The sequence below is a fragment of the Sutterella wadsworthensis genome (assembly GCF_003315195.1).
GTDB lineage: Bacteria > Pseudomonadota > Gammaproteobacteria > Burkholderiales > Burkholderiaceae_F > Sutterella > Sutterella wadsworthensis.
The window spans coordinates 1-57,671 of sequence record NZ_QNRV01000011.1 but is presented as its reverse complement, the minus strand read 5'-3'; the positions used below and the strand labels follow the sequence as shown (position 1 = coordinate 57,671).

Annotated in this window: 47 protein-coding genes, 1 tRNA gene and 1 pseudogene (1 of these 49 running past the window's edge); 27 read left to right on the top strand and 22 right to left on the bottom strand. The window is 56.0% G+C overall.

The annotated features are described in order from the left end of the window. The 3 genes from DES29_RS06310 to DES29_RS06300 form a co-directional block, all read right to left on the bottom strand. Positions 1-3,611 carry the 5' portion of a glutamate synthase-related protein gene (locus tag DES29_RS06310; protein WP_113854618.1) on the bottom strand. 985 nt of this gene lie to the left of the window's left edge, so the window shows 3,611 of its 4,596 coding nt (coding positions 1-3,611); it begins with the start codon at positions 3,609-3,611; its stop codon lies off the left edge, out of view. A 590-nt stretch (positions 3,612-4,201) separates the two neighbouring features. Then, positions 4,202-5,371, bottom strand: coding sequence for a branched-chain amino acid aminotransferase (locus DES29_RS06305; protein WP_227059507.1), 1,170 nt, complete (start codon positions 5,369-5,371; stop codon positions 4,202-4,204). A gap of 323 nt (positions 5,372-5,694) precedes the next feature. Continuing rightward, positions 5,695-7,824 (bottom strand): cation:proton antiporter, encoded by a 2,130-nt coding sequence (locus DES29_RS06300; RefSeq protein WP_016474629.1) that lies wholly within the window; start codon positions 7,822-7,824, stop codon positions 5,695-5,697. A gap of 270 nt (positions 7,825-8,094) precedes the next feature. Here DES29_RS06300 and DES29_RS06290 point away from each other — a divergent pair, with 270 nt between their 5' ends. From DES29_RS06290 to DES29_RS06280, 3 genes are read left to right on the top strand one after another with little or no spacing between them, the layout of a single operon-like run. Further along, positions 8,095-9,300 (top strand): glycosyltransferase family 2 protein, encoded by a 1,206-nt coding sequence (locus DES29_RS06290; protein WP_021995126.1) that lies wholly within the window; start codon positions 8,095-8,097, stop codon positions 9,298-9,300. A 7-nt stretch (positions 9,301-9,307) separates the two neighbouring features. After that, positions 9,308-10,333 (top strand): lysophospholipid acyltransferase family protein, encoded by a 1,026-nt coding sequence (locus DES29_RS06285; RefSeq protein ID WP_113854617.1) that lies wholly within the window; start codon positions 9,308-9,310, stop codon positions 10,331-10,333. Then, a complete protein-coding gene (locus DES29_RS06280) occupies positions 10,330-10,977 on the top strand; it encodes a LolA family protein (RefSeq protein ID WP_113854616.1) in 648 nt (215 codons plus the stop codon). Before DES29_RS06285 ends, DES29_RS06280 begins: the two co-directional genes overlap by 4 nt. 26 nt (positions 10,978-11,003) lie before the next feature. On the opposite strand, the gene DES29_RS06275 is transcribed toward DES29_RS06280, so the two are convergent. Continuing rightward, entirely contained in the window at positions 11,004-12,911 is a 1,908-nt protein-coding gene (locus tag DES29_RS06275) for an NAD(+) synthase (RefSeq protein ID WP_021995123.1), read from the bottom strand. 256 nt (positions 12,912-13,167) lie between these two features. Here DES29_RS06275 and DES29_RS06270 point away from each other — a divergent pair, with 256 nt between their 5' ends. Further along, entirely contained in the window at positions 13,168-14,598 is a 1,431-nt protein-coding gene (locus DES29_RS06270; protein ID WP_113854614.1) for a C69 family dipeptidase, read from the top strand. Between the two features lie 85 nt (positions 14,599-14,683). Here DES29_RS06270 and DES29_RS06265 read toward each other — a convergent pair whose 3' ends face one another. Continuing rightward, positions 14,684-14,917, bottom strand: a complete 234-nt coding sequence (locus tag DES29_RS06265; RefSeq protein WP_236578916.1) for an AEC family transporter — start codon at positions 14,915-14,917, stop codon at positions 14,684-14,686. 250 nt (positions 14,918-15,167) lie between these two features. Between DES29_RS06265 and DES29_RS06255 the strand changes: the two genes are divergently transcribed. Beyond that, positions 15,168-15,437, top strand: a complete 270-nt coding sequence (locus DES29_RS06255; RefSeq protein ID WP_021994904.1) for a ribbon-helix-helix domain-containing protein — start codon at positions 15,168-15,170, stop codon at positions 15,435-15,437. Continuing rightward, on the top strand, positions 15,434-15,889 hold the full coding sequence (locus DES29_RS06250) for a putative toxin-antitoxin system toxin component, PIN family (protein WP_021994905.1): 456 nt from the start codon (positions 15,434-15,436) through the stop codon (positions 15,887-15,889). The genes DES29_RS06255 and DES29_RS06250 overlap by 4 nt, the downstream gene beginning before the upstream one ends. Positions 15,890-16,073: 184 nt before the next feature. Here the strand turns inward: DES29_RS06250 and DES29_RS06240 are convergent, their stop codons facing one another. Then, entirely contained in the window at positions 16,074-17,024 is a 951-nt protein-coding gene (locus DES29_RS06240) for an AEC family transporter (RefSeq protein WP_113854612.1), read from the bottom strand. Between the two features lie 185 nt (positions 17,025-17,209). On the opposite strand from DES29_RS06240, the gene DES29_RS06235 reads away from it, so the two are divergent. Further along, the gene (locus DES29_RS06235; RefSeq protein WP_005429908.1) at positions 17,210-18,118 is read left to right on the top strand and encodes a radical SAM protein; all 909 of its coding nucleotides are present in this window, start codon (positions 17,210-17,212) and stop codon (positions 18,116-18,118) included. Positions 18,119-18,191: 73 nt separating this feature from the next. Here the strand turns inward: DES29_RS06235 and DES29_RS06230 are convergent, their stop codons facing one another. From DES29_RS06230 to DES29_RS06215, 4 genes are all read right to left on the bottom strand, one after another. Next, positions 18,192-18,563: a hypothetical protein gene (locus tag DES29_RS06230; RefSeq protein ID WP_021995117.1), complete on the bottom strand. Its 372-nt coding sequence runs from the start codon at positions 18,561-18,563 to the stop codon at positions 18,192-18,194. A gap of 310 nt (positions 18,564-18,873) precedes the next feature. Further along, positions 18,874-19,500 carry a Fic/DOC family protein gene (locus DES29_RS06225; RefSeq protein ID WP_016474638.1) on the bottom strand — a complete coding sequence of 209 codons (627 nt, stop codon included), beginning with the start codon at positions 19,498-19,500 and terminating at the stop codon, positions 18,874-18,876. Continuing rightward, on the bottom strand, positions 19,493-19,882 hold the full coding sequence (locus DES29_RS06220) for a helix-turn-helix domain-containing protein (protein WP_277343154.1): 390 nt from the start codon (positions 19,880-19,882) through the stop codon (positions 19,493-19,495). The genes DES29_RS06225 and DES29_RS06220 overlap by 8 nt, the downstream gene beginning before the upstream one ends. A gap of 243 nt (positions 19,883-20,125) precedes the next feature. Further along, positions 20,126-20,545, bottom strand: a complete 420-nt coding sequence (locus tag DES29_RS06215) for a hypothetical protein (RefSeq protein WP_021995935.1) — start codon at positions 20,543-20,545, stop codon at positions 20,126-20,128. A gap of 243 nt (positions 20,546-20,788) precedes the next feature. Between DES29_RS06215 and DES29_RS06210 the strand changes: the two genes are divergently transcribed. The 6 genes and pseudogenes from DES29_RS06210 to DES29_RS12735 all read left to right on the top strand — a co-directional run. After that, positions 20,789-21,352 (top strand): recombinase family protein, encoded by a 564-nt coding sequence (locus DES29_RS06210; RefSeq protein ID WP_021995934.1) that lies wholly within the window; start codon positions 20,789-20,791, stop codon positions 21,350-21,352. Further along, positions 21,309-24,110, top strand: a complete 2,802-nt coding sequence (locus DES29_RS06205; protein WP_113854611.1) for a type I restriction endonuclease subunit R — start codon at positions 21,309-21,311, stop codon at positions 24,108-24,110. The genes DES29_RS06210 and DES29_RS06205 overlap by 44 nt, the downstream gene beginning before the upstream one ends. Next, positions 24,011-25,438 carry a class I SAM-dependent DNA methyltransferase gene (locus DES29_RS06200; RefSeq protein ID WP_113854610.1) on the top strand — a complete coding sequence of 476 codons (1,428 nt, stop codon included), beginning with the start codon at positions 24,011-24,013 and terminating at the stop codon, positions 25,436-25,438. The genes DES29_RS06205 and DES29_RS06200 overlap by 100 nt, the downstream gene beginning before the upstream one ends. After that, complete coding sequence (locus DES29_RS06195; protein ID WP_021995931.1) at positions 25,428-26,702, top strand: restriction endonuclease subunit S; 1,275 nt, start codon at positions 25,428-25,430, stop codon at positions 26,700-26,702. The genes DES29_RS06200 and DES29_RS06195 overlap by 11 nt, the downstream gene beginning before the upstream one ends. A gap of 25 nt (positions 26,703-26,727) precedes the next feature. After that, a complete protein-coding gene (locus DES29_RS06190) occupies positions 26,728-27,630 on the top strand; it encodes a GIY-YIG nuclease family protein (protein WP_021995930.1) in 903 nt (300 codons plus the stop codon). Positions 27,631-27,741: 111 nt separating this feature from the next. Further along, positions 27,742-27,917, top strand: a pseudogene (locus DES29_RS12735) (IS1634 family transposase); the annotation flags it as partial. Between the two features lie 533 nt (positions 27,918-28,450). Here the strand turns inward: DES29_RS12735 and DES29_RS06180 are convergent. From DES29_RS06180 to cysS, 3 genes are all read right to left on the bottom strand, one after another. Beyond that, positions 28,451-28,539, bottom strand: a tRNA-Ser gene (locus DES29_RS06180). A gap of 71 nt (positions 28,540-28,610) precedes the next feature. After that, complete coding sequence (locus DES29_RS06175; RefSeq protein WP_113854607.1) at positions 28,611-29,648, bottom strand: acetyl-CoA carboxylase carboxyltransferase subunit alpha; 1,038 nt, start codon at positions 29,646-29,648, stop codon at positions 28,611-28,613. A 51-nt stretch (positions 29,649-29,699) separates the two neighbouring features. Further along, the gene (cysS, locus tag DES29_RS06170) at positions 29,700-31,106 is read right to left on the bottom strand and encodes a cysteine--tRNA ligase (RefSeq protein WP_021995928.1); all 1,407 of its coding nucleotides are present in this window, start codon (positions 31,104-31,106) and stop codon (positions 29,700-29,702) included. Between the two features lie 286 nt (positions 31,107-31,392). On the opposite strand from cysS, the gene DES29_RS06165 reads away from it, so the two are divergent. The 5 genes from DES29_RS06165 to DES29_RS06145 all read left to right on the top strand — a co-directional run bounded on the left by DES29_RS06165 (position 31,393) and on the right by DES29_RS06145 (position 35,118). Further along, positions 31,393-31,980, top strand: coding sequence for a tetratricopeptide repeat protein (locus DES29_RS06165; protein ID WP_016474643.1), 588 nt, complete (start codon positions 31,393-31,395; stop codon positions 31,978-31,980). 88 nt (positions 31,981-32,068) lie between these two features. Next, complete coding sequence (locus DES29_RS06160; RefSeq protein ID WP_021995927.1) at positions 32,069-32,650, top strand: peptidylprolyl isomerase; 582 nt, start codon at positions 32,069-32,071, stop codon at positions 32,648-32,650. 136 nt (positions 32,651-32,786) lie between these two features. Beyond that, positions 32,787-33,278 (top strand): peptidylprolyl isomerase, encoded by a 492-nt coding sequence (locus tag DES29_RS06155; RefSeq protein ID WP_005429894.1) that lies wholly within the window; start codon positions 32,787-32,789, stop codon positions 33,276-33,278. Positions 33,279-33,353: 75 nt separating this feature from the next. Further along, the gene (locus DES29_RS06150; RefSeq protein WP_113854606.1) at positions 33,354-34,142 is read left to right on the top strand and encodes a UDP-2,3-diacylglucosamine diphosphatase; all 789 of its coding nucleotides are present in this window, start codon (positions 33,354-33,356) and stop codon (positions 34,140-34,142) included. A gap of 202 nt (positions 34,143-34,344) precedes the next feature. Next, positions 34,345-35,118, top strand: coding sequence for a 2-keto-4-pentenoate hydratase (locus DES29_RS06145; protein ID WP_005429892.1), 774 nt, complete (start codon positions 34,345-34,347; stop codon positions 35,116-35,118). A 99-nt stretch (positions 35,119-35,217) separates the two neighbouring features. On the opposite strand, the gene rarD is transcribed toward DES29_RS06145, so the two are convergent. Both rarD and DES29_RS06135 read right to left on the bottom strand, forming a co-directional pair. Continuing rightward, positions 35,218-36,120, bottom strand: coding sequence for an EamA family transporter RarD (gene rarD, locus DES29_RS06140; RefSeq protein WP_016474646.1), 903 nt, complete (start codon positions 36,118-36,120; stop codon positions 35,218-35,220). Positions 36,121-36,190: 70 nt separating this feature from the next. Further along, positions 36,191-37,390, bottom strand: coding sequence for a M20 metallopeptidase family protein (locus DES29_RS06135; protein ID WP_113854605.1), 1,200 nt, complete (start codon positions 37,388-37,390; stop codon positions 36,191-36,193). A gap of 675 nt (positions 37,391-38,065) precedes the next feature. Here DES29_RS06135 and DES29_RS06130 point away from each other — a divergent pair. From DES29_RS06130 to DES29_RS06095, 9 genes are all read left to right on the top strand, one after another. Then, positions 38,066-39,949, top strand: a complete 1,884-nt coding sequence (locus tag DES29_RS06130; RefSeq protein WP_113854604.1) for an ABC transporter ATP-binding protein — start codon at positions 38,066-38,068, stop codon at positions 39,947-39,949. A 17-nt stretch (positions 39,950-39,966) separates the two neighbouring features. Beyond that, positions 39,967-41,538 (top strand): glutathione ABC transporter substrate-binding protein GsiB, encoded by a 1,572-nt coding sequence (gsiB, locus tag DES29_RS06125; protein WP_021995922.1) that lies wholly within the window; start codon positions 39,967-39,969, stop codon positions 41,536-41,538. Positions 41,539-41,587: 49 nt separating this feature from the next. Next, complete coding sequence (gsiC, locus tag DES29_RS06120; protein WP_005429884.1) at positions 41,588-42,508, top strand: glutathione ABC transporter permease GsiC; 921 nt, start codon at positions 41,588-41,590, stop codon at positions 42,506-42,508. Positions 42,509-42,529: 21 nt separating this feature from the next. Beyond that, positions 42,530-43,432 (top strand): glutathione ABC transporter permease GsiD, encoded by a 903-nt coding sequence (gene gsiD, locus DES29_RS06115; RefSeq protein ID WP_005429883.1) that lies wholly within the window; start codon positions 42,530-42,532, stop codon positions 43,430-43,432. 157 nt (positions 43,433-43,589) lie between these two features. Next, complete coding sequence (locus DES29_RS06110) at positions 43,590-44,159, top strand: nitroreductase family protein (RefSeq protein WP_021995921.1); 570 nt, start codon at positions 43,590-43,592, stop codon at positions 44,157-44,159. A gap of 146 nt (positions 44,160-44,305) precedes the next feature. Then, positions 44,306-46,735 (top strand): MMPL family transporter, encoded by a 2,430-nt coding sequence (locus DES29_RS06105; RefSeq protein ID WP_113854603.1) that lies wholly within the window; start codon positions 44,306-44,308, stop codon positions 46,733-46,735. A gap of 148 nt (positions 46,736-46,883) precedes the next feature. Next, on the top strand, positions 46,884-47,060 hold the full coding sequence (locus DES29_RS12470) for a hypothetical protein (RefSeq protein WP_156022095.1): 177 nt from the start codon (positions 46,884-46,886) through the stop codon (positions 47,058-47,060). Positions 47,061-47,140: 80 nt separating this feature from the next. Then, the gene (locus tag DES29_RS06100) at positions 47,141-47,848 is read left to right on the top strand and encodes a DUF3261 domain-containing protein (RefSeq protein ID WP_021995918.1); all 708 of its coding nucleotides are present in this window, start codon (positions 47,141-47,143) and stop codon (positions 47,846-47,848) included. Between the two features lie 391 nt (positions 47,849-48,239). After that, the gene (locus DES29_RS06095) at positions 48,240-49,253 is read left to right on the top strand and encodes a bile acid:sodium symporter family protein (RefSeq protein ID WP_408056439.1); all 1,014 of its coding nucleotides are present in this window, start codon (positions 48,240-48,242) and stop codon (positions 49,251-49,253) included. A gap of 195 nt (positions 49,254-49,448) precedes the next feature. Here DES29_RS06095 and DES29_RS06090 read toward each other — a convergent pair whose 3' ends face one another. The 7 genes from DES29_RS06090 to DES29_RS06060 all read right to left on the bottom strand — a co-directional run bounded on the left by DES29_RS06090 (position 49,449) and on the right by DES29_RS06060 (position 56,972). Next, on the bottom strand, positions 49,449-50,225 hold the full coding sequence (locus DES29_RS06090) for a cyclic nucleotide-binding domain-containing protein (RefSeq protein ID WP_236578913.1): 777 nt from the start codon (positions 50,223-50,225) through the stop codon (positions 49,449-49,451). A 279-nt stretch (positions 50,226-50,504) separates the two neighbouring features. Further along, complete coding sequence (locus DES29_RS06085) at positions 50,505-51,443, bottom strand: nucleoside hydrolase (protein ID WP_005429873.1); 939 nt, start codon at positions 51,441-51,443, stop codon at positions 50,505-50,507. After that, the gene (locus DES29_RS06080) at positions 51,443-52,429 is read right to left on the bottom strand and encodes a ribokinase (protein WP_113854601.1); all 987 of its coding nucleotides are present in this window, start codon (positions 52,427-52,429) and stop codon (positions 51,443-51,445) included. The genes DES29_RS06085 and DES29_RS06080 overlap by 1 nt, the downstream gene beginning before the upstream one ends. 291 nt (positions 52,430-52,720) lie before the next feature. After that, on the bottom strand, positions 52,721-53,749 hold the full coding sequence (locus DES29_RS06075) for an ABC transporter substrate-binding protein (protein WP_113854600.1): 1,029 nt from the start codon (positions 53,747-53,749) through the stop codon (positions 52,721-52,723). Positions 53,750-54,320: 571 nt separating this feature from the next. Further along, on the bottom strand, positions 54,321-55,343 hold the full coding sequence (locus DES29_RS06070) for a bile acid:sodium symporter family protein (protein ID WP_038025162.1): 1,023 nt from the start codon (positions 55,341-55,343) through the stop codon (positions 54,321-54,323). Between the two features lie 73 nt (positions 55,344-55,416). After that, complete coding sequence (locus tag DES29_RS12465; RefSeq protein WP_156022096.1) at positions 55,417-55,584, bottom strand: hypothetical protein; 168 nt, start codon at positions 55,582-55,584, stop codon at positions 55,417-55,419. A 377-nt stretch (positions 55,585-55,961) separates the two neighbouring features. Beyond that, entirely contained in the window at positions 55,962-56,972 is a 1,011-nt protein-coding gene (locus DES29_RS06060) for a bile acid:sodium symporter family protein (protein ID WP_016474661.1), read from the bottom strand. Positions 56,973-57,671 lie beyond the last annotated feature (699 nt).

Sequence of the window (57,671 nt, the reverse complement as noted above, 5' to 3'; positions counted from 1 at the left end):
AGATCATCAAATTTCGCCACGCCGAGCTGCGCCATGATTTCGCGCACTTCCCGAGCAACAAAATGGAAGTAATTCTCCACATGTTCCGGGCGTCCCACGAACTGCCGGCGAAGCGCCGGATCCTGAGTCGCAATGCCGGCCGGGCAGGTGTTCTTCTGACACTTGCGCATCATCAGGCACCCCATCGCCACGAGCGGCGTCGTTCCGAAGCCGAATTCATCAGCGCCGAGCATGGCGCCGATCACAACGTCTCGGCCGGTCTTGATCTGCCCGTCCACCTGCAGCCGTACACGGCCGCGGAGATTATTCATGACGAGCGTCTGCTCCACTTCTGCGAGCCCGATTTCCCACGCGCTGCCGGCGTGCTTAATGGAGGTCGCCGGAGCCGCGCCGGTGCCGCCGTCATGTCCGGAAACCACAATGTGGTCTGCCTTGCACTTGGCCACGCCGGCGGCCACCGTGCCGATGCCGGCCTGAGAAACCAGCTTGACGCCGATGCCGGCATGCGGATTGGCGTACTTGAGGTCGAGAATGAGCTGAGCCAAATCCTCGATCGAATAGATGTCGTGGTGCGGCGGAGGCGAAACCAGCCCGACGCCCGGCAGCGAATGGCGGAGCATGCCGATATATTTCGACACTTTCTTGCCCGGGAGCTGCCCGCCTTCACCGGGCTTCGCACCCTGAGCCATTTTGATCTGAATAAGGTCGCCGTGAGCCAGGTAGTCCGTCGTGACGCCGAAACGCCCTGAAGCAACCTGCCGAACGCGGGAGCGCAGGCTGTCGCCCGGGTGCAGGGGATAATCCACTTCGACATCGTCGCCGAGAATCGCTCTGAGCGACGTTTCTGTCGTCACCGGGGCATTGCGTCGAACGTCTTCACCGCCTTCGCCGGAGTTGCTGGCACCCTTCATACGGTTCATCGCCACCGCCATCGTCACGTGAGCTTCGGTGGAAATGGCGCCGACAGACATCGCAGCCGTGGAGAAACGGCGAATGATTGACGCTTCGCTTTCAACGGACTCGAGCGGTATGGCCTTGCCCGGCACGAACTCAAAGAGTCCGCGAATGGTGAGAAGATCCCGGGCCTGATTGTTGATGAGCCCGGCATAGGTCTGGTACTCCGCCCAGCTGCCTTCACGCACGGCGCGCTGCAGATGCACGACCGCGTCGGGCGTCCAGAGATGGTGCTCACCCCCTTGACGATACATGTACTGACCGCCCGCAGCGAGCGGAATCACCTTGCGCTCGATGGCTTCAAAAGCGCACTTATGAACGGTTACGGCTTCTCCGGCGACATCAAAGAGATCGAGCCCCTCCACTGGACTCGGCGTATTGGTGAAATACTGATCGATGAAGCTCTTTTTGAGGCCCACGGCCTCGAAGATCTGTGCGCCGATGTAAGACATGTAGGTCGAAATGCCCATGCGCGCCATGATCTTATTGAGACCCTTCATGATGGCGTGCAGATAGTTGTCGACATACTTTGCGCGCTCTTCCTCGTTCTTGGCGAGCGACTCCACCACCGCGAGCGCGAGATAGGGATGCACCGCTTCAGCGCCATAGCCGCCGAGTACGGCAAAGTCATGAACGGATCGCGCTGACCCGGTTTCGACCACGAGACCAGTACTCGTACGGAGCCCTTCTTCCACGAGACACTGGTGCACGGCCGAAGTGGCGAGAAGCGCCGGAATGGCCACGCGTTCACGCGAAACTTTCCTGTCCGTGAGAATCAGAATGTTGATGCCGCTGCGGACCGCATCGACCGCTGCGGCGCGAATGCTTGCCAGACGCGCTTCAATTGCTTCGCGTCCCCACGCAAGCGGATAGGTAATGTCGATCTCTTTGGAATGGAACTTCCCGTCGGTAAAGTCCGCGATGGCACGAATACGTTCCATCTGTGCGCCGGTGAGCACGGGCTGCTCCACTTCGAGACGAACGGGCGGGTTCACGGCCATGATGTTCAGGAGGTCCGGACGGGGACCAATGAACGACACGAGTGACGTCACCATCGCTTCACGGATCGGATCGATCGGCGGATTGGTCACCTGAGCAAAAAGCTGCCGGAAATAGTCGTAGAGCATCTGCGGACGCTCGGACAGGCAGGCAAGCGGCGCATCGTTGCCCATGGACATCACCGGATCCTGACCTTGATAGGCCATGGACTTGAGAATGCGTTCCACGTCCTCACGGCTGAAGCCAAAGACGCGCATGAGTTCATTGCGTCCGAGCAAAAGCGGAGCAGAGGCAGGCGTCTGCGGAATATCGTCGAGACGGATGCGGATCTTGTCGATCCATTCGCGATAGGGATGCTGCGCAGCGAGCGAACCCTTCACCTCGTCATTGCCGATAATGCGGCCCTGCTCAAGGTCGAGCAAGAGAATCTTGCCCGGCTCCAGACGCCAGCGGCGGCGGATGCGGCTTTCGTCGATCACCGCGGCGCCCGACTCTGACGCGAGGATCACCAAATCGTCTTTCGTCTCCAGATATCGCGCCGGACGCAGACCGTTGCGGTCGAGAATCGCGCCGATTTGACGGCCGTTGGTGAAAGCGACCGCCGCCGGTCCGTCCCAGGGTTCCATCATGGCAGCGTTGTATTCGTAAAGCGCCCGCAGCCGAGGATTCATGGTCTTGTTCTTTTCCCAGGCTTCCGGAATCAGCATCAAGGCGGCCTGGGCAAGCGAGTAGCCCGCCATGGTCAAAAGCTCGAACGCATTGTCAAAGGATGCCGAGTCGCTTTGACCTTGGAAAATGAGCGGCCAGAGCTTTTTGAGATCGTCGCCGAGGACCGGCGACGAAATGTGCTTTTCGCGCGCGAGAATCCAGTTGAAGTTGCCGCGCAGCGTATTGATTTCACCGTTGTGAGCGATGTAGCGGAAGGGATGAGCGAGCTGCCACTGCGGGAAAGTGTTGGTTGAAAAGCGCTGGTGAATCATCGCCAGAGCGGAAATGCAGCGAGCGTCCTGCAGGTCACGGTAGTAGATGCCGACCTGTGTGGCCAAGAGCTGTCCCTTATAGACCACGGTGCGCGCCGAGCACGAACAGATATAGAACTCTTTGCAGTGCTTTAGATGCAGATTCGCAATAGCAATGGAGGAGCGCTTGCGGATGATGTAGAGCTTGCGCTCGAGCGCGTCGGTCACCAGCACATCCGGGCTGTGGCCGATGAACACCTGACGAATGACCGGCTCTTTTTCGCGAACGACGGGCGACATGGGCATGGAACGGTCAATCGGCACGTCACGCCAGCCGAGAATCATTTGGCCTTCGGCCGCAACAGCACGTTCAATTTCCTCTTCGCAGGCATGACGAGAAGCCGCCTCCTGCGGAAGGAAGACCATGCCGACGCCGTATTCGCCGGCGGGCGGGAGCTTCACGCCCTGATTCATCATATCGTCGCGATAGAGCTGATCGGGTATCTGAATCAAGATGCCCGCACCGTCGCCCTGCAGGGGATCAGCGCCTACAGCGCCGCGGTGCCGCAGATTCTTCAGTACGTCGAGCGCCTGACTCACGATGCTGTGGCTCTTTTGGCCCTTGATGTGCGCAATGAAGCCGACGCCGCAGGCGTCGTGCTCAAATTCGCTTCGGTACAAGCCGCAGGAATTCGTCATGTTTCATCTTCCTCGGGATGCGGCCGTCTAAATCGACCGCCCCGCGTCGTGCTGCGCCTTCAAAGAGAGCGGCGTTTTCCGAGGACGCCTTTGAGAGCCGAAAGCTTTTAAGAGCCAAGGTTCCTCAAGTGCTTTCCGAAGGGCAGACGGTTTGTCGTAGAGATCGCGGTCGCGCTCAGCGGGGAGGTCGGCGGCCGTGTCTCGGGGTTCTTACTGAAGAATGCTCGAGTTGACGAAGCGTAAGCGTCTTGCAGGCGCGTGGATTGGAGAGTTCGATTTGATCCATCACAAATAATACGAAATCGGGAGTTGTGCTTTTGAGTGGTTTACCTTACCTCCTCAGGCATTTTCCTCATCCCAAAAGTCGGTATCCGCAGGGCGGATGAACGACTGCTTTAAAGGTCTTTTTCACTTCGCGCCGGCGGATCATTCGAGGACGGCGAGAGAAAGGAATCCAAGCGAAAAAAACTCCCCAACGACCGTGTCGCCAGGGAGCCTTTTGAGAATCCTTTCAGCCCTGAGCTGCCGCCGCAGCGGTTTGCTTGGGGCAGAGAAAGGTTCTCGAGAAGCCGGATGAAGCGCAGCTTCTATTAGCAGACTTCGCGGATCCAGCCTTCAGGCGCTTCAATTTCGCCGTCCTGAATGCCGGTCAGCGTCTTACGCAGACGACCGCTGATTTCGCCCATCTTATCCATGCCGGAAGGCAGAACGATGTCGCCTTCATGCGTATGAATGAGGCCGACAGGGGCGATGACGGCAGCCGTGCCGCAGAGGCAGCATTCCTTCATGTCCTTGACTTCGTCGAAACGCACCTTGCGCTCAATCACGTTCAGACCGAGGTAGTGTTCGGCAACATAAACGAGCGAGCGGCGGGTGATGGACGGCAGAATCGACGTGCTCTTCGGAACGATCAGGTTGTCGTCCTTATCGACGAAGAGAACATTGGCGCCGCCGGCCTCTTCAACGTAAGTACGCGTCTGCGGATCCAGATAGAGGTTTTCAGCATAGCCGGCGCGGTGCGCATCCATCGTCGGGTGCAAGCTCATGGCGTAGTTAAGGCCGGCCTTGATGTCGCCGGTGCCGTGCGGGGCCGCACGGTCCCAATCCGACACCACGAGCTTCTGGGGCTTCACTGCGCCCTTATAGTAGGCGCCCACAGGCATTACAAAAATGCGGAAAAGGAAGGACGGGGCCGGTGCCACACCAATCTGCGGGCCGGAGCCGATCATGAACGGACGGATGTAGAGCGAGCAGCCCGTGCCGTAAGGCGGCACCCAAGCGGCATTCGCGCGGACGGTTTCGAGCACGGCCTCAACGAACTTTTCCTTCGGATAGCTCGGCATTTCCAGACGGGCGGCCGTGTTGTACATGCGTTCGGCGTTCATATCCGGACGGAAGGTGACGATCTTGCCCTGCTTTGTCGTATAAGCCTTCAGACCTTCGAAACAGCTCTGGGAATAATGGAAGACGCAGGCGGACTCCAGCAGCGAGATGTGCTTGTCAGTGATGAGCTTGCCGCCTTCCCAAGCGCCGTTTTCCCACTCATCCTGATAACGGTAGTCCGTCGGGGTATAGGCAAAGCCGAGCTTCGCCCAGTCGATGTTCTTTTTTTCCATTTTGGCTTCATCCGAAGAGTAAATACGCTCCGCCGTCCGTCTGTGGGTCGGCCGCCGACGCTCGGGCGGAGAAAAAAATCGTTCTGCTTGACGAGCCTCCTGCAGGTGAGGAGGCCGTTTGAAGCATGTCAAAAATCCTATCACCCGAGTTCGGGCCGTCTAACGAGGCTTTTAGGGCTTTTCCACTAGCAGATTGAGCTTAAAGCGAATCGAAGCCATTTTTTGCGCATTCCGCCCTTTTCCTCAATAATGTTTCCTTGTTTTTCAATGCAATTTGATTGTTCTATATCGTTTTTTGCATCAACTGAATCGAATCGGCCAAGCGGTTTCCAAAGAGACGCAGCTCAGGCATACCGACCTTTGCCCGCTGCCGCGAGCCTCATCGGACTGGCCAAAATGCGAAAGACCGCAGCAGAGTCATCCTCCGTGCGGTCTTTTTTCATTGCTTGCCTTCAAAGAGAGGCTGCTTAGGATTTGTCAGCAGGTTTGGGCGTTTCAGCTTCTGCCTTCACTTGAGCCGCCGCCGGCTCCGGCGAATCGACCTCAGGGACGGTGTCTGAAGCAGCATTCGCTGATGCGGCATCGGCGGGCTGAGCAGCTTCCGCAGGTTTCGCCGGTTCCGTCGGCTGATCCCCTGCTGCAGGCTTTGAGCGCTTAAAAACACCCTTGAGCTTATTCAATCCGGAGAAACGCGAAACACTCCACTTAGCTGATTTTTGAGCGGCTTCTTCCTGCGCATCTGCCTCGGCAGCATCTTCAGCAGCCGCGCCTTCCATCTCATCCGTCGTATCTGCACCCGGGCCGGCTTCAGCTCGTGCCTGTGCTTCACTCTGTCGGGCCGCCTCTGCAGCTGCAGCCTCAACATCTCCCTTGCAAACCGGATTGCCGAGCGTGATATCTGCGCGCATAGCGGCGGCCGTCTGAGCGGAAATCAAGCGCGCAGAAGCCTCAACGGTCGAAAGAAAAGTCACCTTCTCCATCTTCACTTCCGGCCAAATGCCGCGAGACGTAGCGGCCACCACAATGGGCAGATTGGGCGAAACACGTCGAGCGGCCTCGGCAATGCGCAGTGACTCCGCACCCGATTCGAGCAGCACCAGCAGCTTGGCGTTATGCAAATGCGCGTGAATCCATGTCTCCTCAGTACTCGGATCCCCCAAAACGACAGAGATCTTGCGATCGTCGAGCGCTTTGGCGTTGGCTTCATCAGAACTCACTGCAACAACCGGAATACCGCTTTCTTCGAGGGACACCGCAAGGCGATCCAGAAGAGGTCCGGAACCAGCCACGACAGCCTGTCCCTGAAGCTTTTCGGCCTCCGTATCGGCAGGAAGGGATTCATAAGGCGCGTGGCGCATTGCTGCGCGTCTGGCCCAAGCAAATCGAGAGGTCAGCCAGCGGCTGATGTGCGGCTCTGCCCAGAAAAGTCCTGGATTCAGCGCGATTGAAAGAATGGCGCCGGCCACAACGAGATTAACCGTCGACATATCCGCCAAGCCAAGCTCTACCGCCTGACCGATCAAAATGAAGGAGAATTCACCGATCTGCGCCAGCGCGACCGCCGCAATCATGGCGGTATGGAGCGGATAACGCATGAAATAAACGAGACCGAATGCACCAATCGATTTGCCGAAGAGAATAATCAGCAGAACGGTTAAAACCTCAAGCGGGGACTCGAGCAGGATATGCCAGTCAAAGAGCATGCCGACGCCGACAAAGAAGAGTACGGAGAAGGCGTCCTGCAGCGGCAGCGATTCCGTCGCCGCACGATGCGCAAAGCGGCTTTCACGCATCACCATGCCGGCAAAGAAGGCCCCCAGCGCAAAACTCACATGGAAGATTTCCGATGCGCCGTAGGCGACGCCGACCGCTGCGGCCAGTACAAAGAGCGTGAAGAGTTCGCGCGACCCCGTACGGGCAACCTGCCCCATGGCCCAAGGCAGCACTCGGCGGCCGACGACGAGCATGACGGCCACAAAAAGCGCGGCGTTGAAAAGCGTCTGACCGATCATCCAGAGAATGTCGGCATTGGCCAGACGCGTCGAAGCCCCAGGCGTCCCCGGCATCATCAGATTGGCAAAGGGCGGCAGCAGCACGAGGATGAGCACGGTGGCAATATCTTCGACCACCAGCCAGCCCACCGCAATGCGTCCGTCGGGACTCGTCAGTTTGCCGCGCACGTCAAGTGCCTTTAGGAGCACTACGGTCGAAGCGCACGAAAGCGATACGCCAAGCACGATGGCTTCCGCCCAGTGCCGATCAAAGAACCAGTGCGCAAAGCAGGCTCCAAGCACTGTGGCAATGGTCATCTGCAAAACAGCGCCCGGCACCGCAACACTTTTGACAGACCAAAGATCTTTGAGCGAAAAGTGAAGGCCGACGCCGAACATCAGCAGCATCACACCGATTTCCGAGAGCTGCGAGGCGAGCGCAGCATCCGCAACGACGCCGGGCGTGTACTTGCCCGCCGCAATGCCCGCGAGCAGATAACCCACGAGAGCTGGTGATCGGAAGACACGTTCGGCAATAAAGCCGAAGACAAGCGCAAGTGAAAAAGCGATAACCAGCGTCGAAATCAAAGGCAGCGAATGGTCCATTAGCGGCTCGATGGGGATGGAGTTGGTGATCTGCGGCTGCAGGTGACGAATTTGGAAGTATACCTTTGACGCTTAAGCTATTTCGTGTATGCATCCGCCAATAAAGCAAAGAATAGAAATCTGTTGCTTAAGTTCCTCGGGAAACCTCTCCAACACCCATATTGCCCTAGCCCGAAGCGTCATAAAAACGTAAAATCCCGTCTCGAACATCATTACCAGCCTGCGCATCGCTTGTCCCTTCTGGATTCCGTGCATTGCGCCCGCAGCAATATGACCGAATCGACGGAAGATCAACTGCAGTCCGAGCCCGGGGGGTCCCCGGCTCAAGCATCGCAAAAAGTTCAAATTAAGCCCGTCGGCGCGGCAGGCATCGGCACTCCCGCAGCTGCTGTGGCAGCCGCGCGTTCCGGCATCCGCCAGTCGCCCTGCACGGCATCACCGACTCAGCGGCCGCAAATTCAAATTGTTGCCGTTATTCCGGTATATGACCAGCCGGCCAAGCTCGAATCCGTCGTACAGTCGCTTCGACAGCTTGCGCTTCCTGTCATTGTCGTTGATGACGGCTCACACGAACCCACCAAGAGTCTCTGCGATCGTCTCGCCGCCCCTCAGGTGAAGGTGATCCATCAGCCCTTCAATCAGGGCAAAGGCGCTGCCGTCATTGTCGGTTTTAAAGCCGCCGTCCGCATGGGCTACACGCATGTGCTGCAGATTGATGCCGACGGGCAGCTCGATTTCAGCGCGGTGCCGAATTTGATTCGCCTCGCGCAGAAATTCCCGCACGCCCTGATCTGCGGCACGCCGCAGTTTGACGCCTCTGCGCCGCCCGCTCGCAAGTGGGGCCGACGGGTAACAAACTTCTGGTGCTCCGTCAACAGTCTTTCCTTGTCCTTTGGGGATGCAATGTGCGGCTTGCGGATCTATCCTCTGGACTCTGCGCTCGCCATCTGCGAAAACGCCCGCATCGGACGCCGTATGGAGTTTGATCCGGAAATTTTGGTGCGCCTCCTTTGGGCTGGCGTGCGGGTGAAAAATGTTCCCGTTGCCGTCACCTACCCCAAAGACGGCGTCAGTCACTATGCGCCGTTTAAGGACACCATGCGCATCAGCTGGATGCACAGCCGGCTCTTCCTGCAAATGGCTACGCGCATGCCGATCATCTTGTGGTCGCGTATCTTCGGCTGGACGGCTGAATGCGAGTGTCCGTCGAGTTCAAGAAAGTCCTGCTGCTCCATGCCTAAAGGCAAAACGGTCCCGCCCTCCAAAGCGCCGAAAACCGCTCAGCCGGCAGCCGCGTCCGTGAAGCCCCAGGCCAAAGCTGCCCCTAAACGTCCGCCTATGACGCCCGAAGAAAATGAACGGGCACGGCGCGCCTTTCATGCCGCAACGGTTGCCAAACGAAACGCGGATCGTGCATTGGCCCAAATCGAGCAGGAAGCGGTTGACCGACCGGGATCCTCGGACCGCTCAATCTGAACTCTGGATGTCTCGACTCACTCCCTCGAGGGCGGCAGACCTCTCCAATGACGAAGAAAAGCACCGGCAGCCTCTTCATTCCAGCAAGCTGCCGGAATGGCCGACTTTGACCGAACGCACCAGCGTACTCGGCATCCGCATCCTGCTTTTCATTCACCGCCATTGCGGCGCTCTGCCCTTCAGAATAGTTTTGCGGATGGTGAATGCCGTCTACTGGTTCTCCTCTCCCCGTCTGAGGGCAGTCGTCTGCGACTATCAGCAGCGAGTCGACCGAGCAGCTCCCTTTCTCCTCAATGATTTCGGCACATCGGCCCCATCCGCCCGTTCCGGATTGGCCCAGCTGGAGCGGTTTTCGCTGGCTATTCTTGAAAAATTCTGTGCGCTTTCGGGGGAAGACCATTTGGCAGCGCTCGAGGTGAGCGGAGACGAGCCCTTTCGCAAAGATGCGCCTAAAGCGGGATGCGTCATTCTCACGTCGCACACTGGGTGCCAGGAACTCCTCTCTCAGGCATCGCCCGCCTACAGCAGCCACCCCATTGTGATCCTGCAGCATACCGGGCATGCCAGACGGTTTAATGAGCTCCTCGAACGTGCCGGCGCACGGCCGCCGCAAGTCGAACTCTTTGAAATCGGCTCTGCGCTCTCGCCCGCGCTCGTCATGGAGCTTGCGGACCGTGCTTCCCAAGGCGCTTATATTGTTTTGGCAGGCGACCGAACGCCGATGGGATCCGAGGCTTCCCAAGCCGTCCCTTTCTTTGGCAGCCCTGCCCGCTTTCCTACGGGCGGCGCACTGCTCGCCGACCTGCTTGGCCTGCCGCTTCGCATGATGGTCTGCACGCGCCCGAAGGCAAAAGAACGACGCTACCGCGTCAAGTTCTTTGAGCTCGCCCCTGGCGGCCCTATTCCGCGCAAAGCTCGCGCAGAGCACCTCCAAAACATGGCGGCCCGCTATGCCATGCATCTTGAAGAGGAACTTAAGTCCTCTCCGCTCGACTGGGCCAACTATTACGATTTCTGGGAGAGTCTCTCTTGAAAGCAGCCGCTCACTTTATCCGAATAGCCTCTGGAGCCGTTATTCCTGCCGTTCTTGCGATTGGCTTGGGCGGATACGTTCATGCCGCGAAGGGCGCAGATATTTCACCGGCCGCGCAGACACTGCAAGACGGGGCGCTTTCTGCCGACGTACGAGCGCTCCTCGCCCCCTTGGCTGCCAAGCGTGTTGAAGGAACCTTTGAAGAACGCCGCTCAGTGCCGGGCTTTCCCAAACCCATGCTGAGCCGAGGACATTTCACGCTCGAGGGTGAGAGCCTCGTGTGGCAGACGCAAACACCCTTTGCCTCACTCATGAAGGTCACGCCCGAAGGCGTATTTCTGGAAGCCGCCGGCGAGAAGCAGGCACTCACTGCCACTGAAATTCCTGCAGTCGGCCGAATCTGCACGCTGCTGACGAGCGTAATGGGCGGCCGATTCGATGCACTCTCCGACCTTTTTGCGGTCAGCGCCGCTCAGTCAGAAGGACGAGTTCACATTTCAGCCAATCCCAAATCACCCGAACTCGCCCAGGTGGTCAAGCACATCCAAGCCGAAGCAGGCAGCTATTTGGAAAAACTCACCATGACGGGACCTCAGGGAGACGAAACCGTCGTGCTCTTTTCCAATGTGACCGTTGAACGCTGAGCGCACGAAGCCGATCCGGCGCGGCCTCAGGATTCAATGGGCCCGAGATCCGAAGGCAGCCGCAGATCACCTCTCGGCGAGAGCGCCACAGATCCGATCTTGGGGCCGTCGGGCATACTGCTGCGCTTAAACTGCTGCGCATAGAACCGACGGAAGAAAGTTGCCGCGGTTTTGCTGAGCAAAGCTTTGTCAACCTCTGGAAAGGCAATCGCCGCAAGCGTTTCAATTTTGGCTCTGGCAAAGCCCGACTTCATCACGTGATAGAGGAAGAAGTCATGAAGCGCATAGGGGCCGAGCGCAGCTTCAGTTGACTGAATGCGTCCGGCGGCATCGGGCGGCAACAGTTCCGGACTAATCTCCGTTGCGAGTACGCCCGCCAGCACCTCTTCAAGCTCAGGATGCATCTCGCCGAAAACGCGCACCAAATACTGCACAAGCGTCTTCGGCACGCCGGCGTTGACCGCGTACATGGACATATGGTCGCCGTTGAAAGTGGCCCAGCCCAGAGCGAGCTCGCTCATATCGGACGTTCCCAGCACGAGTCCGCCCACAGCATTGGCGACATCCATGAGAATCTGCGTGCGTTCCCGCGCCTGAGCATTTTCAAAAACCACGTCATAGCGATCTTCCGGATGCCCAATATCGGCAAAGTGCTGCCGACAAGCCGGACGAATATCGATCGTGCGGAATTCAATGCCAAGACCCCGCATCAGTGCCTCTGCACTGGCACGCGTTCCCGATGAAGTACCAAAGCCCGGCATGGAGATGCCGAGGATGTCCGAACGCGGACGTCCGAGATCATCCATAGCCGCTGCCGCGACGAGGAGCGCCAGCGTACTGTCGAGACCGCCGGAAACCCCGATTACAACGCGGGCAATCCCGGTCTTACGCAATCGCTCCGTCAGTCCCGCGCACTGCATGCGCAAAATTTCCCTGGCGCGCTCACGTCGGCGATCAGCGTTTTTAGGAATAAAGGGTGCCGGATCCACCTTGGCGGGCCACAGTGCCGAGCGTGCCGAGGGCGTTGGCGCCGCATGAATGCGGCGGCAGGGCTTTGTCTCAACGCCCTGCGCAAATGAACGAAAGCGAATGCGTTCGAGCTCAATGCGCTCCAGATCGATATCGGCCGAAATCATGCCGGTCTGCCAAATGGATTCCGCCGCGATGCGCCCGCCGGCGGCCGCGAGCAAATGTCCGGAGAAAACCAAATCCGTTGTCGACTCACCCTCGCCCGAAGATGCATAAACGTATGCGCACATGGACCGTGCGGACTGCAGACGCACGAGTTCGCGGCGAAATTTCGCCTTGCCTGCCGTTTCATTAGAAGCGGAAAGATTAACGATAACGTTGGCTCCCGCCGCTGCCGCTGCTGCCGCGGGCGGCTGAGCAACCCAAAGATCTTCACAAATTTCTGCGGCGATCGCTAAACCCGATGCTGACTCGATGATCAGATCTGTGCCGAAAGGAACCGTGTCGCCCAAGAGTTCCGCGGTGCAGCTCACCGCCTCAGAAGCGGGCGAAAACCAGCGCGCTTCATAAAATTCCTGATAGTTGGGCAGGTGACTCTTGGGAACAATGCCTAAAACCCGGCCGTTTTGCAGGAAAACGGCGCAGTTAAAAAGCCGGCCATCCGCACGAATCGGCGCTCCAAGGACAACGATGAGTCCCTCGGATTCAGGCCGCTTCAGATGATCTTTAATGCATTCGAGCGCCGTCAGAACACCTTCGAGAAGCGGCGCCCGCAAGAAGAGGTCTGCTGCCGTATATCCCGAGAGCACCAGTTCGGGCAAAACCAGAACATCCGCTTTGAGGGCTTCAGCCTGATCGATGACCGAGCAGATTTCCGCTGCGTTTTTCATAGGCTCTCCAGGATGCACCCGAGGCGAACCGGCCGCAGCTTTAATGAACCCTGTGGCGTTCTCACCGATCTTCATAACCATTCCTTCTCGTATACATCCTGCCGCGGAGCGATCTTTCCGACGACCTCACAGCGCATTCTAATAATGCCTTAACGTTCCAACCGGATACGCCGCAGCTTAAGCCCCGACGAACCGTGAAACTGCACAAAAAATCACCCTCACTGCGGGATTGGCATTTGGCATGAACTTGCTAAACTCAACCGCAGCTGCGCAGTTCAACCACTGCAGCTGCCCACATCAAAATCCACACAAGCGGAGATATTTAAAGAGCATGTGCACCACCATCGTTTTCGGCGAAAAGGCTTCCGCCGACGGCTCATTCATCGTCGCCCGCAGCGCCGACAGCTCCTCGCTTAAAGCCCAGCACTTCGTCATTCATCCTGCCCGCCAGGGTCAGACCGGTTTTTACAGCTGCAAAGCGCACGGCGGCGTGAATGACTTCACCTACCCGCTTCCGGAGAATTCCCTGCGCTATACGACGATTCCCAACTGGAAGACGCAGCTTCACGGTGCCTGCGGCTTCAACGAAGCCGGCATGGGACTCACCGGCACAGAATCGATCTTCGCCTCTGAAGCCGCACTTGCCGTTGATCCGTACGTCAAGGAAACGGGCATTACCGAGGACGACATCGCCGACGTACTGCTCTGCCGCTGCCGCACCGCGCGCGAAGGCGCTGCAGAACTTGGCCGCATCATTGAAGCGCAGGGGTGCGGCGAAGGTTTTGGCGTAGCGTTCGTTGACGAAACCGAGGTTTGGTACCTTGAAACCGGTTCCGGCCATCACTGGCTTGCGCAGCGTATCCCAGCCGACACCTATTTTGCCTCCGGCAACCAGGGACGCTTCCAAACTTATGATCCGGCGTCCGACGACCAGATGGCCTCGAAGAACCTGGTTGAATTTGCTGTCGAAAAGGGACTCTACAACCCCGAAACCGACGGTGAATTCAATTTTTCCAAGGCCTATACGCGTGACGACGACCGCGACCGCACTTATAACGACCCGCGTGTCTGGGTCATGCAAAAGCGCCTCAATCCGTCGCTTGAACAGAACCCTGACGCCGGCCGCAGTTTCCCCGTGTTCCTCACGCCCGAGCGCAAGGGCACCATTGAGGATGCCAAGGCGCTGATGCGCGACCATTTTGCCGGCACCGAGCATGACCCGTATGGTCACGGCCTGCGCGGCGACGAACCGTGGCGTCCGATCAGCGTTTTCCGCACGTATGAAGCTCACGTCATGCAGGTGCGTCCGTGGCTTCCCAAGGAAATCGGCCAAGTCATCTATGTCGCCGTCGGTATGGCTGATCTGTCGGTCTTCATTCCCTTCTATGCGGGTCTCACACAAGTTCCGGCATCCTGGAGCAAGGGAACTGATCAGTGCGACACGGAATCGGCCTACTGGAAGTTCCGCCGCCTGCAGACGCTCGCCATGACGGACTACCCGAAGCTTGCGCCGATCGTACATGAAGCCTTTGCGGCCTTCGAAGCTGAAACATCTGCTGCCCAGCAGCGCATGGAAGAAGAGTATCTGGCCCTTAAGGCTACAAGTGAAGCGGCTGCCCGCAGTCACCTTGACGCCTTCAATCTGAAGATCATTGCTGAGGCCGAAGCCCTCGCCGAGAAGCTTCTCTGCCGACTCTTCACGATCCGCACTGCCGATATTGAGGCGCTTGTTCCTGCAAAGAACCGCAAGAACAAGGATTAACTGCAGTTTCGTTTTCCCTGCCGGCAGACGTTGTTTGTCGGCAGGATTTTGGAGCCGCGAAAGCGGCTCTTTTTGATAGCTTGAATCAAAGAATCGCAAGCGAAATCCAGATGGGCAGCGTCACTATTGCTGCTAATGTCTGCAGGGATGTTGCAGCAGCAACAGCCGGCGCATTGCCGTGCATGGAGGCCGTCATCACATAGCACGACTGTGCTGTCGGCAGAGCCGCAAAAATAATGACGACTCCCGCCGCTGCCGGCGGCAGTCCGCAGGCTGCCGTCACTCCCCAAGCGGCAAAAGCAATTCCATGCCACTTCACTCGCCTGCGATCCCAAAGCCCATTTGCAGGCGCTACAACCGGTTGAATCTGAAGCTCTTGCCACAGTACAAACCTTGCGCGAGCAGAAGAAGTCTTCCGAGCAAAAACCAACTCAGAAGGAAAGCGTCATCAAAAACAGATAACGACACGTCTTTGCAGCTTGGCAGATATTCGGCGGGAAACCTTGTCAAGCCAAGGTATAATGATAGGAAGATAGACGCATATCCACCTTGAAAAGTCAGGATCATCTATGACTCAATCTGTCATTTGCAACTCAAATGTGAAGTGGAACATTTCTGTTCCGCCTGATTTTGATGAAGCAACCCGAATCTACCTTGCATCCCATGGTGGGAAAAAAGGGGCTCTTTCCTCGTTAGTTCAGAAGGCAGTTTCACGTTACATCATTTCTTCGCTAGCCGAGGAAGCAAAGGAAGAGGTGCGTACTTCCGGACTATCACAAGACGATCTTGACAAGATCATTGCGGATGGAGTTATGTGGGCGAAGGAACACCCTCAATGAAAGTCGTTCTTGATACCAATGTTCTGATCTCTGCGCTCATTTCTCCGCACAATCCTCCTGACCTGATCCTTCAATCCTGGCTCGCCGGAGGATTTGAGCTTCTCACTTCAGAGGAGCAGCTCGAAGAAGTGCGGCGAGTCTCGCGTTATAAGCATCTGCAGCCCTTTCTTCAACCGCACAAAGTAGGACTGATCATCAATCGGATGCGCAGTTTGGCAACAATTATCAAACCCGGAGCATTAATCTCCGAAGAAGCTCTTGATCCTGACGATAATTTTCTGATTGCAATTTCTGAATACGGTTCGGCAAACACCCTCGTGACCGGTGACCATCGCGCAGGCTTGCTTGATCGTAAACAAATAGGTGCAACAGAAATACTCACCGCTACGCAATTTGCCGAGCGTTACTTAGGCTGGCATGGGAGCGTCCCAAAGGCCGAGAACGGGAGCTGAGACGCAGAGGGATGTCATGCGAACAAGCATGGAAATCGTCCGTAAATGGACGCGGACCATGGTGAAACGTTAAAGGCCTAACCACTGAATTCACGGCTTAACTTTAAAACGCCGATGCCGAACGGCTCGTCCGGTGGAGTGCGAGTGAGCAAGGTGCAAACCCGCTCTCTGCCCGATGCTTAAATCAAAGAATCGCAAGCGAAATCCAGATGGGCAGCGTCACTATTGCTGTCAATGTCTGCAGGGATGTTGCGGCAGCAACAGCCGGAGCGTTGCCGTGCATAGCGGCCGTCATCACATAGCACGACTGTGCTGTCGGCAGAGCCGCAAAAATAATGACGACTCCCGCCGCTGCCGGCGGCAGTCCCCAGGCTGCTGTCACTCCCCAAGCGACAAGCGGCAAAAGCATCAGTCTTTGCACGGCGCCGGTGAGAATAAGTCCCCAGCTTCCGCGAAGCGCTGCAAAGCGCAGACCGGCACCGATGCAAAGCAACCCCATGGCCAGCGACGCATTGCCAAGTCCCTTTAAGAAGTGATGGACGGTTGCGGGCACTGTGATGCCGAGAAGATTGCAGCAGAGTCCAAGAACCGTAGCGATAATGAGCGGATTTTGGACAACCGCTTTGCCCGTAACAACCATGAGGCTGGGCTCAGAGCCCTTTGTCTGCTTTCCCAAGGCTGCATCACGTTTGGCCACAGCACCAGCGAGCGCACTCACCGCAATGGTGTTTGAAATCGGCACCCAAAAAGCGATCAAAAGTGCCAGAAGTGCAAAACCCTGGTCACCAAAAAGCTTCAAAGCAAGGGCAAAACCAATATAAGTGTTGAAGCGAAAGCCGCATTGAAAGAGCGATGCATGGGTGACCGGATCAGCCTTCACCAAATAGCGAATGCACCAAGACGCGCAGACGCCGATCAGCATCGCCCCGATGCCTGCGGCGAGGAACCCAGCAGACTCTCCGAGCGAGAGGCTGGACCCAGAGATGGAGGTGAAGAGCAGCGGCGGGAAAAGCACGTAGAAAACAAGCCGTTCGGCCTGTTTCCAGAAATCTTCTGAATATTCGAACTTCAGCCGCAGCAGCAATCCCAGCAGAATGATCGAAAAATCAGGTGCGATGAGCGCAACGCTGTCCATGATGTCAGGCAGTTAAATAAAGACGTACTACTCTATTCTCACTATGGCGGCAAAGCCGTGCCATGCGGAGATACGTGACTCTTCGAAAAGGAATACCATTCCGGTCGAAATCGGTTTTGGAAGTCGATAATAAGAAACCCGATTGCGGCTTATGCTCAGCCGCACAACGAATCTGCATTTTTGCCATGATCTGCAATCTTTGCCCTCGCCGCTGCGGCGCGGACCGTTCGACCCCCCAAGGTCTGAAGCGCAGCATCTGCCGCGCCACTGATGACGTTGAGATCGCGCTGGTCAGTCTCCACGCTTGGGAAGAACCGATCCTTGAGAGCGGAAACGGTGCCGGCACCGTTTTCTTTTCACACTGCAATTTACGGTGCTGCTTTTGTCAAAACTATGAAATCAGCGCCGGGGGCAAAGGCCTCAAGGTCACCACAGCCAGACTCACCGATATTTTTCTTGAAGAAGCTGAACGCGGCGCATCATGCATTGAGCTGGTGACTCCCGGTCATTACACCCGCCAAATTCGTGAAGCGCTTCTCTCTGCCAAAGCTCAGGGCTTAAAACTTCCAGTTGTATACAATTCCAACGCTTATGAGCTCCCTGAGACGCTCAGGATGCTCGATGGTTTGGTGGATATCTTTCTGCCGGATCTCAAGTATTTCGACAGTCGACTGGGTGAAAAATATTCTGGCGTTCCGAAATATTTCGAATATGCCTCCGAAGCTATCCGTACGATGTTCGCGATGACGGGACCTGCCAGGATTGGCGATGACGGTCTCTTAAAACGAGGCATGATCATCCGTCATCTGGTTCTTCCCTGGCAATGGAGAGACAGCTGCCGCTGCCTGGATTGGATTCATGAAACTTTCGGCGATGATGTTTTCGTTTCTGTCATGAACCAATACATGCCGATCTATAAAGCATGCCTGCATCCGGAGATTAATCGCCCCTTGACAACACTTGAATATCAGAAAGTTATTCGTCACGCAGATGAAATTGGCATTACCAAGGGCTTCATGCAGGTGGGGAAAACGGCCGAGGCGAAATTCATCCCGAACTTCAATGGCGACCATGTTCTGGCTGATGCGGGTTAACTTAAATTTCATTAACTCTCAACGCAATACAGTATCTTGAAGTCATCCAGTTAAACTGCGCCTAAAACGTTTGTCAACGGTCAGGTAAGTTGACCTCATAACGTACCGCGCGTTCCTGCGGCGTGAGCACGATCTTGCGCCAGGGCTGACAAAACTTTTGCAGCGTGCGCAGCTGCACTGCCAAACCCAGCTGCTCCTTTAATCGACGTTGGAGATTGGGGCAATGACCGCGGCAGTCGACAAACAGTCTCTTGATCACTTCTTCATAGGGATCCAAAGCGCGAGCTCGCTGGACACGCAAAACGATGGGCTGTCCGCTGTCAAGGAGCGCCAGATATTTGCGCACCGTGTTGCGCGAGAGGCCGAGCCGCTTGCTGATCTTGAGCGAGCCCTCCCCGCGTTCATGCAAGAGCTGAATGTATTTCAGCGCTTCCGTTCTAACCATCTTGGGTTTCCGTGATCATCTTCGAAGAGCTCCTTTCTTGAGATAGTCCCTTCGTCAAATTCTTCCACTTTGATTTCTTCATTTCCTTTCCTCATTGATTGGGGTGGAAAGTTCTCGTTGCGTTTAAGTGGAAATTTATCCTTGCGCGTAACACACGGTTAATCTCTCTTGCGTTGAAGAGGGGTCAGGAAATGTCCGCACGGGGGTATCTTATGCTGTCCGCTAACAGTGGTGCATCGGCGTCTTCATCGGTTCTTTGTGGTAGTTCGCTTTAACCTCTATCCCGGTGACCTCACAAAGCCGCTGATAGTTATGTACTTGCTCGTCGCGACAGACATTTCTCCAGTAGCTCGCTTAACGGAACCAAGGATCCGTTCATGCTTTCGATCATCGCTTCGACCAACGCAACATGAGAAATCTTTTCAAAAGACAAGTTCCATCCGTGCTCGTTGGCAAAGATCTGGAAGAACAGGCGTGTAGATCGCCCGTTGCCCTCACGGAATGGATGCAGTGCGTTAACTTCCGACAGGTAGTAGGCTAATTTACAAGCGCATTGCTTGACATCCATTTCGGTGAAATTCTCTCGCTGCATTTTGCTAAAGATCCCGCGAGCATACGATTCGATCATAGGAGCAAAGCAGAAGACGGATTGCCCCTTACTGATGAACCCTTGTTGACGAATCTCACCAGCCCAATCGTAAAGCTCGCCAAAAAGATACTTATGGACAGCTTGAAGGTGCTTAAGATCGAAATTCCCAGTAGGAATATCGTCGTCACTTTGCTTCGATTTAACAAACTTAGAGTCTGTGATTTGACTCTCTAATTCGGATAGCAGGTCCTGGTGTTTGATCCCGAATTTGTTTCGCAATATCCTGGTGCCAGGATAGACGTAAGGATCCTCCAGAGAATCGTATTCGTAATCGTACTCATCAGACACGGTCGCGCGCCTCCTGCTTTGCGAGAGCCTCGGCGACATATTTCTTGATCAGATCTTGTCTGGAAATTTCGCCACGAACCATTTTCCACAGATCTTCGACTTCATTAGCAGGAACCGTTCGGCCTTCGCATGCCGATGTATGGACAGCGGCCGCAATTGCAGCTTCAGCTGTGGGAAAAATTCCGTATCGTTGTTTGACCGGCTTAAGTGTCAACTCAATGCTCAATCCGATTGCTTCCGCATACCGTTGGAGAGCAGATAAGGTGACGTCTGCTCCTGTAAGCAGACGTTTTTCGAGACGCGCAACCGCCGATTGAGTCGTGGCCATTGCTCGGGCAACTTCGGTTTGCGACAGGCCATGCTCTTTTCTGTAAAAGACCATGGCGGAGGTGTGAGTAGCAAAGTTCATTGCAGGAAAAAATAAAACGAATATGCGATATTATAGCAAATGAGTCATATTCCTTCAGCGGTTCTTTGTTGCGGTTCGCTTAATCTCGGCCTGCCTCGCACCCATTGAAATGACTGCGGTACACGCAGCAATCCGCGATGATGTCAAATAACAAGCGAGCTCCAACAGTGATGGGTAATCGATGGCAAGTCCTCTGAGAGCACTTGCCAACGTACGCTACTGGTAGCGGAAAACGATGTACTCGTCTTTGATATCCGTATCGGTGATAAGGACATTGCCGAAAAAGTACGAATCGCCCTCACGTGAATGGCGGGACGTACGAATTACACCAGAACCGGAAACCTCTTTTACCTTTTTTGCGATCAGTCGCTTCAAAGCCGCTTCTTCCCCAATGTCCTCGGTGTATTGACCGTCAATGTACCCAATAACAGTGAATGGCTTGGAGGGTGCACCCTTGATCCATATCTCGACCCCATTAGCGATATCGCACGCACCGCCAGAGCCTTTAAGAACTTGCTCATCTCCTACGAATGGGTGATATTCAATCGCAGCGGAGCAGCCTGAGATGAGCGCAACAAGAAACCATGTTAACAGTGATCGTTTCAAATCAATCTCCCTCCGAATAATGCCGGTCATGCAAGCATTGCCGGCGAAGCGTCCCTTTTCACAGAGCTCGCATAAAACGAATCAGCCGAATTTCTGAGAGAACAAAGCAGCGAAACAAAGTACCTGAATCTCCATGACCGTTTTCTGCTCCATCAGCATGCCCCGAGTGGACACAACCCAGAATGCATACAATTTCTGCCATTATTGATTAAAGTCGACTCTGACAGTGCATTTGTGTACCAATCTTTGGGTGCTGACCTCGATGGAACATCCATGACACATATCTTCGGTTACTTCCGCGTCAGCTCGGATGATCAAAACCCCAGCCGGCCTGAGCCCGACAAACGCCTCGACGAAGTTCAGTACGGCGACACAACCGTCTGCTGCAGGCTCGACTGCCTCGATCGAAGTCTTGCCAATTTTCTCCGCTTGGGCGAAGAATTGACGCATCGCGGTGTTACGCTCCAATTTATGAAAGAAGGTTTGCGCTTTGAGGACGGGGAGAACGTCTCCAGCATCTCGAAACTTATGCTGACGCTCGTCAGTGCGTTTAACGAGTTCGAACGCAGCATCGTCAAAGAACGGCAGCGCGAAGGTATCGAACTTGCCAAGAAGCGCGGAGCTTTTAAGCTCGGCGTGTGCCGAATCTCCGACGAAAAGGTATCGCATATGAAGCATCTCCTCAAAGAAGGAGTGTTACTTGCCAAAGTTTCCCGAATCATTGGCATCAGTCGAACGAGTGCATATCGCTATTTGGAATGTGGAAGTCCAAAGAATAAGAAGGAAAAAGGTCATGACCGATTTGAAACCCGAACAAAGAGCGCGGGAATGGATTGACCGCAAGTTGGAAGATGCGGGTTGGAAAGTCATCAACCGTGACGAGTACGCCCCCGGCATGACCGCCGTCGCGGTCCGTGAAGCCGCCATGCGCGGCGGTCTTGAAGCGGATTACCTGTTGTTGATTAACGGAAAGGCAGCTGCCGTACTCGAAGCTAAACGCGAAGAGATTTCGCTCAGCAACCCGCACTTGATCGCTCAAGCCGAGAATTACACGAAGCAAGTGAAGCCTTGGTACCCGACGTGGCTTTTGCCGCTGCCGTTCGTTTATCTCTCAAACGGCAAGGAGATCGCCTTCAAGGATTGCCGCAAGCCGAACGCGAAGTACGAAATCATCACGAAGTTCCCGCGTCCGTGGGATTTAGTTCGGCGTCTTCATCTCGGAGAGTTTGACGGATTGCCGTACTTGTCCCCGAAGGGACTTCGCAAGTGTCAATACGAAGCACTTAACAATCTGGAAGCGTCCTTCAAAGACGGCAAGCGCCGCGCAGTCATGGTTTTAGCGACCGGCTCAGGAAAGACCTTTACAGCGTGCATGATGGCATACCGAATGCTGTCCTTCACGCCGATGAAGCACGTGCTCTTTCTGGTGGACCGCAATAATCTTGGAACGGCTGCCGCTACAGAACTCAAGACCTTCAAGTTGACGGAAAGCGGTAAGCCGCTCTCCGAAATCTTCTGGGTCGAGCAGCTGACGAATAGACCGATCGATCCTCGCACGCGCATCGTCGTCAGTACGATCCAGCGGCTCTATTCGCTGTTGACTGGAAACACCGATTCGTATTCCGAAGAAGACGAAGATGCCGGTATGGGTCATCACGAAGGGGATGTGGTGGAATTGCCGGCCAACCCTACGTTGCCCCCCGATTTCTTCGATCTCATCATCATTGACGAGTGCCACCGTTCGATATACAGCGACTGGCAGAAAGTGCTGACCTACTTCAATAGAGCGAGACTCGTCGGGATGACCGCCACGCCAATCCCGGAAACGCTGGCGTTCTTCGACAATAACCGCGTGGCGAACTATACCTACGAGCAGTCCGTTCTCGATGACGTGAACGTATCCTTTCGTATATACCGAATCAAAACCGAACTCACCGAAGAGGGAGGAACGATTGAAACGGGGGACAAGCTCGAAGTGACAAATCGCCTTGATGCCAAGAGGCATCAGCAAGTTGCGATCGAAGAGCGTGCGTTCTCAAAGGCGGACCTCAACCGACGCGTTGTCGTTCGCGACCAGATCCGAAAAGTGCTTCAAGAATATAAAGATGCGGTCTACACGCAGTTTTATCCGGAACGTGAACCGAATTTCGACTATCTGCCGAAAACGCTGATTTTTGCCCTGTCGGACGCACACGCCCAGTTGATTGTGGAGGTAGCAAAAGAAGTCTTCAATCGGACGGACGATCACTTTGTTCAAAAGATCACCTATTCGATTGGGAACTCCAACGAGCGCATCAAGCAATTTCGCTACGACGTGAACTTTCGCATTGCCGTGACAGTGACGCTGGTGGCGACCGGGACTGACGTGCGTCCGCTCGAAGTGCTGATTTTCTTTAACGACGTGCACTCTGAAACGCTTTACGCGCAGATGAAGGGACGCGGCTGCCGCACCATTACGCCGTCGCAACTGCAGGCTGTCACGCCAAACGCCAAGAGCAAGGAACTTTTTTATATCGTTGACGCGGTCGGTGTGACGGAGAGCGAGAAGTACGTCCCCAGCTTGGACGGTAACGACGGACCGCATCCGATCAATCCGACGCTTGAAGCGCTCTTTGAACAGATGGCATTAGGTCATCTGCCGGACGATTACTTCCATTTGTTGGCTTCAAAACTCAGCTGTATTGGCAACCGAGCGGATCCTGAAGACTTGCAGGAGTACGCAGAATTCTCGCCAATTTCGCCGCTGACTTGGGCGAAGACCATTATGGATGCGTTGGACAAAGGCAATTTGCCGCCATTTGTCTCGGCATCACATGAGAACCGCGAACGCATGGCAGTTGTTCATGACTTGCTCACGAATATCCCGGCCAGAAAGAAGTTGGTCGAAATTGCCAAGGGTTACGTCAAGGAAATTCTGGGCAAGACCGACTCAGTTGTCTCCGCTGGGTTCTCGATGGAAAACGCAAAGGCTTCAACGATGGCGTTCGAAGAATACGTGCGTGCACACCGCGACGATATCGAGGCCCTGCGACTGATTTACAACGAGGAGTCCGGGAAGATCACACGGGCCGCCATCGATGATTTGGCGAAATACCTTTCGATGTCGTTGCCTGGGTTCCATGTCGGACGGCTCTGGAACGACTATGCCCTCATCTGCCCAGACAAAGTGACGCCCTTGCGAAGTGACCAACAGGCTGTAACCGACCTGATTCAGTTGGTGCGGTACGCCTTCAACATGATCGATTCGCTCTACACGCTCACGTCGCTTACCGCCCAACGCTTTGAACTTTGGTGCGGTCAGGTTCAGCGTTCAATCACAACTGAGCAGAAAGAACTATTCCGTAAAATCGCCTTCTACATTGCACAGAACGGCAGCTGCGAACTTAAAGGTCTGATCCAAATCATGCCGGTCTCCTTCGCTTCTGCCGTTCGCCGGACGCAGCGAATAAAGAACTCTTCTCTCTTAACGAATTCATCCTCAAGGCAGCATAAGAAATGGCTGAAACCAAAGTCACCGAAGCATCCCTCATCAAAAAGGTCTGGCAATTGGCCGACATCATGGCCGGTGCTGGAGTCGGGTTCACCGACTACCTGACACAGTTGACCTACATGCTCTTTCTCAAGATGGATCGCGAACGTGTTGACTTCTTTATGGAAAAATCTGCCGTTCCGGAAGGCTACCGTTGGGAAAACTTACTCAAGGAAACCGGTGAAGACCTGCTCTACCAATACGAACGTACGCTCGATGTGCTGAGCCGTCGTTCCGGCCTCGTCGGTACGATCTTCACGAAAGCAGCCAACCGAATCGAAAGCGCTGTATATCTTGAGAAGCTTGTCTCCTTTATCGATCAGCAGCAGTGGCTCTTGATGGACGGAGATTTGAAGGGGGCACTCTATGAAAGCATCCTTCAGAAAAACGGTCAGGATAAGAAGAGCGGGGCGGGACAGTACTTCACACCGCGTCCGCTCGTCGATGCCATTGTGGATGTCGTCCAACCACGCATCGGTGAGACAGTGACCGACCCGGCTTGCGGGACCGGCGGTTTTTTACTTTCGGCCTTCTCGCACATGAAAGACCAGTCCATGGACGAAAAACTGCAGACGTTCCTGAGAAACAATGCTCTGCATGGCAGTGACATCACCCCGCTCGTCGTCACGATGGGCTCGATGAACATGTACCTCCACGGCGTTGGCATGAACAGCAGCCCAATCAAGTGCGAAGACTCACTATTGCGGGAACCGTCGGAACTTTCACGGGTGGTCCTTGCAAATCCGCCTTTTGGTGCGCGTCCGTCCGGTTCTGTTGAGATCAATCGTCCGGACTTCATCATCGAAACGAAGAACAATCAATTGAATTTCGTTCAGCACATCATGTCGATGCTTGAACGCGGAGGGCGTGCCGGTGTGGTGTTGCCGGACAATGTTCTGTTTGAACGTGAAGGTGCGCCGATCCGTAAGAAGCTCCTGACGGATTTCAATCTGCACACGATCCTTCGCTTGCCGACCGGCCTTTTCTACGCCCAGGGGGTTCAGACGAACGTGCTCTTCTTTACGAAGGGTGAACCGACGAAGGACGTTTGGTACTACGACTACCGAACCGATGTGAAGCACACGCTCGTTTCAAATCCTCTGACCCGCAAGCACCTTGACGATTTCGTGACGTGTTACCACGCTGAGGATCTCTCAAAGCGAAAAGAGACGTTTGATGCGGACTCGAATCCGAACGGCCGTTGGCGGAAGTACGACGCGGCAGATTTGCTCAAGCGCGATCAGGTCAACCTTGACATCCAGTGGATGACCGAAGCGAAGACTGAAGAAGAGATGCTCACAATGGATGAGGTGTTCAAGCGTATGGAAGAGCGCGTGGCGACCATTCAGGACGCGTTCGCCAAGCTCAAGAAGGAGCTTCATCATGAACTTTGATCGGATGAGAGCTTTGCTGTTGGAACAGGCTGTTCAAGGAAAGCTCGTTCCGCAACTGGAAGACGAACCCGCCGTTGAGCAGATCGGTGAAGTTCCAAAGATAGAGCCGTTCGCGATTCCGAAAAAATGGAAATGGGTTCGACTTAACGCAGTCGGAAAGGTCATAGGTGGAGGAACGCCAAAGACGGGAGTCTCTGCTTATTGGAACGGTGACATTCCATGGATTACCCCTGCCGATTTGGGCAAGAACCATGATCAAATTATTTGCTCTGGAGCAAAGTTGATTACTCAAAAGGGCTTGGATGAAAGTGCCGCTAGGCTGATGCCAAAAGGAAGCATTGTGTACTCTTCTCGCGCACCAATTGGTCACATTGCTATTGCAGGGAATGATCTTTGCACGAACCAGGGATGCAAGTCTTTTGTTCCTGAGTCGAAATGCATTTCGACGGAATGGGCTTATTACATGTTGATTGCGCGGACGAGCGATATTCAATCGCGCGCTAGCGGAACAACATTTAAGGAAATCTCAGGAAAAGGAATGGGGGAAACCTGGATTTCGTTACCCCCTCTTCCTGAACAAATCCGTATCGTTACGAAGATCGAAAAATCCTTCACTGAGATTAACCGTGCTGAGAAAGCCTATCGGGAGTTGCAAACACTCACCGCTGTACTGAGAAAAAAGATCCTTCAGGAAGCGGTGATGGGGAAGCTCGTCCCGCAGCTAGATGGAGAACCGGCAGTAGAACAGATCGGTGACGCACCAGAGGATGTACCGTTCGCGATTCCCGAGAAATGGAAGTGGGTTCAATTCAAGAGTACCTGTTCAAGTCTTGATGGAAAGAGGGTGCCTGTCAAAAAATCAGACAGAAAAAAGCAAGCAAGAAATTTCCCTTACTACGGCGCAACAGGGATCATTGACTATGTTGAGAATTACATTTTTGACGGAACATATCTTTTGATCGGCGAAGATGGTGCAAACCTTCTGTCAAAAGCAAAGGACAATGCTTTTATGGTTTCTGGAAAGTTCTGGCTAAATAACCATGCCCATATTTTTGAGAGTAATGAAGTCGCAGAACTCAGCTATTTGAGGCTAGTCATCAATTCAATGTCACTGAATCCGTATGTAACAGGTTCTGCCCAGCCGAAGTTAACGCAAAAGAAGTTGCTTAGTATTCCTGTACCGTTGCCGCCTCTGACTGAGCAACGCCGCATCGTTGCCAAAGTCGAAGAACTGATGGCGCAAGTCGATAGGTTAGCAAACTAAGTGCGTTCGAAGAATGGGGCGGAGAATGAAGAGAACGGTTCAGCTTCTTTTGATCGATGGTGATGGCGCTGGTCGTATTCAAGCACAGCTCGACAATTGGACGGGGGTTGCTTACAAAATTCCAAAGCTGTTGCTTTCGGAATGCAAAGAGCGATCGGAGTTGAAGCACTGTGGCGTCTATTTCCTTTTTGGCGAGGACGAATTGACTGGAACACCGATCGCGTACGTTGGTCAGGTCAGAGAAAGAAAGAACGGCGAATCCCTTCTTGCTAGGTTCTCTGAACACACCAAGAGCGGCTCGAAGAGTTTCGTCAATGAAGTGATTTTCTTCACGACCTCGACGAATGTCTTTGGGCCGACAGAGCTTTGTTATTTGGAAAACCGTTTCTATGAGTTGGCTAAAGATGCCGGTCGGTACCGATTGACGAACGGAAATGCACCGAGTGCGGGCACTGTGACAGAAGCCAAGGAAGCGGAGCTTAATCTCTATATCGAGAATGCCAAAATTCTCATGAGTGCTCTTGGACACAAGTTATTTATCCCGATGGTACCCGAGAAACGCACCGTTGTGGTTGAGAAGCCTCGATCCGTGCCGCTGTCACTTGACAGGAAGGTGAATGTCTACGGACACATTCATGCGGATGGCTTGTGGACTACGGATGGTGTTGTCGTGCTCAAGGGAAGCCAAATCTACTTGCCGAAACGGAAAGGAATAAGTCAGTCGCTAATCAAGCGCAAAAAGAAGGATTTGGGGTCCGGGCTGTTGAAGCAAGTCGATGGAGCAACGGCGGAATTGACAGAAGATGTGCTGTTTGCGAGTCCTTCGACGGCAGGCAGCTATGTGTTGAACTGCTCTGTCAATGGACGCACTGCATGGAAGGATGCAGACGGTACGCTGCTTGGCGAGTTGGAAGAAAAGGACGAATAAGCTTCCTGCTATTGGACGCACTGCGAAAAAATCTCGCAGAAGGAGACATCTGTACCCTCATACATTCAAAGGCTACCTTTATTGATGCGGCAACACACACTCAATCTGAATGCCTTAGACAACACAGTGATTTCGTCATATTCCGCCGCTATCGCGGATGTCGCCTACGGTCATGCCAAACGCGATCCGGAATTGCTGGTATTCAATTTCACCTTTGCTTGTGACCAAGACTCTGGGAACATTGTCTTCGCCATGCCTTTGAAGGCTCAACTCCTGATGTCACGGCCATACCCCCGTCGAACTCCTCGCTGTGAGCCGAAAAAACGTAAAAAACGAACATCAACAGGTAGGTCAATTTGTCGTTCGTTTAGATAGGTCAATTTATCGTTCGCTTGACATCTTGCGTTGAAGAGGGATCAGGAAATGTCCGCACGGGGGTATCTTATGCTGTCCGCTAACACCTTCTGACAGCTAGCGCTTCGCGAACACGAATGTACAGCCCCACAGCTTGACTGTCCTTGTGGCATCCGGGCGGCAAGCTAGCAAAATTTGAAACTGTTATTTTTTCCTGCATTTCACTAAACACTCAGAAAGTGGTTCCGTAAATGGTTCCGGAACCACATCGTTTACAACTAAGTGGTTCCGTAACGGTTCCGTAGCGCCGTTTTTCTGGGTTGGTTGTGCGGTTTCGTTCGTCTTCAAAGCTAAATAAAGACTAATCGCAGGACGCATGATGCAATAAAAAAGCCTGAGGCAGTAGGAGCTTCAGGCTAATCGTATGCATTCGCTTTATTTGCGCGGCAACGTTTCTTATCGTGCGTGGCGGAAGGAGAGAGATTCGAACTCTCGGGAGTTATTAGCTCCGCCGGTTTTCAAGACCGGTGCATTAAACCGCTCTGCCATCCTTCCTGAATTCAACTTCGCGGTGAATCGAGCGTTGAATTCTACATATCCTCTGCCAGAACCGCAAATCTTATTGACTACTTCGCGGCATTGACCTCATGAGCATCCTCAACTTCATCAGACTTGGCTGCCGTTGCGGGCTCCCCAACCACCTCGAAATCTCCCATGCGGCGCAGACGTTCTGAACGACGCTCCATCAACGTATTGAGCGGAAGTTTCAGGAGCGCCCGCAGTTCGTCGATTAAAACCTGACGCAGACTCGTAGCCATCAATTTCGGATCGCGATGAGCGCCGCCCAGCGGCTCGGAAATGACACGGTCAACCAGTCCGAATTGGCTTAAGCGATCTGCTGTCAGCGCGAGCGCTTCAGCCGCGCGCGGCGCCTGTGCAGCATCCTTCCAGAGAATGGACGCGCAGCCTTCCGGAGAAATCACCGAATAGGTGGCGTACTGCAGCATCATCACCATGTCCGCGACAGCCAGTGCCAGCGCACCGCCGGAGCCGCCTTCACCGATGATGCAGGTCAGCACCGGAACCTTCAGTCCAGCCATTTCAAAGAGATTGCGGCCAATGGCTTCAGACTGTCCGCGCTGCTCGGCGTCGATGCCTGGGTAAGCACCCGGAGTATCAACGAAGGTTACGACCGGCAGATCGAACTTCTCGGCAAGCTTCATGAGACGCAGAGCCTTGCGGTAGCCCTCGGGCTTAGCCATGCCGAAATTGCGGCGGCTGCGCTCTTTGAGCGTGCGGCCCTTTTGGTTGCCGATCACCACAACGTTGATGTCGGCCAGACGTGCCAGACCGCCCACGATCGCTTCATCATCGGCAAAAGCACGGTCTCCGTGGAGTTCATGGAAGTCCGTAAAGATCGCATCGATATAGTCGAGCGTGTAAGGGCGCTGAGGATGGCGAGCCACAAGCGAGCACTGCCAGGGGGTCAGCTCAGCGTAGATCTTCTTGACAAGCTCGTCTTCCTTAGCTTGGAGCGAAGCGATTTCACTTGCTACGGAAACCGCATGCCCCGCTTCGCTTTCGTCAAGCTCACGAAGGTCGTCGATCTTCTTTTCAAGCGCTTCAATATCATGCTCAAATTCGAGAAAAACCTTCTTGGCCATCCCACTCTTCTCCGTCATCTTTGTTGGGTTTGTATCTCAGCGGCGCAGGCTTCAAATGCGGCGCCAGGTCGTTCCTGCTGCCCCGTCCTGGAGCTCGATTCCCTCTGCGAGGAGCGACTTGCGGATTTCATCCGCACGCGCAAAATTCTTCGCCTTCTTTGCCAGAGCACGCTCTTCAATGAGACCCTCAATGCGGGACGCGTCGTCAGAGGCTTCAGCGCCGCCCTGAAGGAATTTCTCCGGGTCCATGCCGAGAATATTGAGAATGCGACCGAGGCCGAGGAGCTGCCGAACCAGTTCAGGCGACCCCGTGCGGTTGATTTCAGTCGCGAGCTCAAAGAGCACGGATACGGCCAAGGCCGTATTGAAATCGTCGTCCATTGCGGCCTTGAAGCGCGCAGCGAAGGGTTCATTCCAATCGAGCGCAGCTCGGTCAGCAGCGCGCCCCTTGAGCGCCGTATAAAGGCGAACGAGCGCCTTATGCGCCTCTTCAATGAGAACGGACGAGAACGTAATGGGGCTGCGGTACTGACTGCGAAGCAGGAAGAAACGAAGCACTTCAGCGCCGCATCCTTCACCGTAGGCGGCATTGGTTTCCTTGAGCGCATCCCGGATCGTCCAGAAGTTGCCGAGCGACTTGCTCATCTTTTCTTCTTTGCCGTCGGCCGAACGCACGCGCAGCGGCCCCGAATGCATCCAAGTGCGCGCGAACTGATGGCCCGTCGCCGCTTCGCTTTGGGCAATTTCATTCTCGTGATGCGGGAACACCAGATCCGGGCCGCCGCCGTGGATATCAATGGTTTCGCCAAGGAGATCCATCGCCATGGCTGAGCATTCGATATGCCATCCCGGGCGCCCGCACCCCCATTTGGAATCCCACTGCGGTTCACCGGGCTTTGCACTCTTCCAGAGCACAAAGTCGAGCGGATCATGCTTGCCTTCACGCTCCTGCACCCGAGCGCCGGACTGCAGATCGTCAATGGACTTCCCGGAAAGTCTTCCGTAATTGGGGAACTTGCGGACGGCATAGTCAACATCACCGTCAGCAGCGTGGTAGGCGAAGCCCTTTTCCTCGAGCTTGCCGATCAGATTAAGCATCTGCGGGATGTACTGAGTCGCACGCGGCTCGAATGTCGGCGCAAGGCAGCCCAGTGCCAGCATGTCTTCCTGCATGGCACGGGCAAATTCATCGGTAAGCTCATCAGTTGTGACGCCGCGTTCCGCAGCGCGGCGAATGATCTTATCGTCAACGTCGGTGATGTTGCGCACAAAAGTGACTTTGTAGCCCGACGCCTCAAGCCAGCGGCGCACAACGTCAAAAGCAACGAAGGTTCGGCCGTGGCCGATATGGCAGTAGTCATAGACCGTCACGCCGCAGACATACATACGTACGCGGCCGGGTTCAAGAGACTCGAAAGGGCGCTGCTCGCGCGTGAGGGTCGAATAAATCGAAAGCATGGTGCTCGAACGAAAAAATCACGGGACTCTCAGCGCCGTCCCATATCTCGATACAAGTCCTAAAAGACCAAGAGAGATGTGGATGTGCTGAGAGCCGCTAAAATCAACAGTTGACTAATCTTCGAGAGTATAGCGGCTGCCTTGGGCTCTCTAACCTCTGGAAAAGACCGCTTCAGGCTGATGCGCCCCGCAAGTGCGTATCAGCCGAACGATCGAAGACGCTGCATTGAGGAGCTCCCAAGCTCCCTGATTTGCCGCGCAAACATTTTTATTCAAGCTGTCTGCGATGCCCATTTTCCGTCTCCGCCGCCCGCTGCGCGGTTACATTTTCTCCGCGCTTCTCTGCTCCGCCCTTGCGGCAGGTCTCACCTCCGCTTCCGGCTCCGCGATGGCCGCCTCTGAAATGCAGGAACTCGCCGCAACGCTGCACGCTGCGGAATTCTCTCCCCGCGTTGATCAGCTTCTCAAGGCCGGACACCCTGCACAAGCGCTTGAACTTGCCGACCTTGGCCTGGAAAAAAATCCCCGCAGCGCCCAGCTTCGCTTCAGCCGAACCGTCGCGCTCGAACGGCTCGGCCGCACGGAGGAAGCCGCCAAAGCCCTTCGTTCGCTCATTGCCGAATATCCCGAAATTCCGGAGCCATACAACAACCTGGCGGTGATTGAAGCCGGCATGGGCAGTCTTGAAGAGGCCGTGAAGCTCCTTGACCGCGCCCTGCTCCTCAATCCCAACTTTGCAACGGCTCAGAAAAACCGCGGCGACGTGTACCTCGCGCTCGCGCTCGAGAGCTACGAAGCCGCTGCACCGAGCCTCTCCTCCAACACCGAACTGCAGCAGCGCCTGAAGACGCTGCGCCGTCTCACCGCACACTGACGATCTATTGAATGCATTCGTCATTCACCCCGCTTCGAGGATTCCGATCAGGATCCGCCGTTTTCCCTTTTGACATTTCCCAATCAACATGAAGAATCGTTTCCGCATCCTGCTGCCGCTTGCTTCTTTTGCTGCCGCCCTGACGTCGCTCCCTGCCGCTGCCGCGGGTAAAGAAGAGCTTGTTGAAATCGACACCACTTTGGGCAATATCGTTGTGCGCCTCGCGCCCGACCGCGCCCCCATCACGGTCAAAAACTTCCTCACTTATGTGCGCGAAGGCTTTTACAAAGACACCATCTTTCACCGAGTGATTCCGGGATTCATGATTCAGGGGGGCGGCTTTACCGAGCAGCTTCGTGAGAAGCCCACCCACGATCCCATCCCGCTCGAAGCCCGCGGCGGCATGAAAAACGAACGCTATACGATCGCCATGGCCCGCACGAGCTATCCGCACTCGGCTACGTCTCAGTTCTACATCAACGTTGCTGACAATGACTTCCTCAACGCTGATCAGGCAAGCGACGGCAACGGCTACTGTGTTTTCGGCACGGTCGTCAAAGGCGCCGACGTTGTTGACAAGATTGCCGCTGTGCGCACAACCACTCGCCGCGGCATGAACGATGTACCCGTTGACGTCGTTAAGATCGTTGACGTCAAAGTGCTGCCTTAATTCCTGCCGCGCTTCGCTCAGCATCTATGGGCTGTGCGAAAATGTTGGATTTACCTTAAAGCAGTCCTGCTGATGCATCCCGACTCGGAGCATTTGCCCGACTGCATATGAATCATTAATTGGAACAACAAATCTCATGATCCGCTTCACCACAAATCTCGGCGTCATTGATATTGAACTCGACCCGGAACACGCTCCCATTACCTGCGCCAACTTTGAAAACTATGTGAAGTCGGGCTTTTACAACGGCACGATCTTCCACCGCGTTATCCGCGGCTTCATGATTCAGGGCGGCGGCTTTGAAAAAGGCATGAAGCAAAAGCCCACCAATGCTCCGATCGAAAACGAAGCGGCCAACGGTCTGAAAAACAACAAGTACACGATCGCCATGGCTCGTACGCAGGATCCGCACTCTGCAACGGCTCAGTTCTTCATCAACGTGGCCAACAATGACTTTCTCAACCACACCGCTCCCACTCCGCAGGGCTGGGGCTATGCCGTCTTCGGCAAGGTTGTGGCCGGTCAGGATGTGGTCGACCAGATCGCCAAGGTCCGTACGGGCATGGTCTCCTTCTACGGCGACGTTCCTGTTGAAGATGTTGTGATCGAAAAGGCCGAGATCATCTAAAGAGCGGCGAATGCACGGTCGGACGACATGTCGCTCCGACCGACTCTTGCCTCCCGCATACGCACGAGAACCGTCATGGACACCCAGAATCAGCTTCCTCCGCCCGCACTAGCCGGACTTACCGAGATCGCTCCGCTAACGAGCCCGATCATCATTTCCGACCTTCATCTTGCCCCTACGAAGCCCAAAACCATCATGGCCTTCGTACGCTTCATGAAGACCATTGCGCCGCGCTACCCGGAGCTCGTCATTCTGGGCGATCTTTTTGACTACTGGATCGGCGACGACGCACATCCTGAAGCACAGCCTGTGATCGCGCTGCTTAAGCTCCACGCCGCTACCGGCCGACGCGTCATTGTGATGCCCGGCAACCGTGACGTCATGCTGGGCGCTGCATTTGCCCGCGCCGCGGGCGCCGAATTGATCCGCGACCCTATCGTCGCTGACATTTGCGGCCGCAAAACTCTGCTTGCGCACGGCGACCAGTGGTGCCTGCGCGATGTGGCCTATCAAAAGTTCCGCGCCCTCACTCACGATCCTCGCTGGCAGGCCATGATGCTCATGAAGTCTGTTGAGGAACGACTGGCCATTGCCAAACAGGCCCGCGCGCAGTCCGATTCTGAAAAGGGCGAAAAGAGCATGGCTGACATGGATGTTGTCGAATCTGCCGTTGCCGAAGCCGTCAAAGCCGCAGGCGTTGATCTGGTCATTCACGGCCACACCCATAAGCCTGCCGCGCACATGCAGAACGGCTATGAACGCTGGGGGATTCCCGACTGGGAGCTCGACGGCCCGGACGGCACCGCCAAGAGCGGCGCCATCACCTTCCTCGAGGGCGCCAGACCCCAAATTCAGATGTTCTAAAAAAGTCAGCCGATTCATTTCGAATGATCTGCAGGACCGTTGACCTTTTGAGTCGGCGGTCTTTTATTTTGCGTCAACAGTGAACCGCCGCCCCTTGCTTTTAAAGTTCTTCTCTAAGACAAATGCCTGTGGAATAAAGCATCAATCCGTTGAAAAATAGAACCTATTCTCTGCAGTAAATCCGTTTTGGAGATTTTGACAGATGGACGCAGCATCTCTTACACAGGCGCTCTACAACGCCTTTTGCACCAACAAGCCGCTTGACATGAAGGCCTGCTCGGGTGTTTTGAATGACTATGAAAGCGCTTACGCCGTTCAGCGCAAATTTGCCGAATTAAAGGGCGAACCGACTGGCGGCTACAAGATCTCGCTCACGAGCAAAACGACGCAGGATATGTTCGGCACCACCGAACCGCTCTTTGGCGAACAAACCAAGTCGCATATCTTTGCAGCGCCCTGCACGCTCGAACTTGACCACATGAACGAACCGCTCATTGAGGTTGAACTCTCAATGATCCCCAAGGTGGATCTGACGAGCAGCATGAGCGACGAAGAGCTTCTTGAAAACATCACCGTCGCCGGCGGCATTGAAGTTCCGGACGCTCGCTTTGAAGCTTGGTTCCCGACGCTCAACAAATACTTGGTGGTTGCCGACTGCGCCGTCGGCGGCTGCATCATTCACGGCACGCCCGTTGACGGCAAGACGCTCACCGTTGCCGGCCTCAATGCCATCCGCTGCGAACTCTTCAAGGACGGCAAACTTATCAAGGCAGGCAATTCGACGGAAGTGCTCGACAATCCGATCCACGCGCTCAAGTGGCTCGTCGCCGCACTCGAAAAACGCGGCCGTCAGCTCAAAGCCGGTCAGGTCGTTTCGAGCGGCACCTTCTTTGTTCCGCCGCACCTTGAACGCGGCGAATATGTCGCCCGCTACACCGGCACGATTACGGAAGACGTGAAGCTGACCGTCAAATAATTCGCGCCTGAATTCGAAAAGAGCCTCCGCAAACTTGAATGTTTCCGGAGGCTCTTTCATTTGCGCTGCAGGGAATATCCTGCGCCCAAGCTTCACGCGTCAGACCCGGTCGGCGGCTTCACGAGCTTCGTTGCGGCACCGGCGCGCGAAGAGAAGCATTTCTCCCAAGAAAAGCGCCACGGCAGCCCAAATGATCAGGAAACCCACGAGCATGCCCTTTGAAAAAGGCTCGCCGAACGCAAAAACACCGATCAGAAAAACCATCGTCGGACTGACATACTGAATAACAGCCGACGTGGAATAAGGGATCCGGCGCACGCCGGAAGCAAAAAAGAGGAGCGGCACAGCGGTAACTGGACCGGCAGCGACAAGCAGAATCTGCGTCGTCAGATCGGCCGAAATGAAGGCGAGCTCATGATCAGACCACAGAAACCATAACCAAGCCGCAGCCGCCGGAGTGAGGAGCAGACTTTCAAGCACCATGCCCTCAAGACTGCCGAGCGGAGCGATCTTGCGGATAAGCCCGTAAAGCCCGAATGTCACGGCAAGCATCAGCCCGAGCCAGGGGGCAACACCTGTGGTCCAGGTTATCCAAAGCACCCCAACGCCCGCGAGCACAACGGCTGCCTGCTGAGGCCGGCGCAGCCGCTCGCGCAGAAATAAGCTCCCTAAAGCAATCGACACCAGCGGGTTGATGAAGTAGCCGAGCGAGGCCTCAATGGTGCGGCCGGAAACAATGGCATAAACGTAAATGCCCCAATTGGCGCCGATGATGAGCGCGGAGAGACAGAAGACACCGAGCACCTTCGGCGTCATGAGTGCGCCTTTGAGCCACGCCGTACGGCGCATAGCGACGACCACGATCGTGATGAATACAAGCGACCAGATGATGCGGTGGGCAAGAATTTCCAAGGCTCCGATGCCCTGTAAGGCATGGAAGTACAACGGGAAAAGACCCCAGAGAAAATACGCGGCGAAGGTGGCTAAGATACCGAAAGGCATAGGTTTGTGCGCTTGAAATACAGAATGCGGCCGAGGGCGCAGAGGCTCTCGGCCGCATGACTTTCAGAGTTTATGAAAGCGCCGCCAGACGTTCAAGCACGGTTCCGGCGAGAACAGTAGCCGTAGCGGGAATCACTTCGTCGTTAAAGTCGAAGGTCGGGTGGTGCAGCGCGGCTTTATGGCTGTCATCGCGAATACCGGCGCGGATGATGCAGCCGAGCACCTTAAACGTATATTCAGCGAAATCCTCTCCGCCCATTGAGATGGGCATCTCTTCGGCATGCTCCGCGCCGAACTGGTGCGTGATGAAGCTGCGAATGTGCTCGACGGCTTCGGGCGTATTGAAAAGCGACGGCACCAAACGATCGTAGCGGAATTCGCCCGTGCAGTTCTCGGCCTCTGCCACGCGCTCCACCATGCGCGCCATCTCTGCTTCAATCTGATTGCGTACATCTTCATTGAAGGTGCGCACCGTACCCGACAGCGTGACGGTTTCAGGGATGACGTTGGGGGTATGGAAGTTCCCGCCGTTCACCGACGAAATGGAGAGCACGGCCGTCTCAATGGGATTGACCTTGCGTGAAACGATTGTCTGCAGAGCACCGATGAGCACGCCGGCAGTGGTAATGGGATCGACGCCGAGGTGCGGGCGAGCCGCATGAACACCCCGCCCCTTCACCGTGATGTAGAAGAAGTCGGTTGACGCCTGAGCGGGGCCCGCGCACAAACCGTACTGTCCCTTGGCGACCGTCGGTTCATCATGGGCACCGTAGATTTCCTGAATGCCCCAATGCTCAAAAACGCCGGACTGGACAACACGGAGCGCCCCGCGGCCGATTTCTTCAGCGGGCTGAAAAATGCCGACGACGCGGCCTTTGAAACTCGCGCGCTTTTCGTGCAGATAGCGCAGCGCCCCCAAAAGCCAGGCAGCGTGACCGTCGTGACCGCAGGCGTGGCAGCGCATTTCTGTCTGACTTTTCCATGGATTTGCCGAATTGTCAGGCATCGGAAGCGCATCAATGTCGGCGCGCAGCGCCACTGTTGCTCCAGGCGCCGCTCCATTGATGACAACCACTACGCCGCCCTTGACCTCATCGGGATCCACATGTTCAAGTCCCCAGCCTTTGAGGGTTTTGACGATCAGATCAACCGTACGAGGCGTCTCGAAACCAAGTTCCGGATGAGCATGAATGTCACGGCGCAGAGCGGCAAGCTCGTCCGCCCACTGAACCAATTCAGGAAATGCCTTGTCGGCAAGAATGGGCTGCATGGATGTATCTCCAATTTATATTTGTATTCCTTGCGGTGCACCCGAAGACTTGCATGCCTCTCAAGGCTCTGTCGACAGGGTTCTCCGACTGCACGGCATTGGAGCATTATGCCGCCGACTTCTGAAGAGCTGACCTCAACAAATTCCCTATGCGGCAGTCCTCCAGCACATGAATTGAGCATGAATGCAGTCATTGCTGCCGCCCAGTCGGCTGGTTCGAGAGGCCTGCAAACGGCCTAACATCAGGCGACGCCCCAATCATGACGCAAATGCATCAATTCAGTGCGCTGCGCACAATTTTGCAACGTCCCGATCCGATTCAAGGCGTCTTGTCGTAAACCCTGAGTACTTTGCCTTACCCCACGTCGAACAAATCAATAATCGAGTGAATCTGCCGATCGTTGTGCGTACTGAAAAAGCCGCCGACAAAACGAGGCGCTATGGTACGAACTCAACAATGCACACTGCGTCCGGCGGTATTGCGCTGACCGAATGCAAGGGTTTTCTGCATGACGCGGCAAGAGTTCGTGGCATGTGCTTTGCTTTAAGCCCATAAAGAGTGATCGGCGCAGAACATCTCTGCCCTGACGGGCAGTTCGGATGTCAAAAGCCCGCAAGGGATCAACACGGCCGCAACGCATTCAATCCGCTTGAGCCAACCAATTTACAAGAACAATGATGGAAGCTAAAGAAACAAACATCACGCCGCAGGCAGAGCTCCCCATATTGGAGGTTGAACACCTCCGCGTGCAGTTCACTTCGGACTCGGGCACTACCACGGCAGTAGTCGATGAATCCTTCTCCATCCGCCCCGGCGAGACCCTTGCGCTGGTAGGCGAATCGGGATCCGGCAAGTCCGTTACCTCCCTCTCTGTAATGCGTCTTGTCGAACACGGCGGCGGCAAGATCGTCAACGGCTCCATCAAACTGCGCTGCCGCGACGGCCGCGTGGTTGACCTGCGTCATGCCAATAAGTCTGAACTGCAGCATCTGCGCGGCTCTGAAGTGGCCATGATCTTTCAGGAGCCGATGACCTCCCTGAACCCGGTGTTCACGGTCGGTGCGCAGATTGCCGAAAGTCTGATCCTGCACCGCGGCATGGATGAAAAGGAAGCGCTCAAGGAAGCCGTTCATCTGCTCGAACTCGTGCGCATTCCCGATGCTGAACGGATCTCTTTGCGGTTCCCGCACCAGCTCTCGGGCGGCATGCGTCAGCGCGTCATGATCGCCATGGCGCTTGCCTGCAAGCCGCAGCTCTTGATTGCAGACGAACCGACAACGGCGCTTGACGTCACGGTTCAGGCACAGATTCTTGCCCTGATTTCTGAACTTCAGAAAGAAATCGGGATGGCAGTGCTCTTCATCACGCACGACATGGGCGTAGTGGCGCAGATCGCCGACCGCGTCGCTGTCATGCGCTACGGTGAAATTGTGGAGTCCGGCACTGCTCAAGCCATCTTTGCGCATCCGCAGCACCCCTATACGCAGGCGCTGCTCTCCGCCGTACCCCGTCTGGGTGCCTTGAAAGACATTGAACATCCGTGCTTCTTCCGGCTGATTGATCCGGACAACGGCAAAGTCATCGAACCGCCCTCGGACAAACTCCCGCCGCCGGGAGAAACGATTCTTGAAGTTAAGAATCTGGTGAAGACCTTCCCGGTCCGCACCGATTTCTGGGGGCGCCCCACCTACGTCGTACGCGCCTGCGACCATGTGAGCTTTGATCTGCGCGCAGGCGAAACGCTCTCGATCGTGGGCGAATCGGGCTGCGGCAAGTCAACCACTGGCCGCGCCGTTCTGCGGCTGCTCGATGTCGACAGCGGTGAAGTCCTCCACCGCGGCAAGTCGCTGCTGCGCATGACCCGGCACGAACTTCAGGAAGAGCGCCGCAATCTGCAGATGATCTTCCAGGATCCTTACGCCTCGCTCGACCCGCGGCAGACCGTGGGCTACTCGATTGCCGAGCCGATGATGATCCACAACTACTGCTCCAAAAAGGAGATGTACGACCGCGTAGCGCTGCTCCTTAAGCGCGTGGGACTCTCCCCGGACATGGCTAACCGCTACCCGCATGAATTCTCCGGCGGTCAGCGTCAGCGCATCTGTATTGCCCGTGCGCTTTCGCTCAAACCCCAGATCATCGTGGCCGATGAATGCGTTGCCGCGCTCGACGTCTCCATCCGTGCTCAGGTGGTGAACCTGATGATGGAACTGCAGGAAGAAATGGGGCTTTCCTATATCTTCATCTCTCACGACATGGGCGTCGTTGAGCGCATCAGCCACCGCGTGGCCGTCATGTATCTCGGCCAGATCGTCGAAATGGGCTCGCGCCGCGCTGTCCTCGGCAATCCGCTCCATCCATATACGCAAAAGCTCCTCTCGGCCGTTCCGATTGCCGACCCGCAGGAGCGCAACCTTCTGAAGCTGCTCAATCTCTCAGACCTCCCGAGCCCGGTACGCAAAGTGGGTGATGATCCCGTCATCGAACCGCTCGTTGAAGTTGAACCCGGACACTTCGTGGCCAAGCATGTCGTGGGCACGATGGAAGGTCATAAATAAAAGCAAAGGGAAACAACATGCAGAAACGGCAAACCCTCACCAAACTGCTCCCTGCTGCGCTCATTTGCGCCGCCGTGCTCTCACCGGCCGGCGCAGCTGAAGCCAAAAATGAAATTACCGTCGCCGTAGCGAGCACCTTCACTACGATGGACCCGTGGAACGCGACGGACACGCTCTCTCAGGCCGTGGCAAAGTCCTTTTATGAAGGGCTCTTTAAATTCGACCGAGAAATGAACGTGGTTCCGAGCCTTGCTGAATCGGCCGAATCGAGCCCCGACGGCATGCAGCATGTCGTGCACCTGCGCCGCGGCGTGAAGTTCCATGACGGCACGACATTCACGGCCGAAGCAGTCAAAGCCAATTTTGACCGCATCACAACGCCCGGCAGCACGCTCAAGCGCTTTTTCCTTTTTGAAAACGTCGCTTCACTCAAGGTGCTCGATCCTTACACGGTCCGCTTCACGCTTAAGCGCCCGAATTCGGCCTTCATCAACCGTCTTGCGCATCCGTCGGCTGTCATGATCTGCCCGAAGAGCCTCAGCGAAAAGGAAGTCAGCATTGCCTTCCATCCTTGCGGCACCGGGCCTTTTGTCATGAAGAACTACAACCCGAGCGACGTTTTGCGGGTGGAGAAGAACCCGAACTACTGGCGCGCGGGATACCCGAAGCTCGATGCCATCACCTGGCGTCCTGTAGTGGAAAACAGCACGCGCGTGGCCATGGCGCTCACGGGGGAAGCCGATTATGCGTTTCCGCTGCCTTCCGAGCAGGTCAAAATGGTGAAGGACAAAGGCACGCTCCGCGTCGACGTCACGCCTTCGATCATGCTTCGCTTTGTGGAAATGAATCTCACGAAGCCCGTCTTCAAGGATGTCCGCGTTCGTCAGGCGCTTAACTACGCCGTGAACAAAGAGGCGCTCGTCAAGGTGGCCTTTGCCGGATACGCCGATGTGGCCGAAGGCATTGCGCCGCTCTCGGTTGACTATGCCGTTAAGCTCGGGCCCTGGCCCTATGACCCGCAGAAGGCCAAGGCGCTTCTTAAAGAAGCGGGCTACCCGAACGGCTTTGAAGTGGAACTTTGGTCGGGCTACAACCATACGACGGCCTCCAAGATCATTCAGTTCCTGCAGCAGCAGCTCGCTCAGGTCGGCGTTAAAGTTCGCGTACGCACGCTTGAGGCCGGCGAACGCACGAGTTTTGTAGAGTCAACGCCCCAGCCCGAGCAGAGCCGTCATGAGCTCTATTACATCGGCTGGTCGAGCTCCACGGGCGAACTCGACTACGCGGTGCGCCCAGTCCTCGCAACGTCAAGCTTCCCGCCCCGCGGCTCCAACGAGTCCTACTATTCCAATCCCGCGGTTGATCAGGCGCTTTTCTATGCGCTCGGCACCACCGACCGCGAGAAGAAGTCAGCGATCTATGCCCAGATGCAGGAAACGATTTGGAAAGATGCGCCGTGGATCTTCCTCGTGAGTGAACAGAACATCGCGGCAAGCTCCAAAGCGCTCCACGGTTTTTACATTCAGCCCGACTCGAGCTTTAACTTCGAGGAAGCCAGCTTAGAGCCGGCTTCCCTCATGAAGCCCTGAAGACGAGTTCAGGAACAAATCAACAACAAACAAGCAGGCAGAAAGTTCCATGCTGAGATATTTCATCAAGCGACTCCTCGGGATGATCCCCACGCTCATCATCGTGGCGGTCTGCGTCTTCTTCTTCATTCACCTGCTCCCGGGCGACCCGGCACGTTTGGCTGCCGGCCCGGAAGCTGACGAAGCGACGGTGGAAATGATCCGCCACAGTCTGGGTCTGGACCGCTCGATCCCTGAGCAGTTCGTGAACTTTGTGGTGGGCGCGTGTCAGGGCGACTTCGGCACCTCCATTCGATCCCAGCGTCCGGTGATTCAGGAAATCGGCGAACGCTTCGGCCCGACGCTCTGGCTCACGCTCACTTCCATGGTTTGGTCGGTGATCTTCGGTCTGGTGATCGGCGTGATTTCCGCGGTCTACCGCAACAAGTGGCCTGACCGCATCGGCATGACGCTCGCCGTCTCCGGTATTTCGTTCCCGGCCTTTGCACTCGGCATCCTGCTCATGGAAATCTTTTCCGTTGAGCTCGGCTGGCTGCCGACGGTAGGCGCTTCATCCTGGAAGCACTACATTCTCCCGTCGATCACGCTCGGCGCAGCGGTTGCCGCCGTGATGGCCCGCTTCACGCGTGCCTCCTTCGTGGAAGTGCTCCATGACGACTACATCCGCACCGCCCGCGCCAAGGGCGTGACGGAAACGAAGATCGTTGCCAAGCACGCGCTCCGCAATGCTTTGATTCCCGTGGTCACGATGATGGGTCTGCAGTTCGGCTTCCTGCTCGGCGGCTCCATCGTGGTGGAAAAGGTCTTTAACTGGCCCGGCATGGGTCGTCTGCTCGTCGACGCCGTCGACATGCGCGACTACCCTGTGATTCAGGCGAGCGTTCTGCTCTTTTCGCTTGAATTCATCGTCATTAACCTCGTGGTCGACGTGCTCTACGGATGGATCAATCCGTCGATCCGCTACAAGTAAAAGAAGAATCGGAGTGAATAAATGAGTACTGAAACTGCAGTGGATCCGCGCATTGCCAAGTCCAACGATGCGCTGCGCACCCCGATGGGCGAGTTCTGGCGCAAGTTTAAGAAGCAGCCGGTGGCGATGGCCGCTGCCGGATTCGTCTTCTTTTTGATCATCGTCGCCATTGTCGGCCCCATGATCACGCCGTTTGATCCGGAAAACTTCTTCGACTACGACCGTCTGAATGAAGGTCCTTCGGCCGTGCATTGGTTTGGCGTTGATGCCCTCGGGCGCGACATCTTCAGCCGCATCGTCGCCGGCACCCGCATCTCGCTCGTCTGCGGCTTTTCGTCCGTTTTCGCCGGTGCTGTCATCGGCACGATTCTCGGCCTGATCGCCGGTTTCTATGAAGGATGGCCTGACCGCATCATCATGCGTATTTCGGACGTGCTCTTTGCTTTCCCGGGCATTCTGCTCGCGATCGGCATTGTGGCGATTCTCGGCGGCGGCATGCTCAACGTTGTCGCAGCCGTGGCGATTTTCTCGATTCCGGCCTTTGCTCGTCTGGTCCGCGCGAATGTACTGAGTCTGAAGACCCAGACCTATGTGGAGGCGGCGCGAAGCCTGGGCATCAGCGACACGATGCTTCTTTTCCGCCATATTCTGCCCGGCACGATCTCGGTGATTCTGGTTTATCTCTCGATGCGTATCGGCACGTCAATCATCACCGCGGCATCACTCTCCTTCCTGGGGCTCGGCGCTCAGCCGCCGATGCCTGAATGGGGTGCAATGCTTAACGAAGCCCGCGCTGACCTGCTCACCGCGCCGCACGCGGCGATCTTTCCCGTGATTGCGATCTTCCTCACGGTGCTTGCCTTCAACCTTTTGGGCGACGGTCTGCGCGATGCGCTTGACCCGAAGGTCGACACCAATCGTTAAGCAGCCAAACGCTGCGTGAGAGCGATGAGCGGCGGACCTCTTTAGTGAAGTCCGCCGCTTTTTTTGCTCCCGGACGAAGCCGGAATACATACAGCATCACACTGCGGAACTACAATCATTGCTGGTTGAAAGGCACCGTCTTTCTCTGGAGGGTTTTATGACAACAAAAACAATTGAGCTGCCCGCTCCGCGCGAACTGAAGATGACGCTCACGGAAGCTCTGAAGGCACGCAAAACCATTCGCTCCTTTACGACCGAGCCCATTTCCGACGCAGATCTTTCAACGCTCCTTTGGTGCACGGCCGGCATCACGCGTCCTGACGGAAAGCGGACCGTTCCCTCCTGCCTCGATCTGCGCACTGTCTCGGTCTGTGTTCTGCGCGCTGACGGCGCATGGCGCTGGAATGCGTCCAAGAATACGCTCGAGCTTCTGACCCCGGAAGACCTCCGCGCAGCGTCAACGATGGGACAGCACGCTTTTGTTGATACGGCCCCTGTAACACTCGTCTTTATCGTTGAAGCGACGCCCCGCACGCAGATGGCTCGGCCGCACTGGGCTTATCTCGATGCCGGCACCATGGTCGAAGCCGCGTATCTGGCCGGCACCGCACTCGGTCTCGGCGGCGTTGCGCGCGGTTCGGTTGCAGGTCCCGAGCTCGGCAAACGCATGAAGCTGCCGGCCACCTATGAACCCGTCTTCTGCTTCACCTGCGGTCATCCGGCCTAAGGCGCTTTGATCTCTGACTGAAGCGAGATGCTCAGCATTGCCGCGAGCATCTTCTTCGCGGCGTTCCTGTTCATTCATTCGCTTTTCTCCTTCGGCGAATCGACTCGAACGCCGACTTCCTCTCTTACTCAAAAAAAGTTTTCACGTTGACCGTACAGCACCGCGCTCAAAAAATCCTTGACGGACTTCTCAGTTTTTTGGAAGTCGGACGCGGTCGGCTTGCGCTCGGCTGCCTCATCGTCCTGCTTGCACTCTCTTCATGGGTGCTTTGCGACCGATTCACTCACCGCGCTTTTGATACAAGTCTCGCGTCACTTATTCCAGCGGAATTAGCCCCGGAACTTCCCGACGATATTGAAGACGCCCTGCGCGCCCGCCTGAGTCAGGATGAAGCCGGCAATGTCATCGTGCTCCTTCGCGTCAGGGGCGAAACGGCTGGGGCGGCAGAAAAACTCAGAGAGCTCGCCGAGACTGCTCAAGCGGCAGTACGGAACGTACTGCTCGCTTCACCCGCCCTTTCAGAGCGCTCTCCGGAGCATTTTGGGGCTGGTGCTGTCCCCAAAATTCCGCATGCCGCCGGCCGACTGCTTTCGGATGCCGACAGAAGTGCGCTCAGGAGCCTCATTGGCCTCCCGGAACCGAGCCGCAGCGAACGGCTGACAGAGCGAGCCGTCGGCTGTCTCACGAGCGCCGTGTCGCTCAGGATTCTCGGCTTTGCCAATGATCCGTTCTGCACCTATGACCATTGGCTCACCGAAGAACTTAAGCGCCTCCCTTGGCGCGTCTCTTCAAATAACGGCCGCACGGATATCGAATTAAAGACGGTGCCGACAGGAGAAACCGCCCGCGTGCTTTTTTTCACCGCGGACGAAAACCTTGCGGCAGCCGGGAAAGCTCATTTTGCGCAGACGCTCGAAGACGCTCAAAACGCCGCTCAGGATGCGGTGGGGCACGGAGCCTCCGTCCAGATCGAAGCGGCCGGCGTACCGCTCTTTACCGATGCGATCGCTGCCCGCGCACAGCGCGAACTCACCTTTATCGGCACCCTCTCGACCATCAGTGTCTTTGCATTAGCTTGGGCGCTTTTCGGCAGTCCCGTCGTGCTCTTGCTGATGGCCGGAACCATTCTCCTCGGCTTCACGCTTGCGCTGGGCGCCTCTTTTGCCGTCTTCGGCACGCTCTCGCTCATTACCTTCGTTTTCGGCGCAACGCTGATCGGCGTATCGATTGACTACTCTTCGCATTGGTTTGCCCTCAAGACTGCCGGAGAATCCGCACAAGCGCGCCGCCGCCGCATGGCCGGCGCGCTCCTCTCGGCAGCGCTTTCCACTGCCGCCGCATACTGCACGCTTGCGCTCACGCCGCTGCCCGGTCTTCGGCAGATGGCCGTCCTCGCCGCCTGCGGCGTCGTCGGAACGCTCTTCACCGTCTTGACGGTGCTTCCTCGACTGGAGCGTTGGGTGCCTAAAGACCAGACGCGGCTGATGCGGCTCATCGCCCAAGCGCTCCCGAAGCTTCCGAGACTAGACGCCTCGGCACTCAGACGTCCTGCGGTTCTCTTCGGCCTCGCCCTTTTTGCCGCAGCGCTTCTCTTTGGCCTCTCGCGCATGCAATTTGACGCGGGCATCCGAGACCTGCAGGGAGCGCCCCAAAAGCTCCTCGAGAGCCAGCTGGCAGTGTCGCGCGCCTTGGCGCTCCCGTCACCGGCTCAAGCTTTTGTCCTGCAGGGTCCGACATTGAGTGAAACGCTCGAGCACGAAGAAGCGCTCTTGTCTGCTTTGCAGGCCATACCTGAACTCAAGAGCCTCACGCCTTCCGGGCTTTCCATGCTGCTGCCCTCGGATGCCAAACAGGATGCTGACAGAGATCTCGTTGCCGCGGCAACGGCTGCCGCCGCCCCCCGGCTGCTTGAGCTCCTCGGAGCTTCGCCAAAAGGGCCTGACGCCCAGCGAATGGCCTTGAATGACTTAGAAAGTACGCCGTGGCGAGAGCTCACTCATCGCTTCGTGCTCGAGAACGAGCCCGGGCGCGCCGTCACGGTCCTGATGCTCGCCGGCGTTGAGCCTAAGCACCTTCCCTTCTTAACGAAGGCCGCCGAAGCGGTGCCGGGCGCTTATTTTGTGGACATCACGCGCGGCATGAGCGAGGGGCTCTCGCTTTACAGAGACCTCATTCTCATGGTGCTCGCCGCCGGCATCGTGCTCCTCTGGGCGCTTTTAGCGCTTCGTTTCGGGCGTGAGAGCTGGCGCGCCGTACTGCCCTCGGCCCTAGGCATTCTTGCCGCACTGGCCGTCTTTGGCTGGACGGGAACGCCAGTCACCATTTTCACCGCGCTGGGTCTCGTTTTAGTGCTTGGCCTGGGCGTTGACTACGGCATCTTCCTCACAGGGAGCCCCAGCGACGGCCGCACCTCTGCCGCCGTCCTTTTTTCGGGCGTTACGACGCTCCTTTCTTTTGGACTGCTGGTATTTTCCGCTACGCCTGCACTCCGCGCTTTCGGCATTACCGTGCTGGTGGGTCAAAGCATTGTTTGGGCAGCGACGCCCCTCTTGCGTCCGGCCGCTGATAAGCGCTGAGGTCGTGCGTCTCTCTCGTATATGCCGCCACAGTCTCTCCTAAGTTCCTCATGCCTAAGATGAGAGCAAGCATCTGTCAGCGATATCTCGCCCTTGGGGGCGAAGGTTCCGGGCGGCTGCGCGGATTCCATTCGATTAGGAGATTGTTATGCCGTATTCACGCCGAACATTTCTGCGGTCTGCTTTTTTCACCGGCATCGCCGGGGTGCTCACGCTCTCGGGCTGCGTCGCTGCACCGCACCGTGCACCCCCGCCGCCAAAGCCCAGACCCGCCGCCCCCGTCATTCGTCCGCTGCCGCCGCACCATCCTCGATGGCATCGATAAACGTGCAAAAGTCTGCCATGCGCTAACATTTGATATCGGACGGAAACCGCCGCCGAACCTTAACTTCTTCGGAGGCTTTCATGCCCGTCCGCTCACGCCGACTTTTCCTTACCGCGCTCTTCGCAGTTTCGCTGCTTTCGGGCTGTGCATTGAAAAAGGCCGCTGAAGGCAGCCAGACAACTTCGCAGAAGACAGCTAAGCCGCTTCAGAGGAAACCCTCCGTACAATCCGGCAAGACTGCTGAACGTCCTCAGCCTCAGAAGCCCTCGGCTGCAGCCAAGGAACGCTCTTTCGTACCTGTTTTTCTGCCGGCAATTGCTGACGCTCCGCAGCTCTCCCTCGACCAGCAGATTGTCATTCGCTTCAGCCCCAAAGCCGCCCAGCATGGCGCTCCGGCTGCGGTTCCGCCCCTTCGAGCGACAGTGCTCTCTGCTCCAGGCAGCGTCAATGCGGTTTTCTCCGCGCTCAGCATGACGGTCTGGCGCATCACCTGGGACGGCAGTACGATCACCGAAGCACGGAGTCCGCGTCTGGATGAACGCATCTCCGCCGAACGGCTTCTGCGTGACCTGACCTTCACTTTATGGCCGACACAAAGCATTACGGCCGCCGTCCCCAGCGGCTTCGTGTTTTCGAGTCACCGTCAAGGTCCCACCGAAATCCGTGAACTCTCGTCCGAGGGCACAGCCCTTTTGCGCGCACACATCACCCAGATGGGCTCACGTTCGATGATTACCATCGAAAATGAACCGGAAGGCTATACGCTGCAGATTGAATCTTTGCTTTAAGCCGAGTCCGGCTTCTTTCACGGCCTGCCGCTCCGCTCAAATTCGGTTCATCATCCTTCGCAATGCCTCACTAAGCGCTTTCGTTTAGGGGGAAAACGTTATTGCAGTCAACATTTCTCAGGGAATGTTTCAGAACTGACGGTCTTCGCTCCCCCAGCGCCCCAAAACAGAGCGCATTGCCCGTAGAGTAGACAAACCCGCACAAAAAAGTGCGGCCGAAATGACCCCAGCTAAGGTCGTTTCTTCTTCAAACACTTCTTTGCAAGGGAAGCAGTTTTCGGACTTCAGCACTCCGGCAACTCAGCGCTTCCCGCCGCTGCACTATGAAGACATTTGTCAGCCTTTGGGCATTTAAGGAGTCAATGCGCTAAAAACGCATTGAATGAACGATATGAAATATCTCGTGAAAGTGAGCCAGTTTGTGAACAAGACCTTCGCCCTGTGGGTGATTATCTTCGGCATTCTCGGATTCATTTTCCCCGAGATTTTCAAGTTGGTCGGTCCTTATGTTCCGGTGCTCCTCGGTGTGGTGATGTTCGGCATGGGCCTCACGCTTTCGACGGCTGATTTCCGTGAGGTGGTCCGCCGTCCGAAAGAAGTACTGACAGGGGTCGTGGCACAGTTCACGATCATGCCGCTTTCGGCTTATGCGCTCTGCGTTCTGCTCAACCTTCCGGCAGATGTTGCGGTCGGCATGATGCTTCTGGGCTGCGCGCCCGGCGGCACCGCCTCGAATGTGGTGACTTTCATCGCCCGCGGCGATGTGGCGCTTTCGGTGACGGTGACGTCCTGCACGACGCTGCTCGCGCCGATCGTAACGCCGGCCTTGATGCACGTTTTTGCCAATCAGTGGCTTGCCATCGATCCGGCTTCGATGTTCCTTTCGATCGTCCAGATGATCCTGCTCCCGATCGCCGCCGGCGTCGTCATCCATAAGCTCGCGGGGGATAAAAACGTTGAAAAGTGCGTGGCTGCGCTTCCGATCGTCTCCGTTGGCGCCATCGTGGTCATCGCCGCTGCTGTCGTTGCCGCAACCCGTGCCCAGCTCCTCAATGTCGGGCTCTTGATCTTCGCCGCGGTTGCCGTGCAGAATGCCGTCGGCATGCTGCTCGGCTGGTATGCAGCACGCTTCATGGGCATGTCGCTCTCCAAGCGCAAAACCCTTGCGTTTGAGGTTGGCATGCAGAACTCCGGCCTGGCTGTAGCGCTTGCCACCCTCCACTTCGCTGCCGCCCCTGCAACCGCCCTGCCGGCTGCCGTAGCCGCCCTTTGGCACAATGTGGCTAGCCCCGCCGTTGCCTCCTGGGTTCAGAAGTGGCGCGATGCCGGCGAAAAAGAATCCTTTTTCGATCGTATCGAACGCGAAGTTCAAGAATCCAAAACGGCCAAACGCTCTGCAGCTTAAGGCTTAAGACCTGTCGGCAGTCCCGCTCTAAAATGTTTTGAAGAATTCCAATCGGCTCACATTATTTCGTGAATTCGACAAAACACCGCACCGCCTGCCGACAGCGCTCCTCATAAAGACAAGCCCGAACCTCTGCTGAAAGGTTCGGGCTTCTTTTTGCCCTTTAGAAATGCTTGGGCCGAAGGTTGTCTTTAGCTAATGAATGATCTCAGCAGCTTCTGCCTGCGCCGCCAGCAGCATATCTTCCACGCGTGCGGGCCTTGCCAAATAAGCATCCTTGCCTTCTGCATGACGCATCCATTCATGCACGCTCTGAAGCGTTGAAGCATTAAAGGTGACAAAGTCGCCCTCCCGCTCCCAGTTCTCTGCGGTTTTGAGCTCCCGCAGAATACCGTCGAGCGTCACGCTCGAGGTTCGGATGACTTGAGCAATGTGGTTTTTACGGCCCGGTATGGGCACCCGGATCCGCAGTCCGCGAGGTCCCTCAGAAACCTCACCGTAAAAAAGCGACCAGGCAGTGAGGAGCGCCTTGAAGCGGTCAATGGCCGGCAGCAGCGCCAAAATGGCAAAGCCGAACCGGTCAGAAAGATTGATGAGTTCCATCTGCGCGTAAAGCGCCAGATAAAAATCCTTGTCTGCCTGCATCAGAAAAGCGAGCGCTTCACTATGCGGAATTTCTCGCAGGCGCACGTGAGAGAGCGCCTGATAACGTCCGATAGCCGAACGATGCGTGAGCCAATTCAGGTTCCCTGCGGCATTGCGCATGGGAGTGGAAAGCGCCATTGCCCCTGCGCCGGACTGTCCGTCGACCGTTGCGACAATGCGTCCGGTCAGTCCCGCCTCCACCAGCATATAGCTGCGCACTTGGACATGGGGATAGAGCCAGTCGCCGGGATTAAGCTCCCGCACCTCGCCCATGTGATCAAAAGCCTTTCGTAAATAGGGATGAATCGGCGCGGTAATCCAGGGCATGACCGGTGCAGCCCGAGGCCCGCTCCAGTCAGGCCACTGCCCGGCAAAGCGGCAGCGGCTGAGAGCGTCAAACCATTCTTGAGAAAAACGTCGCATGCAGAGCTTTTGGATGAAAATTGGTCGGTGCAGCTGACGGAAGCTGCCGCCTTAAGCGGCCTCTCCGTCAGCGCTCTGAATGTCTGCGTCCATCTTTGCAGTTTCATGCCTTCAAAAGCTGCAAAAAACCAAGAGCGGCAGCAATGGAGCAGACATCTTGGGCGGAACCCGCCCCAGTGCATTTCACCCGATTGCTTTGACCGAGCTGATGAGCATCTCCCAAAACTGCGGCACGTTGAGCTTGAGCGCAGCAAAGGTGTGACAGCCTTCAGGCGCTCTGCGGCGAAAATCACAGACCGTCATGCCGGCCGTCAGCGCGCCTTTCGTTTCAACATTGATCGGGACAGGAACCACTTCCATAACCGTCGGATCAATGACGTAAGCCATCGCGCAGGGATCATGAAGCGGCGGAGCATCAAAGCCGCGCCATGCCTTGTAGTTTTCGGCAAAGGTCTCGAGCGTTTGGTACATAAAGTCGCCTGCCGGGGTGCCAATCGCTTTGAAAGCATCGCGCACAGACTTATCAGCGCGCGCCTGATACGTCAGGTCCAGCCCGACCATCACCACCTGCCAAGGTTCATTAAAAACAATATGCGCTGCTTCCGGATCGTTTTCAATGTTGAACTCCATCGCCGGGCCAACATTGCCTGTGTGGCAGGCGCCGCCCATGAGAACCACCTGCTTGACGCGCTCAACGATCTTGGGCTCGAGCCGAGCGGCCAGAGCCACATTGGTGAGGGGCCCCGTGGCCACCAGCGTGACCGACTTTTCGGGCTCCCGCATGACAACGTCGACGATGAACTGAGCCGCCGGCCGCGGATCCGGATCGCGCTCAGGCTCTGCTACCGGAACCCCCAGTCCAGTTTCGCCGTGAATCTCTGAGCAGACCTGCACCTGCGGACGCAGAAGCGGCCGTGCCGAGCCCCTGGCAATAGGAACATCCCCCATGCCTGCCATCTTGGCCACGAAAAAAGCGTTCTTGGTCACGCGCTCGATGGTCTGATTGCCCGCTACGGTCGTAATGCCGAGCACATGAATGCGGGGCGATCCGGCTGCCAAAAAAATAGCAGCCGCGTCGTCAAGACCAGGATCGCAGTCAAGGAGGATATTTTCAACAGTCATTAGCGCAGATTCCCTTCGGTATCCCACAAGTCGGCCACCACCGCGTCGACAACCTCAAAATGCGGAATAGATTCCGCTGCTCCGGCGCGCGTCACAGAAAGCGCTGCCGCCGTCACGGCATATTTGATCCCGTCCTCCAAAATAGCGCGGCAGCGAGCCGGATCTTCACCCTTTTCTTCCGCATTCCATGCGAGCGTCAGCGCACGGACAGCGTACCCCGTAAAGGTATCTCCGGCCGCAGTAGTATCGACCACTGCATCAACTCTGTAGGCCGGGAAAAGTTTGGGAGACTGTCCCGGAATGCGCACGGCCACGCCGCGGGCGCCCAGCGTAATGAGGAGCGTCGTGTTCGGATAGCGTTCTCCAAGCGCCGTGAGGAGCTCAAGATCGTCGAGATTTTCCGCCGCCGCTTCATCCATGGAATAAAGCCCGCGGGCTTCACCTTCATTGAGAATTAAAGCTGCCGTTTGGTTGAGCGGCAGAAGCGGCACAGAACGGTCGAACGGCGCCGGATTGAACACGATGCGAAGTCCTTTTTCAAGGCCGATTTCAATCGCGTCCCGAATGGCGTTCGTTTCATTTTGCAAAAGCAAAACATCACCCTGTTTGAGATCGGAAACGGCATTCTTCACGAACTCACGCGTGAGGCAGGTGTTGGTGCCCGGGTAATAAAGAATGGCATTCTCGCCTTCGGGAGAAATCTGAATGACCGTATGACCAGAAGCTTCATCGGCACGCATTTCAACATGCGCCGCATTAACGCCTTCAGCTTCCAGAAAATTCTTCAGCACCTCGCCGTCACGGCCAATAATCCCGGCATGAGAACTCGCAATGCCGGCGCGGGCAAGCGCCACGCTCTGGTTGAGTCCTTTGCCGCCGACGTGAAGCGTACGGCGGTATGCCGCTACAGTTTCGCCGCCGCGCAGGAAATGCGGCACCTGATATACATTGTCAATATTGAGTGAACCGATGTTCAAAACGTGCATGGCTGACCTCGGCGCGAACCGTCTGCTCTGCAGGTGGCTGGAACGGTTCGCTCTGATTTATTTTGTTCTTTGCTTCCCTGACGGCTCGCAGGGGTCGATCTCACGACCTTTTGTGCCGGCAGATCTTTTAATTTTACCTAGTTCGCAGCGGCTGCTATCAAACTTCTCGCAAAGCCCTGATCAAGAGAGCTGAGACTGCCCTCCTCGAAACCCCTGCCCGCAGCAGACAAACAAAAAATGCCGCAGCTTTCACGCTGCGGCAGTGTGTTAAGTGCGCTTAAGCGTCACTCGTTATTTTTGCCACAAAAGAGCTCCAGCCTTGAGGTCCTCTGGAATTTCCAATCCCAGGCGCTTCATAGCCTTCACGTTGAAAGTGGGATTTTTCACGTCCTGAACGCCGATCGGCGTTTCTGCGGCGGTTCTCCGGCCCTCAAGAATATCGGCGCCGAGCTGAGCGGCCTGAAGCCCGAGCGTGTAATAATCCACCGTCATCGCCGCCGTGCAGCCGGCGGCAAGTGATCCCATATCCCCCGATACTGTGACCTGATGAGCCGGCACCGTCGTGCGCAAAACGACCGCCATGCCGGCGACCACAACGTTGTCGGTCGGAAAGACAAAGCCGTCGACTTTTTTGCTCATGGACACGACGGCTGACTGAAGGTCCGTGAGATTCGTCACCGTCGCTTCTTCGAGCTCAATGCCGCGCGCCTTCGCAGCGGCTCGCAGGAGCTCAATCTGCACGACGGAATTGATTTCTCCGGCGTTATAGATGGTGCCGACCCGTTTGGCGTTCGGCACCAGCTTCATGAAGAGATCGAGCTGGGCAGCCACCGGGCCAATATTGGAAACACCCGTCACGTTGCCGCCGGGATGCTCATTGCTTCTAATGACCTTGGCTGCGGTGTAGCTCGTCACTGCAGCACCCACAATGGGAATGGTCTTGGTAGCGCGCGCCATGGCCTGAACCGCAGGGGTCGCAACGGCAAAAATGAGCTTGGCGTCCTTATGCACAAACCGGTCGCCAATCGTCTTGAGCGTTGACTGGTCTCCGTGAGCATTCTGCAGATCCAGACTCCCGGCGAGTCCCCGCGCCTTCAAGCCGTCGGTGATGCCGCGCACGGAATCGTTGAGAGCTTCATGATCAACAAGCTGTACGACACCTATCAGAGGCGCTTCGGCGGCTGCAAAGGCTGGTCCAAAAACGGCCAATCCAGAAAACGTCACGGCAGCAGCCGCGGCAATCAGCCGCCGGCGCAGGCCGCTCGGACATTGGGCATGAGATATTGAACCGGCATTTTGACTGTCGGGAACGCTTTGCATGTTTTCTCCTTGGTGGCAGCTCTTGAGCGGCACTCAACAGATCCGGTGAGCCGTCTCAGAGCAGTCCGCGCAGTTGTATTCATTGCTGATTTTCGATTTTATCGAAGCAAAGCGAATGAAACTTATGCATTTCACTTTGCAAAATATCGAATTTGACTCAATCAATAAACCGCTACCATTAACTGCTTAGGCCGCCTGCCCTAAGCGTTTCTCCGAATAACATTTTGTAGTTTCCTGCTTGCGAATGTTTCTCATTTGCGTTAAAGTTCATCTCAACACGGAACGAATTCCGCCAATTGATGAGCCAAGGGGTCGGCTCTGGCGGTTCAGCAGCACCGATTACACAAAGCGGGGAAACTTTGTGGTGCTGCTTCGATTATCCGGAACTCTCCTGTCCGGTTCGTTCCTTGCTACTACGGGAGGCCGCGCGTTTCTTGGTCCGCGGCCTCCCCTTTTTTTGCCTTTTTTCTGTGAATCTGGTCTGAGCGCAGAGAAGACGCAAAACGGGACCGCCCATGAGGAAGGCAGTCCCGTTCAGTTCGTTCAAGGATCCCCGCAGGGAATGTCAGGTTCAGGCCGCAGCCTTGTGCGAAGCGTTTGCAGCGTGCTTCTTGGCTGCCGCATTTTCTTCGAGCACTTCAAAGAAAGTCTTCTTTTCGCCGTTGCCGCGAAGCTTCTGGAAGAAACTTGCAACCACAGCGCCGGAGACATTGTGCCAGAGCGCACCCACCGCCGACGGCAGGGCCGTCATCGGCGAAGCCGCAAAGTGCACGGTAGCGAGCGTGACGCCCAAGGCCGAATTCTGCATGCCTACTTCAAAGCAGAGCGCCTTGCATTTGGCGACATCCATTCCAAAGAGACGACCGGCGAGGAAACCGAGTCCCATGCCGAAAGCATTCTGCAGCGCCACCACAGCGAAGACCGTGAGCCCAGCCGAGAGGAACTGACCGCGCGTTGCTGCGACGACCGCGGCGATGATCACCACTGCTGTAGCAACAGACACAAACGGCAGAACCACAGAGGCCTGATCAGCTTTCTTCCCGAAAACCTTATGAACGACGACGCCGGCAGCGATCGGGAGCAGGATCACCTGTACGATCGAAAGGAACATTGCCGTCGGATTGATGGCGATCCACTGGTTGGCGAAGAAGTACATCAGAGCCGGCGTAACGAGCGGCGCAAGCAGCGTCGTGCACGAAGTGATCGTGACCGACAGCGCGACATCACCGCGGGCGAGGAAAGTGACCAAATTCGAAGCCGTACCCCCAGGAACACAGCCAAGGAGCATCAGACCGACAGCCAGATCCGGCGGCAGCGCAAAAGCCTTGCAGAGCACGAAGGCTGCCAGCGGCATGATGAGGAACTGCGCGAGAATGCCGACGAAGACATCCTTGGGGCGGCGGAAGATTTCACGGAAGTCGGCCGTCGTGAGCGTGAGCCCCATGCCGAACATCATGACGCCGAGGAGAATCGCAATCCAGCTGCCAATGGGCTTGAACACGTCCGGGAAAACAAAACCCAGTATCCCCGCAATAATCACCCACAGCGCAAAGGTCTTGTTGGCGAAGCGGCTAAGCATAAGTAACGTATTCATCATTGGCAGATTGGGGCGGCGCGTTATTGGCGCTCCGCCTCCCTAAATGTTGTGGATTGCAACCAGGGTTTCATCAACTGCTCGGCGGTCCTTTCGGATCCGCCGCCTCATGGCAGGAAACATTGGAACCCGCTGCCGGGAGTTCTGGTTTTGACTCAGCAACGGCGCGGGCGTCAGAAAACTTTACGAGCGTGCATGCTTTGGCGCCTACGGCATCTGTCGTAGAGCAGGTTGTATTCATTTTTTTTGAATCACTTTCTGACGTTTTCCAAGCCGTATTGCCGGAAACACCTAATGCAAAAATCGTAGGTTTCGCGCAGGGCCGCCATGGCCTCTGAATGTTCAAGGTCTCAGCGCCATTGGCGCGGTGATCCTCTCGGACTTGACCCGATCAGGCGTCTCACAATTGCAGCGAAAGCCAATGAAACGGCTGCCGGCCGCATGGACGATGACGTCAAAGGCGTCGTTTTTTTATTGAACTCTCCCGCCGTCGGGCATAAGTCTGCAGACCGAATCCATCGGCACCGAAGCCCCTCGCAGACGCCGCAAAAAGCACAGAGGAGACGGCGGGATCCTCCGCGCCGTCTCCTCTTTGAGAACTTTATTAGGCTAAATCCATCAAACCGCTGCGGTCTTTTCTTCACGCGCCTTGGCGATGCTTTCTTCCATCAGATCCAGAATGGACTTCTTCTCATCCGCTGCACGCCATTTCTGGAAGAACGTAGCCACCACAGGACCTGTAATGTTGTGCCACAAGGCTCCGATGGCTGACGGCAGGGCCGTCATGGGAGAAGCAGCAAAGTGCACGCTGGCGAGCGCCACGCCCAGAGCGGAATTCTGCATGCCGACCTCAAAGCACAGACACTTGCACTTAGGAAGATCCATTCTGAAGACCTTGCCGGCAGCAAAACCCAGGGCCATCCCGAAGGCATTCTGCAGCGCCACCACAAGAAATGCTGTCATGCCGGCGGTCAAGATCTGGCTGCGAGTAGCGGCCACCACTGCCGCGACAATCACCACAACCGCGCCGACAGACACAATCGGGAGCACCGCAGCCACGCGTTCGACCTTAGCACCGAAGATTTTGTGCACGATCACGCCGGCGGCGATCGGAACAAGGATCACCTGAACGATCGACATAAACATCGCCGTCGGATCAATCGAGAGCCACTGACTCGCAAAGGCATACATCAAAGCCGGGGTCACGACAGGCGCAAGCAGCGTCGTGCAGGAGGTCACCGTCACAGAGAGCGCCACGTCGCCGCGGGCAAGGAAGGTAACGACATTCGACGCCGTCCCGCCGGGAACGCAGCCCAGGAGCATCAGACCGACAGCGAGGTCAGGCGGCAGATCAAACGCCTTGCAGAGCACAAAAGCCGCGAGCGGCATGATCAGGAACTGAGCGAGGATCCCGACCGCCACATCCTTGGGACGACGGAAGATTTCACGAAAGTCCGCTGTCGTCAGCGTGAGCCCCATGCCGAACATAACTACGCCGAGAAGAATCGAGACATACGCACCTACCGGTTTGAAGACCTGGGGGAAAACGAAGCCGAGGGCGCCGAATACGACGACCCAAAGGGCAAACGTTTTGTTCATGAAGCGGCTGATCATCAGGAAGGTGTTCATCATGTCTCTCACAGCGGCACGTTATTGGCGTGCCGATCCTCGGGGTGTTGTGCGGTTGCTAAACCAGGTTTTCATTTCGGGAGCAGTGCGCTTTTTCAAACGCAAGCCTCAATTGATGAAGTGGACTGGGAACCGACGGCATCTGAAACAAAAGCTTTGTTCTCGCTGTCGGTGTTTGCAAAATTTACCGCAGAGCAATGATTCGCGCATGCAGATTTCTATTTTTTACTGCACAGTTTCCTTATATATGCACGACTTCATGATTATTTCCAACAGATATCGATAAAACTGCTTAGTGCAGTAAATTGAATATCGCTAAAAATTTCGGGTTTCCACGTCAGCCCTTTGATCTACTCCTTAGGGGGATCTGGATTGACTGGCATCAATCCTTACGTATCTTGTCAGGATTATTTTTCCATCCGCTATTGCGAATTGTTCTCAATCAGCGCATACTTCATCTCAAGCAAGGCGCTGAGATCGCAGCAGGGAACCAGGGGTCGGTTCCGCGGTCCAGCCGCTCCGGAGAACGCAAAGTTCTCCCTTAATGGAGCAGCAGCGCCTTGGGGTCTCCTGTAGGAGGCGATTCGAAATGAATCGCCTCCTCTTTTTTTTGTGCGCCCGGCAGCGCACGTGTGATTGTGTGGTGAAAGTCCACTGTCCGCCCGGTCGCGGGAAGGACTAGCAACTCGGCAGAGTCGA

Coding starts and splice junctions, on each gene's coding strand:
- DES29_RS06300 (WP_016474629.1), bottom strand. CDS start 7,824: ATGGACCATTCGCTGCCTTTGATTTCGACGCTGGTTATCGCTTTTTCA.
- DES29_RS06290 (WP_021995126.1), top strand. CDS start 8,095: ATGACCGAATCGACGGAAGATCAACTGCAGTCCGAGCCCGGGGGGTCC.
- DES29_RS06285 (WP_113854617.1), top strand. CDS start 9,308: ATGTCTCGACTCACTCCCTCGAGGGCGGCAGACCTCTCCAATGACGAA.
- DES29_RS06275 (WP_021995123.1), bottom strand. CDS start 12,911: ATGAAGATCGGTGAGAACGCCACAGGGTTCATTAAAGCTGCGGCCGGT.
- DES29_RS06270 (WP_113854614.1), top strand. CDS start 13,168: ATGTGCACCACCATCGTTTTCGGCGAAAAGGCTTCCGCCGACGGCTCA.
- DES29_RS06255 (WP_021994904.1), top strand. CDS start 15,168: ATGACTCAATCTGTCATTTGCAACTCAAATGTGAAGTGGAACATTTCT.
- DES29_RS06250 (WP_021994905.1), top strand. CDS start 15,434: ATGAAAGTCGTTCTTGATACCAATGTTCTGATCTCTGCGCTCATTTCT.
- DES29_RS06240 (WP_113854612.1), bottom strand. CDS start 17,024: ATGGACAGCGTTGCGCTCATCGCACCTGATTTTTCGATCATTCTGCTG.
- DES29_RS06235 (WP_005429908.1), top strand. CDS start 17,210: ATGATCTGCAATCTTTGCCCTCGCCGCTGCGGCGCGGACCGTTCGACC.
- DES29_RS06230 (WP_021995117.1), bottom strand. CDS start 18,563: ATGGTTAGAACGGAAGCGCTGAAATACATTCAGCTCTTGCATGAACGC.
- DES29_RS06220 (WP_277343154.1), bottom strand. CDS start 19,882: ATGGTCTTTTACAGAAAAGAGCATGGCCTGTCGCAAACCGAAGTTGCC.
- DES29_RS06215 (WP_021995935.1), bottom strand. CDS start 20,545: ATGACCGGCATTATTCGGAGGGAGATTGATTTGAAACGATCACTGTTA.
- DES29_RS06210 (WP_021995934.1), top strand. CDS start 20,789: ATGACACATATCTTCGGTTACTTCCGCGTCAGCTCGGATGATCAAAAC.
- DES29_RS06205 (WP_113854611.1), top strand. CDS start 21,309: ATGACCGATTTGAAACCCGAACAAAGAGCGCGGGAATGGATTGACCGC.
- DES29_RS06200 (WP_113854610.1), top strand. CDS start 24,011: ATGGCTGAAACCAAAGTCACCGAAGCATCCCTCATCAAAAAGGTCTGG.
- DES29_RS06195 (WP_021995931.1), top strand. CDS start 25,428: ATGAACTTTGATCGGATGAGAGCTTTGCTGTTGGAACAGGCTGTTCAA.
- DES29_RS06190 (WP_021995930.1), top strand. CDS start 26,728: ATGAAGAGAACGGTTCAGCTTCTTTTGATCGATGGTGATGGCGCTGGT.
- DES29_RS06175 (WP_113854607.1), bottom strand. CDS start 29,648: ATGGCCAAGAAGGTTTTTCTCGAATTTGAGCATGATATTGAAGCGCTT.
- cysS (WP_021995928.1), bottom strand. CDS start 31,106: ATGCTTTCGATTTATTCGACCCTCACGCGCGAGCAGCGCCCTTTCGAG.
- DES29_RS06165 (WP_016474643.1), top strand. CDS start 31,393: ATGCCCATTTTCCGTCTCCGCCGCCCGCTGCGCGGTTACATTTTCTCC.
- DES29_RS06160 (WP_021995927.1), top strand. CDS start 32,069: ATGAAGAATCGTTTCCGCATCCTGCTGCCGCTTGCTTCTTTTGCTGCC.
- DES29_RS06155 (WP_005429894.1), top strand. CDS start 32,787: ATGATCCGCTTCACCACAAATCTCGGCGTCATTGATATTGAACTCGAC.
- DES29_RS06150 (WP_113854606.1), top strand. CDS start 33,354: ATGGACACCCAGAATCAGCTTCCTCCGCCCGCACTAGCCGGACTTACC.
- DES29_RS06145 (WP_005429892.1), top strand. CDS start 34,345: ATGGACGCAGCATCTCTTACACAGGCGCTCTACAACGCCTTTTGCACC.
- rarD (WP_016474646.1), bottom strand. CDS start 36,120: ATGCCTTTCGGTATCTTAGCCACCTTCGCCGCGTATTTTCTCTGGGGT.
- DES29_RS06135 (WP_113854605.1), bottom strand. CDS start 37,390: ATGCAGCCCATTCTTGCCGACAAGGCATTTCCTGAATTGGTTCAGTGG.
- DES29_RS06130 (WP_113854604.1), top strand. CDS start 38,066: ATGATGGAAGCTAAAGAAACAAACATCACGCCGCAGGCAGAGCTCCCC.
- gsiB (WP_021995922.1), top strand. CDS start 39,967: ATGCAGAAACGGCAAACCCTCACCAAACTGCTCCCTGCTGCGCTCATT.
- gsiC (WP_005429884.1), top strand. CDS start 41,588: ATGCTGAGATATTTCATCAAGCGACTCCTCGGGATGATCCCCACGCTC.
- gsiD (WP_005429883.1), top strand. CDS start 42,530: ATGAGTACTGAAACTGCAGTGGATCCGCGCATTGCCAAGTCCAACGAT.
- DES29_RS06110 (WP_021995921.1), top strand. CDS start 43,590: ATGACAACAAAAACAATTGAGCTGCCCGCTCCGCGCGAACTGAAGATG.
- DES29_RS12470 (WP_156022095.1), top strand. CDS start 46,884: ATGCCGTATTCACGCCGAACATTTCTGCGGTCTGCTTTTTTCACCGGC.
- DES29_RS06100 (WP_021995918.1), top strand. CDS start 47,141: ATGCCCGTCCGCTCACGCCGACTTTTCCTTACCGCGCTCTTCGCAGTT.
- DES29_RS06095 (WP_408056439.1), top strand. CDS start 48,240: ATGAAATATCTCGTGAAAGTGAGCCAGTTTGTGAACAAGACCTTCGCC.
- DES29_RS06090 (WP_236578913.1), bottom strand. CDS start 50,225: ATGCCCTGGATTACCGCGCCGATTCATCCCTATTTACGAAAGGCTTTT.
- DES29_RS06085 (WP_005429873.1), bottom strand. CDS start 51,443: ATGACTGTTGAAAATATCCTCCTTGACTGCGATCCTGGTCTTGACGAC.
- DES29_RS06080 (WP_113854601.1), bottom strand. CDS start 52,429: ATGCACGTTTTGAACATCGGTTCACTCAATATTGACAATGTATATCAG.
- DES29_RS06075 (WP_113854600.1), bottom strand. CDS start 53,749: ATGCAAAGCGTTCCCGACAGTCAAAATGCCGGTTCAATATCTCATGCC.
- DES29_RS06070 (WP_038025162.1), bottom strand. CDS start 55,343: ATGAATACGTTACTTATGCTTAGCCGCTTCGCCAACAAGACCTTTGCG.
- DES29_RS12465 (WP_156022096.1), bottom strand. CDS start 55,584: ATGAATACAACCTGCTCTACGACAGATGCCGTAGGCGCCAAAGCATGC.
- DES29_RS06060 (WP_016474661.1), bottom strand. CDS start 56,972: ATGAACACCTTCCTGATGATCAGCCGCTTCATGAACAAAACGTTTGCC.